At 29.6% G+C, this 57,671-nt stretch carries 46 protein-coding genes, 1 tRNA gene and 3 riboswitches (1 of these 50 running past the window's edge); of the genes, 9 read left to right on the forward strand and 38 right to left on the reverse strand.

The genetic code is table 11. The features are described 5' to 3' along the window. Nucleotides 1–438: 438 nt before the first annotated feature. Nucleotides 439–625: riboswitch (cobalamin riboswitch) on the reverse strand. 107 nt (nt 626–732) lie between these two features. From HBE96_RS12090 to HBE96_RS12215, 26 genes are all read right to left on the reverse strand, one after another. Further along, a complete protein-coding gene (locus HBE96_RS12090) occupies nt 733–1,500 on the reverse strand; it encodes a DUF4430 domain-containing protein (protein ID WP_169298014.1) in 768 nt (255 codons plus the stop codon). Nucleotides 1,501–1,781: 281 nt separating this feature from the next. Beyond that, complete coding sequence (locus HBE96_RS12095; protein ID WP_169298015.1) at nt 1,782–2,468, reverse strand: ECF transporter S component; 687 nt, start codon at nt 2,466–2,468, stop codon at nt 1,782–1,784. A gap of 31 nt (nt 2,469–2,499) precedes the next feature. Further along, complete coding sequence (locus HBE96_RS12100) at nt 2,500–3,729, reverse strand: prenyltransferase/squalene oxidase repeat-containing protein (RefSeq protein ID WP_169298016.1); 1,230 nt, start codon at nt 3,727–3,729, stop codon at nt 2,500–2,502. Between the two features lie 50 nt (nt 3,730–3,779). Continuing rightward, nucleotides 3,780–4,541 (reverse strand): DUF4430 domain-containing protein, encoded by a 762-nt coding sequence (locus HBE96_RS12105; protein ID WP_169298017.1) that lies wholly within the window; start codon nt 4,539–4,541, stop codon nt 3,780–3,782. Further along, a complete protein-coding gene (locus HBE96_RS12110) occupies nt 4,528–5,253 on the reverse strand; it encodes an ECF transporter S component (protein ID WP_169298018.1) in 726 nt (241 codons plus the stop codon). The genes HBE96_RS12105 and HBE96_RS12110 overlap by 14 nt, the downstream gene beginning before the upstream one ends. After that, a complete protein-coding gene (locus HBE96_RS12115; protein WP_169298019.1) occupies nt 5,250–6,875 on the reverse strand; it encodes an ABC transporter ATP-binding protein in 1,626 nt (541 codons plus the stop codon). Before HBE96_RS12115 ends, HBE96_RS12110 begins: the two co-directional genes overlap by 4 nt. Further along, the gene (locus HBE96_RS12120) at nt 6,856–7,794 is read right to left on the reverse strand and encodes an energy-coupling factor transporter transmembrane component T (RefSeq protein WP_169298020.1); all 939 of its coding nucleotides are present in this window, start codon (nt 7,792–7,794) and stop codon (nt 6,856–6,858) included. Before HBE96_RS12120 ends, HBE96_RS12115 begins: the two co-directional genes overlap by 20 nt. Before the next feature lie 145 nt (nt 7,795–7,939). Next, nucleotides 7,940–10,399 carry an Ig-like domain-containing protein gene (locus HBE96_RS26325; protein WP_281064345.1) on the reverse strand — a complete coding sequence of 820 codons (2,460 nt, stop codon included), beginning with the start codon at nt 10,397–10,399 and terminating at the stop codon, nt 7,940–7,942. A gap of 64 nt (nt 10,400–10,463) precedes the next feature. Then, complete coding sequence (locus tag HBE96_RS12130) at nt 10,464–14,381, reverse strand: cell wall-binding repeat-containing protein (RefSeq protein WP_169298021.1); 3,918 nt, start codon at nt 14,379–14,381, stop codon at nt 10,464–10,466. A 235-nt stretch (nt 14,382–14,616) separates the two neighbouring features. After that, nucleotides 14,617–14,808, reverse strand: a riboswitch (cobalamin riboswitch). 70 nt (nt 14,809–14,878) lie between these two features. Continuing rightward, on the reverse strand, nt 14,879–18,397 hold the full coding sequence (locus tag HBE96_RS12135; protein ID WP_169298022.1) for a cell wall-binding repeat-containing protein: 3,519 nt from the start codon (nt 18,395–18,397) through the stop codon (nt 14,879–14,881). A gap of 293 nt (nt 18,398–18,690) precedes the next feature. Further along, a riboswitch (cobalamin riboswitch) is annotated at nt 18,691–18,870 on the reverse strand. A gap of 200 nt (nt 18,871–19,070) precedes the next feature. After that, complete coding sequence (locus tag HBE96_RS12140; protein ID WP_169298023.1) at nt 19,071–19,670, reverse strand: class I SAM-dependent DNA methyltransferase; 600 nt, start codon at nt 19,668–19,670, stop codon at nt 19,071–19,073. 33 nt (nt 19,671–19,703) lie between these two features. After that, nucleotides 19,704–20,237: an ECF transporter S component gene (locus HBE96_RS12145; protein ID WP_169298024.1), complete on the reverse strand. Its 534-nt coding sequence runs from the start codon at nt 20,235–20,237 to the stop codon at nt 19,704–19,706. A gap of 129 nt (nt 20,238–20,366) precedes the next feature. Continuing rightward, nucleotides 20,367–20,519, reverse strand: coding sequence for a hypothetical protein (locus HBE96_RS12150; RefSeq protein WP_169298012.1), 153 nt, complete (start codon nt 20,517–20,519; stop codon nt 20,367–20,369). Nucleotides 20,520–20,771: 252 nt separating this feature from the next. Then, nucleotides 20,772–21,011, reverse strand: a complete 240-nt coding sequence (locus HBE96_RS12155; protein WP_169298025.1) for a DUF8180 domain-containing protein — start codon at nt 21,009–21,011, stop codon at nt 20,772–20,774. 359 nt (nt 21,012–21,370) lie between these two features. Next, complete coding sequence (locus HBE96_RS12160; protein ID WP_243186924.1) at nt 21,371–22,393, reverse strand: MATE family efflux transporter; 1,023 nt, start codon at nt 22,391–22,393, stop codon at nt 21,371–21,373. Between the two features lie 485 nt (nt 22,394–22,878). Then, nucleotides 22,879–23,637, reverse strand: a complete 759-nt coding sequence (locus HBE96_RS12165; protein WP_169298026.1) for an ABC transporter ATP-binding protein — start codon at nt 23,635–23,637, stop codon at nt 22,879–22,881. Beyond that, on the reverse strand, nt 23,622–24,449 hold the full coding sequence (locus HBE96_RS12170; RefSeq protein WP_169298027.1) for an ABC transporter ATP-binding protein: 828 nt from the start codon (nt 24,447–24,449) through the stop codon (nt 23,622–23,624). The genes HBE96_RS12165 and HBE96_RS12170 overlap by 16 nt, the downstream gene beginning before the upstream one ends. Further along, nucleotides 24,449–25,297 (reverse strand): nickel/cobalt ABC transporter permease, encoded by an 849-nt coding sequence (gene opp1C, locus HBE96_RS12175; protein WP_169298028.1) that lies wholly within the window; start codon nt 25,295–25,297, stop codon nt 24,449–24,451. Before opp1C ends, HBE96_RS12170 begins: the two co-directional genes overlap by 1 nt. 1 nt (nt 25,298) lies before the next feature. Then, entirely contained in the window at nt 25,299–26,228 is a 930-nt protein-coding gene (gene opp1B / locus HBE96_RS12180; protein WP_169298029.1) for a nickel/cobalt ABC transporter permease, read from the reverse strand. 89 nt (nt 26,229–26,317) lie between these two features. Beyond that, nucleotides 26,318–27,907: a nickel ABC transporter substrate-binding protein gene (gene nikA / locus HBE96_RS12185; RefSeq protein WP_169298030.1), complete on the reverse strand. Its 1,590-nt coding sequence runs from the start codon at nt 27,905–27,907 to the stop codon at nt 26,318–26,320. A gap of 449 nt (nt 27,908–28,356) precedes the next feature. Next, nucleotides 28,357–29,355, reverse strand: coding sequence for a metallophosphoesterase family protein (locus HBE96_RS12190; protein ID WP_169298031.1), 999 nt, complete (start codon nt 29,353–29,355; stop codon nt 28,357–28,359). A 334-nt stretch (nt 29,356–29,689) separates the two neighbouring features. Beyond that, nucleotides 29,690–30,148, reverse strand: a complete 459-nt coding sequence (locus HBE96_RS12195; protein ID WP_169298032.1) for a hypothetical protein — start codon at nt 30,146–30,148, stop codon at nt 29,690–29,692. Nucleotides 30,149–30,316: 168 nt separating this feature from the next. Continuing rightward, entirely contained in the window at nt 30,317–30,670 is a 354-nt protein-coding gene (locus HBE96_RS12200) for a response regulator (RefSeq protein ID WP_169298033.1), read from the reverse strand. 15 nt (nt 30,671–30,685) lie between these two features. Further along, entirely contained in the window at nt 30,686–31,081 is a 396-nt protein-coding gene (locus HBE96_RS12205; protein WP_169298034.1) for a response regulator, read from the reverse strand. A 29-nt stretch (nt 31,082–31,110) separates the two neighbouring features. After that, on the reverse strand, nt 31,111–33,444 hold the full coding sequence (locus HBE96_RS12210) for a response regulator (protein WP_169298035.1): 2,334 nt from the start codon (nt 33,442–33,444) through the stop codon (nt 31,111–31,113). 3 nt (nt 33,445–33,447) lie between these two features. After that, on the reverse strand, nt 33,448–35,124 hold the full coding sequence (locus tag HBE96_RS12215; protein WP_169298036.1) for a methyl-accepting chemotaxis protein: 1,677 nt from the start codon (nt 35,122–35,124) through the stop codon (nt 33,448–33,450). Nucleotides 35,125–35,741: 617 nt separating this feature from the next. Here HBE96_RS12215 and galE point away from each other — a divergent pair. From galE to HBE96_RS12235, 4 genes are all read left to right on the forward strand, one after another. Further along, a complete protein-coding gene (galE, locus tag HBE96_RS12220; protein ID WP_169298037.1) occupies nt 35,742–36,728 on the forward strand; it encodes a UDP-glucose 4-epimerase GalE in 987 nt (328 codons plus the stop codon). Nucleotides 36,729–36,810: 82 nt separating this feature from the next. After that, nucleotides 36,811–36,957, forward strand: coding sequence for a hypothetical protein (locus tag HBE96_RS12225; RefSeq protein ID WP_169298013.1), 147 nt, complete (start codon nt 36,811–36,813; stop codon nt 36,955–36,957). An 86-nt stretch (nt 36,958–37,043) separates the two neighbouring features. After that, the gene (locus HBE96_RS12230) at nt 37,044–37,247 is read left to right on the forward strand and encodes a hypothetical protein (RefSeq protein ID WP_169298038.1); all 204 of its coding nucleotides are present in this window, start codon (nt 37,044–37,046) and stop codon (nt 37,245–37,247) included. Between the two features lie 144 nt (nt 37,248–37,391). After that, on the forward strand, nt 37,392–37,766 hold the full coding sequence (locus HBE96_RS12235; RefSeq protein WP_169298039.1) for a hypothetical protein: 375 nt from the start codon (nt 37,392–37,394) through the stop codon (nt 37,764–37,766). Nucleotides 37,767–38,220: 454 nt separating this feature from the next. On the opposite strand, the gene HBE96_RS12240 is transcribed toward HBE96_RS12235, so the two are convergent. The 3 genes from HBE96_RS12240 to HBE96_RS12250 form a co-directional block, all read right to left on the reverse strand. Then, the gene (locus HBE96_RS12240) at nt 38,221–39,477 is read right to left on the reverse strand and encodes a glutamate-5-semialdehyde dehydrogenase (RefSeq protein ID WP_169298040.1); all 1,257 of its coding nucleotides are present in this window, start codon (nt 39,475–39,477) and stop codon (nt 38,221–38,223) included. A 27-nt stretch (nt 39,478–39,504) separates the two neighbouring features. Further along, nucleotides 39,505–40,632: a glutamate 5-kinase gene (gene proB / locus HBE96_RS12245; RefSeq protein WP_169298041.1), complete on the reverse strand. Its 1,128-nt coding sequence runs from the start codon at nt 40,630–40,632 to the stop codon at nt 39,505–39,507. 571 nt (nt 40,633–41,203) lie between these two features. Beyond that, entirely contained in the window at nt 41,204–42,052 is an 849-nt protein-coding gene (locus HBE96_RS12250) for a CAP domain-containing protein (protein ID WP_169298042.1), read from the reverse strand. A gap of 345 nt (nt 42,053–42,397) precedes the next feature. Between HBE96_RS12250 and HBE96_RS12255 the strand changes: the two genes are divergently transcribed. Together HBE96_RS12255 and HBE96_RS12260 are read left to right on the forward strand one after the other, a co-directional pair. Continuing rightward, entirely contained in the window at nt 42,398–42,868 is a 471-nt protein-coding gene (locus tag HBE96_RS12255; RefSeq protein WP_169298043.1) for a hypothetical protein, read from the forward strand. Nucleotides 42,869–42,897: 29 nt separating this feature from the next. After that, nucleotides 42,898–43,131 (forward strand): hypothetical protein, encoded by a 234-nt coding sequence (locus HBE96_RS12260; protein WP_169298044.1) that lies wholly within the window; start codon nt 42,898–42,900, stop codon nt 43,129–43,131. Nucleotides 43,132–43,267: 136 nt separating this feature from the next. On the opposite strand, the gene HBE96_RS12265 is transcribed toward HBE96_RS12260, so the two are convergent. From HBE96_RS12265 to HBE96_RS12280, 4 genes are all read right to left on the reverse strand, one after another. Continuing rightward, nucleotides 43,268–43,341 (reverse strand) — tRNA-Gly (locus HBE96_RS12265). Nucleotides 43,342–43,586: 245 nt separating this feature from the next. After that, nucleotides 43,587–44,879 carry a lactate racemase domain-containing protein gene (locus HBE96_RS12270; RefSeq protein WP_169298045.1) on the reverse strand — a complete coding sequence of 431 codons (1,293 nt, stop codon included), beginning with the start codon at nt 44,877–44,879 and terminating at the stop codon, nt 43,587–43,589. A 186-nt stretch (nt 44,880–45,065) separates the two neighbouring features. Then, a complete protein-coding gene (locus tag HBE96_RS12275) occupies nt 45,066–48,164 on the reverse strand; it encodes a DEAD/DEAH box helicase (protein WP_169298046.1) in 3,099 nt (1,032 codons plus the stop codon). Between the two features lie 97 nt (nt 48,165–48,261). Beyond that, nucleotides 48,262–49,092, reverse strand: a complete 831-nt coding sequence (locus HBE96_RS12280; protein WP_206154916.1) for a sensor histidine kinase — start codon at nt 49,090–49,092, stop codon at nt 48,262–48,264. 386 nt (nt 49,093–49,478) lie between these two features. Between HBE96_RS12280 and HBE96_RS12285 the strand changes: the two genes are divergently transcribed. The 3 genes from HBE96_RS12285 to HBE96_RS12295 all read left to right on the forward strand — a co-directional run bounded on the left by HBE96_RS12285 (nt 49,479) and on the right by HBE96_RS12295 (nt 53,029). Beyond that, entirely contained in the window at nt 49,479–50,735 is a 1,257-nt protein-coding gene (locus HBE96_RS12285; protein ID WP_243186927.1) for an MFS transporter, read from the forward strand. A gap of 119 nt (nt 50,736–50,854) precedes the next feature. Then, nucleotides 50,855–52,333: a MocR-like pyridoxine biosynthesis transcription factor PdxR gene (pdxR, locus tag HBE96_RS12290; RefSeq protein WP_169298049.1), complete on the forward strand. Its 1,479-nt coding sequence runs from the start codon at nt 50,855–50,857 to the stop codon at nt 52,331–52,333. Next, nucleotides 52,334–53,029, forward strand: a complete 696-nt coding sequence (locus tag HBE96_RS12295; protein WP_169298050.1) for an aspartate/glutamate racemase family protein — start codon at nt 52,334–52,336, stop codon at nt 53,027–53,029. Nucleotides 53,030–53,626: 597 nt separating this feature from the next. Here HBE96_RS12295 and HBE96_RS12300 read toward each other — a convergent pair. The 5 genes from HBE96_RS12300 to HBE96_RS12320 all read right to left on the reverse strand — a co-directional run. After that, nucleotides 53,627–54,685: an MFS transporter gene (locus HBE96_RS12300; protein ID WP_243186925.1), complete on the reverse strand. Its 1,059-nt coding sequence runs from the start codon at nt 54,683–54,685 to the stop codon at nt 53,627–53,629. Nucleotides 54,686–54,852: 167 nt separating this feature from the next. Then, nucleotides 54,853–55,305 carry a Fur family transcriptional regulator gene (locus HBE96_RS12305; RefSeq protein WP_169298051.1) on the reverse strand — a complete coding sequence of 151 codons (453 nt, stop codon included), beginning with the start codon at nt 55,303–55,305 and terminating at the stop codon, nt 54,853–54,855. A 27-nt stretch (nt 55,306–55,332) separates the two neighbouring features. After that, entirely contained in the window at nt 55,333–55,962 is a 630-nt protein-coding gene (locus tag HBE96_RS12310; protein WP_169298052.1) for an O-methyltransferase, read from the reverse strand. Nucleotides 55,963–56,175: 213 nt separating this feature from the next. Beyond that, complete coding sequence (locus HBE96_RS12315; protein WP_169298053.1) at nt 56,176–56,715, reverse strand: Chromate resistance protein ChrB; 540 nt, start codon at nt 56,713–56,715, stop codon at nt 56,176–56,178. A gap of 74 nt (nt 56,716–56,789) precedes the next feature. Next, nucleotides 56,790–57,671 carry the 3' portion of a WYL domain-containing protein gene (locus HBE96_RS12320; protein ID WP_169298054.1) on the reverse strand. 96 nt of this gene lie beyond the right edge of the window, so the window shows 882 of its 978 coding nt (coding positions 97–978); its start codon lies beyond the right edge, outside the window; its stop codon occupies nt 56,790–56,792.

The raw sequence follows: 57,671 nt of genomic DNA on the forward strand, positions 1-57,671 counted from the left end.
GCCTTTCTTAATTTTTCTCTGCAAAGAAAATTATACTTCAAGGCTTGGTATTATCCATTATTTATTTTTTGGAAACTATAATATGGAAACTACTAAAGTTTCGTTTGTACGAAACTTAGGTAATTAAATTTTTGATGACTCATTTCGCTAAAGCGAAATATTGCTGATTTATATAAATTTCAAGCTTATTTTGCATTAGCAAAACAAGATTTAAAATAAATTAGTTTTCTGACGAAAGGAGGAAAACTCACCTTCATTGTCCTCTGTCAATTGTCCTCTGAAAAGAAGGTTGCTTCGCATTATTTTTAAACTTCAAAAATTGAGTTAAATAAAAAAAGACCTTCTTTCGAAGGTCTTCAATATACGACACGAATACAGTTTTAGCTTAAAAACTAAAATCACAACATCGCTCGATACTTATCTCTCCCTCCGAGAGCACTATATCCATTGGAACAGGTAGGTATACTGACTTAGAATCTTCTTACTCCTCACACCTTCCCAAAGGCTCATGCCTTCAGTGGTATATTGTGAGTTTCATCATCCTTACAGAAGCGGGGGCTGCAGCGGCTTTTCACCACTTTCCCTATTAATTCCCATCAGGGAAGCCTGTACCAAATATTATTAAATTTGTAAATATCTTTATATCAATATTACATCTTTTACTCTCGTTTGTCAATAAATTATAAAATTTTAATTAAATTATTGTAAACTCTAATATTATGACAAATTAAGTTATTTCATCCAGTCGTCAGAGTAACCATCATGTATTCCATCAGCAAGATATTTCCAAACTATGATATCTCCTTTATGATATATCCATTGTCCACTTCCTACATTAGGTTTTTCAAATTCGTTTTCTCCTTTTTTTCTTACATAGTAACACCATCCAGACAACTTTCCTGCCTTTTTCTCCTCAAGTCCATTTATAGCAGCAAAATATATAGTAGATGCTGAACCGGTTGCCTTAAAACTTATTTTTGCTTCATCTAAAAGTTTTTCCGTAATATAGCCTACAGTATCTCCCTCCATATTATCAACATTCTTTTTCAAAAACACATTATTTCCATTAACTGTATCAATAAACTGAAATGAATATTGTTCATCTGGATCACTTGGTTTTACCTTTATATTTTCAGCAGCAGATGGCTTAACTTCTGAATTTGCTTGTGTATTACTTTCGCTGGAACTACTTGCACCAGATATATTTGCTGTAGTGCTTGTTTGTGTATTACTACTCTCCTTATTTTTAGCAGCAGCTGCTTTAGTAGAACTGTCTTCGGCCTTTTTATCTTCTTTTTTATTTTCTTTTTCATTTTTTACATCTATACTTTTTTTAGCTTCACTTTTTGTAGTATTGCTCTGCTTTTTTTGAGAAGTTGACTGTTCATTAGTAACATTAGCAGCATACATTCTTTGTACTCTAACAGCTAAAATAAACAAAAGAAAACAGATAACAAAAGCTGATGCTGCTATTACATATTTCTTTTTATTTTTATTCATATTTCAATTCCCACCTAATTTTTATAAATTTATCCGATCGCTACCATTGCTAATACCCCCCTGCTTTCTTTATATAAAACTCCTTCTCCTATTGTCGAAGGAGTAAGTGATTCGCACAAAATCATAGATTTTGGCTCTCTACTTAACTGGGGGATAAGCACTGCTACGCGCCTGGATAAGTTCTTCTAAGACTCAGATGGGTAAAATGCCTAAATGGCATTTTACGAGCTTGCTCAGGTAAGAGGTATTCCTTACAAGCAAACTCCACCTGAGTCTAAGAATCACTTGATATAGCTTATATCAAGCTTCATCTTATAGCGCTTCAGTACTGGTAAAAAACTATCATAAAAAATTATGGAGAATATAAAGGATCCTCCTCCATGTAAAATATCAAAGGTCAAACCTGCTATATATGCTCCTATAATACTTTTAATACTTATGGGTTTTATAAAAGCAGATACATACCATACATTCATAATCCAATCAAACATAAAACCGAACACAAAACATACTATGGAAAATGTTACAGCAGAAACTCCTTTTCCTCTTTTTCCCCATATTCCTGATAGTATTCCCACAAGTCCCCATGAAAACATCTGCCAGGGTGTCCAAGGTCCTTGACCAAAAAATATATTGGATAAAAAAGCTGTAGTGCTCCCAATTAAAAAGCCTTCATAGGGACCAAATACAAAACCAGAAAGTGCTACAAGGAAAGTTACAGGTTTTACATTTGGAATAGGCGCAAAAGCCATTCTAGAAACTGCTGCAAAGGCACTTAAAGTTGCTATTATAGCTATTTCCTTTGTACCTGAGTTAGATTTTTCAAAATAAAAATAACTCATAAAAAGTATGAAAAACACTCCTAATGTAATAATCAAAGAAATCCCCGTCTGCATATCCTTATTTAATGTTATTAGCATAAGAAATATAACAATAACTGCTGTAAAAGTAATTATAAGCTTTTTCATATTGAGCTTACCTCTCTTTTAAATGCTTTCTTTATTTAAAAATATATAGGCCTCCTTTTCCTTCTTTAAACATTTTGTAAGCTTCAAGTGCTTGAAGCGCCTGTTCTGTTCCCATAACATTATATCCAGTTTCTTTTGTATGATAAAAACCACCACCATCTACCTGATATTGAAGTAATCCATCTAAGGCATTCTTATTATTTTTAGTAAACTTATCTCCTGTAGGATCTATTCCATTAGCACACAAAGCTATAATAACCTGAGAACAACTTTCACTATTAACCGTTCCCCATGAAGAAAAACCACCATCGGCATTTTGTATAGCAGAAAGCCTATTTACTGCTTGATCTATAGCAGTTTTTACATCACTTCTATCCTTATAAGGTGCTAAAGCTATAAGTCCCATCCCTGTCATATCTGGATCTGCAGTATCTCCACCATAGGACCATCCTTTATCTTCAGTTCTACCCATTAATATTTCATTTATAAGCTTTTCTCTTGTCCAAACAGCATTTTCTGGTACATTAAATTTACCAGAATCTAAAGCTATAAGTGCAAAAATATAGGCATTTATACCTTGATTTTGCATATCTCCATTGTTATATATTTTTTCTATCAAGTTATATCCATTGAAATTAGTAGGATCTTTTCCTATAGCCATTAAAGCTAAAGTAGTTCTTTCATAGTCCGTAGGTTGACCCATAATACCATTACAAGCTTTTAAATTACTTTCTAGATTACTTAAATAGTTTGCAGGAACTTCCTTTCCATACCTTGATAAGACTAGTGCTTCCCAATCGTCTCCTGAACCTTTTTTAAATTCCTCCAATATTTTATTCGTTCCAAGCTGCAGTGCATTATCTACTTTTTTTCCATAAATATCTTCATTAGCATTTACTATAAAATTACACTTTACATTTTCCTTTAACTGTTTATTTTTTTTAGAACGAAGCTTATTATTTATATTTATTACATAGTGTTCCCCTAGTTTATATCCTTCCTTAGGAGCATCAACTATTATGGTTTTACTATTTCCTAGTCTTATATTTGTAACTAAAACATTTCCTTTACTATCTACTACAGTTATATTACTTTTAGCTTCATCATTAAAATCTACATCCTGATTAAATTCTAAATTCCATGATTTATGAGCATCTGTAGTTTCTCTATTTAATTCTTTTGCCTTAACAGCACCACTAGTGAAAATGGTTGAAGCTATTATTGCTGCTATAAGTATATACTTACTTTTTCCCTTTGACATTTACATCCACTCCTCTTTAACATATTTTAAATTTTTATTGGATTTCATTTTTAAAAACTACTTTTACCCCAATCATCCTCATATCCATCATGTATTCCATCTGCAAGATACTTCCAAACCACCACATCACCTTTATGATATATCCACTGTCCACTTCCTACATTGGGTTTGTGAAATCTAGCGTCACCATTTTTCTTAACATAATAACACCATCCAGACATCTTTCCTGCTTTCTTTTCTTCAAGACCATCTATAGCAGCAAAATATACAGTAGATGCAGATCCTGTAGCTTTAAATTTTATCCTGGCATCATCTAAAATTCTTTCTGTTATATATCCTACTGTTTCACCATCCATGCTGCTGATGTCTTTCTGTAAAATCATTTTATTTCCATTTACTGCATCAATTATCTGTAAAGTCATTTGACTATCAGGATCTTCTGGTTTAACCTTAACATTTACACTAGATGCTGCTTTCACTATTGGACTTTTTTGTGAAGTACTTGCACTACTTGGGCTGGAATTTGAAACCTCTTCTTTAGTTTTGGTTTTACTTTCATCTGCTTTTGCAGCTGTTTGAGCTAACGCAGCAGTATTGCTTTTTACATCTTGTGCTTTGGCATTCTCTTTTACAGTTTTATCTGTCTTTGGTTTAGTTTTAGCAACTTTACTTTCAACTTTGTGAGCAGCTTCTTGTTTATTTGTAAGAGTTTCTGCATACATTCTCTGGGCTTTAATTCCAAATACAAACATAACAAAAAACACAATAAAAGCTGCTACAGCTATTAGATATTTCTTTTTATTTTTGTCCATAACTAACCCCTCCCAACTTTTTATTATTCTTGATATAACTTACATCTAGTTTTCTTTTATACCTTTGTAGTACTGGAAGAAAGCTATCATAAAAAATTATTGAAAATATAAAAGAGCCTCCTCCATGTAAAACATCAAATGTCAAACCAGACATATATCCTCCTAGAAAAGTCCATATATTTAGAGGTCTTACAAATCCCACTACATATTGTATATCCATAATCCAATCAAACATGACACCAAGAAAGAAACAAGCTATTGAGAATTTCATAGCTGATACTTTTTTATTTCTTTTTCCCCAAAAGCCTCCTATAATTCCTACTACTCCCCAGGAAAACATCTGCCATGGTGTCCAAGGTCCTTGACCAAAAAACATATTAGATAAAAAAGCTGTAGTACTTCCTACTAAAAAACCTTCATAGGGACCAAACACAAAACCAGTTAATGCTACAAGAAAAGTTACAGGTTTTACATTTGGAATAGGCGCAAAGGCCATTCTAGAAACTGATGCAAAAGCACTTAAAGTAGCAATAACAGCAATTTCCTTTGTACCCGCATTAGATTTTTCAAAATAGAAGTAGCTCATAAATAGTATTAAAAACACACTTAAGGTGCAAATTATAGATACCCCTGCTTCAAAGGAGCTTTTAACTGTCAATGCCATTATAATGAAAATAATAACAGCAGTAAGAAAAATTATAAGCTTTTTCATAAGCTGCACCTTCTTAAGGCTTCTTCTAAAGTAAATATGTTTTTATCCTTATCCCTTACCAGCTTATTAATGGATGTAGTATAAAATATGCCCTGTCCTAAAATATCTTCTCTTGCTCCCTTTGCTATAATTCTGCCATTAAACATAATCATATAGCCTGTACAAAATTTACTAGCAAAATCTGTATCATGAGTTACAAGTATAATTGCTGTTCCCTGATCATTGAGTTTCTTTAATATATTGCCTAATCTATCTTTAAGATCACTTTCAAGCCCTCTTGTAGGTTCATCCAGTAATATTATCTCTGGTTTTAATACTAAAATAGATGCTATGGCAACTCTTTGTTTCTGTCCACCACTCAAATCTCTTGGATTCTTGTCTTTAACATCATATATTTCAAGATCCTTTAAAACCTTTTCTATTACCGCCCCATCATATGAACCATAGTTATCCATAGTAAATCTAACTTCATCATAAACACTATCTTTTGACAGATAATCATTAGGATTTTGAGAAACATATCCTATATGTTTAGCTACCTCCCTTATATCCATATTTTTTACATTATCATCATGAAGCTTTATAGAACCTTTATACTTTTTAATGCCCATAATAGTTTTTAAAAGAGTACTTTTTCCAGCACCATTAGCTCCCATTATGCTTATGAAATCACCTTTATTTATCTTGAAATTTATATCACTTAAAACTTCTTTAGAATAATATTTGCAGCTCATCTTTTTTATTTCAAGTAAATTTTCAGCATTTTTTTCTTTAGGTGTACTTTCTTCTTTTCTAATTTTTATATCACTATTTAAAAATCTTATCCTGGCGTCCTTAAAACTTTTTGGCATAGATTTGAAATTTGCCTTTTTCAAAAATTTCAAATAATCTGGCATAAAAATATATTGATCTTCACTACAGTTATTATAAAAATTTTCTTTATTTCCAAATAACTTTAATCTTCCTTTATCCATAATAGCTATAGAGTCTGCCGCATCAAACCACCTGTTTACTCTGTGTTCAATGACAATTATGGTTATCCCTAATTCTTCATTTATTTTTTTTATTAAATTCATAACCTCTTCCGCTGCCGAAGGGTCCAATTGGGAGGTAGGTTCGTCTAAAATTATGCACTTAGGCATATATACAAGTGCAGATGCAACTGCTACCTTTTGCTTTTCTCCTCCTGATAAAGAGGTTATATCTCTTTCTGCAAGATGAAGTATTCCTAAAAATTGAAGTGCTTCATAAACCATTCTTTTTATGACCTTTTCATCAGTTCCAACATTCTCCAATCCAAAAGCCACTTCTCTATGTACCTTATTCATCATAAGCTGCCTTTCTGGATCTTGAAAAACCATAGTTACTTCTCTTGACCTCTCTTTATGCTTCATTTCCCATAAAGACTTTCCATCTATTTTTATTTCACCGCCTATAGTCCCTCCATAGAAGTTAGGAACAGTCCCCACTACCGCTCTCGCAAGAGTAGATTTACCAGACCCAGATTTTCCAGCTATAAGAAGAATGGAATTTTTCTCTAAGGATAAGTTTATATTTACAAGGGATTTCTTTTTTTCCATAGGATAAGTAAATTCTAAATTGTTAATCTCTATAAAAGCCATCTTTCTTCTCCTCACTATTAAAGATTACAAGTAAAGTAATACATACAACAAATGCAAAAATTGCAGCTATACCAATGTTTATAAAGTTTATAATGGTTACTCCATCGTATATATTAAACTTTACCCAATTTTTAAATTCTGCTATTCCATAAAATATAATAAGAGCAATACTTAATACTATTATTTTGTAATCTCTAATGTAAAATTTCTGTCTTTCATACACACTCCTATTTCCACTTAGAAATCCTCTTACATAAGCAGCTTCTCCTATTGCAAAGGAGCCTTCCATAGAGTCCTCCAATAATATTGAAAGTACAGGAATGTAACTGGCAGTCTTTTCTTTAGATTTTTTCTTGTTAAACCTTACTCCTCTAATTTCATATATTTCCTTTAAATTCTTAAATCTGTCTCTCATGCTTGGTATAAGTTTAAAGCTTATCATAAGCATCAGTGTTGACTTTGGCATTACTGAAGAAAAGTAGGATACTGCTCTATCAGTATCGATCATGCTTTCAAATATTAGAAAGATATATATAACAGCTAGAAACTTAAAAGAAAAAACTATAGCATATACTACTGCTTCTAAAGTAAATCGTTTATGAAATAGATAAAAAAGAGTAATACTTCCAGAGCTTACAAAAAACATATTAATCACTACTATCAAAACAGCAATTGGTATAAAGTAGTAAAAACCTGTTTTAAACTTCCGTTTTTCTCTAGAACAAATTATCATTGATACAATAAAAACATAAACAGATGCTAATATTACAGGATTATCATTAGAAAATATCATAATTATCATGGATATAAAAATAAGAGTAGCAGTTAGTACATGATATACTTTGAAATCTTTGTAGTATTTAGCTTTATCCTCTGCAATACCTTTCTTCACTAAAACTGTATTTTTATTTTTCAACATTTTCCTTTTTCACTTCCTTATCAAGCACTTCTCATACCTCTCATCTAAATAGAATGTAACTATTATAAGTGCCAGCCATTGAATAAAGTACTTCAGAAAATGACTAATAAAATAGCCATTCTCTAAAGTTCACTTTTAAATTTTTCTATTTAACATGTATTTCTATGATATCCGAAAGTGGATTCATAGCTTCTAAAGTATCCCATACAAAACCTTTTAATGTGTATACTCCTTGTGATGGAAGCTTTAACATACTAGTTAAAATAGATGAATCTCCTTTTTTAATAGTCTGGTTTCCGCATACATAATCGACAAATTCACCATTACCGTCATATAATGCTAATACTAATGATGCATCTTGATCCTTATCAGAATTATTCTCAACCTTTATGGATATTTTAGCATCATCACCTAAACTAAATTCTGATTTTGTTGTTATATTGGTTATTTTCATAGTTTTACTATCTGGCTTTTTGATAGTAAACCCTGAATATATAGATCCTTTTCCTGATTTAAAAAGCTTATATGCTGCTAGTGCTTCTAATCCCTGTTCTGTGCCCATACCATTTATAGTATTATCTGCATGTCCAAATCCTTTATTGTCACCTGTTGCAAAAGTCAAAAGTGCATCTATTGGATTTTTCCCATTTTTTATAAATCTACCATCTATAGTAGGATCTATTCCATTAGCACAAAGACCTATTATAACCTGAGAACAACTTTCACTATTTTTTGTTTTATAAGATGCAAACCCTCCATCATTAGCATCTTGAATTTGTGACAATCTACTTATTGCAATATCTACAGCTGATTTTACATCTGCATTTGTACTATAATATGGAGCTAATGCTGAAACAGCCATAGCAGTCATATCTGGATCTGCTGAACCACCACCATATGACCATCCACCATCCTCTTGATAACTCAAAATTGTATTAATTAATTTTTCTTTAGTCCATACTGCATTATTAGGTATATTAAAGTTTCCTGCTTGCAAAGCTATAAGCCCAAATACATAAGCGTTTATTCCCTGATCAGCCATATTATTGTTGTTATATATTTTTTCTATAAGATTCTGTCCTGCAATATTAGTGGGATTACCTCCACATGCTAATACTGCTAAAGTAAGTCTCTCATATTCAGTAGGATTTCCTAAATCTAATACTCCATTTTTTGTAGCCGCTTTTATTCTTTGCTCTAATTTTGAAAGATACCCTTCTGGTATTTTCTTTCCCGTTTTATTAAGTCCTAGTGCTAACCAATCATCACAGTTATCAATTGTTATAGTTGAGCTTATTCCATCTATAAGATTATTTATAGATTTTGTATAGTCTTTTTTCTCTACCTTAGCAACTGTTACATTACAAGTTGCTGTTTTTTGTCCATCTGCTGAAGTAACTGTTATTGTTGTTGTCCCTTTCTTTAACGAAGTTACTTTTCCGCTTGCATCTACTGTTGCTATTGTTTCATCACTGCTTTTCCAAATTACATTCTTATTTGTTGCATTATCTGGCTGTACTTTCGCTGTTAACTGTACTGTTTCTCCTTCAGTAAGAGTTGATTCTGTTTTATTTAAGTCTATTGCTGTTACTTTATTTTCTACTGCTTTTACTGTGGTTTTCTTTTCTTTATAGGCGTCATCTTTTTCAACTCTAATAGTATGCTCTCCTGCTTCGTTTATAGCTATTGTAGCGTACCCATCTATATCAGTAGTTGCAACTTCTTTACCATCTACTTTTACTGATACATTGTAAACACCTCTAAATACACAAGTAACCCTAAGTTTTATAGGAGTTCCAGGATCAATAGAAGAGTATGGTACATTCTCTATTTTTAAAGGCATTGTTTTAGTTCCTGGTGCTACTAAAGAGTGCCAATCCCATTTGTGATAATCAAATTTTAAGATATCCCCTGCTTTAGGATGTACTCCAGTTGCCCCTACAGGTGTAAGACTTCCATTTAAATATATAAACCAATCAATACCATAATACCCCGCTTTTCTATCTTCAATAGGCATATCCTTTAGAAATACATTTAACAATCCATCTATGCCATTTATAAAGCCTGGTCCTTGTAATTCAGTAACTTTAGTTACACTTTTTAAGTACTCCATGGAATTTTCATTTTTCTTGTCTTTATCAATAGTCATAGTAAAAGTCTTTATTGTACTAGCTCCATTGTCTCTAGTAATCAACATGGTAAAAGTATTATCTGTTGGCAACACCTGTTTCTTAGTCACATCTACGCTGCATGTTGCTGTTTTTTCACCATCTTCTGTAGTTACCGTTATAGTTGATGTTCCTTCTTTTACTGCTGTTACTTTCCCAGTTGTATCCACTGTTGCTATTGTTTCGTCACTACTTGACCATTTTAAATTTTTATTTGTTGCATTATCTGGAGCTATTGTTGCTGTTAACTGTACTATATCTCCTTCAGCAAGAGTTGACTTTGTTTTATCTAAGCTTACCCCTGTTACTGATACATTTACATTTATATCATTACTACTTTCATCTGCAAAAACATTTCCTACATTTATCCCTAATATACTTACTAACATAATAAAAGTCATAAATATAGAAATAATTTTCCCCTTGACGTTTTTCATATTGCATCCCCTCTTAAAAGTTATTTAATTTTAAATTTAAAGAATTATTTTATATTAAATTAATTTATTTAACTTCAAATTCACCTATATTAACTATGCTTGTGCTTGAAGCTTTTATATATCCATGGTATTTTCCTGAAGCAAGTTTTGTAATCACATTCATAGATCCTGTTATCTGATTAATATATTTTAAATTTCCTTGCTCATCATATAAAGTTATAGCAATAATATCACTGCTGTTCTTACTATTTCCTTGCAACTTTATATTGCCTTCTTTTGTTTCTATTATATTTAAGCTAACATCACCAGGTATATTGATAAGATTTGTATCTGTTGTTGGAACTTGTCCTTTAGTTACTTTTACAATACAAAATGCTGCTTTATTACCATCTGCTGTAGTAACTGTTATAATTGTTGTTCCATCTTTTAGTGATGTTACCTTTCCACTTCCATCTACTGTTGCTACTGTTGTATCACTACTTGTCCAAGTTACATTTTTATTTGTAGCATTGTCTGGTTGTATTGCTGCATTTAGCTGTAATACTTCTCCTACTTTTAGACTGGCACCTGTCTTATTTAAGCTAACCCCTGTTACTGGAATTAATTGTGTAGGTTCATCTCTGCCAGTAACATTTACAGTCCTAGTTTTGGAGCCTCCATTTTTTTCTACTGTTATTGTATGTGTTCCTAAACCATTAACAGTTATTGTAGCGTATCCATCTATATCAGTAGTTGTCACCTGTTTACCATCTACTTTTACTGATGCATCATAAACTCCTCTGTATACACACGTAACTCTAAACTTTATAGAATCTCCTAATTTAATAGAATATGGTAAACTTTCCAAAGTTAAAGGCATTGTTATAGTTCCTGGTGCCACTAAAGCATGCCAATCCCACTTGTGATAATCAAATTTTAAGATATCCCCTGCTTTAGGATGCACACCAGTTGCGCCTACTGGTGTAAGACTTCCATTTAAATATATAAACCAATCAATACCATAGTAACCTGCCTTTCTCTCCTCTATAGGCATATCCTTTAGAAACACATTTAATAGCCCATCAATACCATTTATAAATCCTGGACCTTGCAATTCAGTAACTGCAGATATACTCTTTAAATATTCCATTGCATTTTCATTTTTATTGTCTTTATCTATTGTCATAGTTTCTTTTTTTAATGTCGCAGCTCCATTATCCTTGGTAACTAATAAAGTAAAAGTATCCTTTGAAGGCTTTTGCTTGGTTACAGTTATAATACAAGCTGCTGTTTTATTACCATCTGCTGTAGTTGCTGTTATAGTTGCTATACCTTCTTTTACTGCTGTTACTTTTCCTCCTGTGTCTACCGATACTGATGATGTATCACTACTTGACCAGGTTACATTTTTATTTGTTGCATTGTCTGGCTTCACTGCTGCTGTTAACTGTAATGTATCTCCTTCAGTAATACTTGCTTCTGTTTTATCCAAAGTTATTCCTAATACAGAAACTGATTTTTTTTCTTCTGTTGGTATTGTTTTTATATCCTTGTTATCTTTATCTTTACATTCAACCTTAACATCTTTTGCTTTTTCAATGCTGCCTACATTTGAAGTACTATCATTGAACTTTATAGTAACATCTGCATCAGCAGCAACTTTTGATATTTGAGCATTATTTGCTTCTATTGTTGCTTCTTTTTCAACCTTAACATTTTCAAATTTACCCTGGAATTTTACGTTTGGTTTTGAATCTGAATTCACTTTAACTTCTGGAATAGGAGCATTAGTTGAAGCAACTAGTTTAACATTGGACTTTACCTCTATGTTATCTGAAAAATTTCCTCTTAACTCTAAAGTACCACAATCATTTTTATCATTGTTTTCAGCAGTAACTTGTCCAAAATATGATTTAGAATCCACTGCATCAAGTACACAACTATTTACTACCTGTGTATTTTTTATTTGAGTTTCATCTTTTCCTTCAATTCTTACATTACTTATACTGTTAATTTCAATTAAATCTGATTTTACATTACTAAAGTGAATACTATTTACTCCTCCAGATTTTACAACAATCTTACTTGCAGTAACATTTGTAATATTGCTGTTTCCATCTGCACCTGGATCTATTATAAGTTCTCCATCAATCTTTACATTTTGAAACGAAACATTATTTGCAGAAATGATTACGTTTCCACTTATTTCACTTTTATTTCCACTAGCGTTTCCATCATAATTTTGACCTACTGTCTTTAATTCTAAATCAGTTATATCTGGATCATCATGTCCACTTGACGCAACTGTTACGGTCTTACTCTTTGATGCTCCATCCTTTTCTACTGTTATTTTATGTGTTCCCGCACCATTTATAGCTATTGTAGCGTATCCATCTATGTCAGTAGCTGCTACTTGCTTACCATCTACTTTTACTGCTACATTATAAACACCTCTATATACGCAAGTAACTCTAAGCTTTATGGATTGTCCTGAGTTAACCGAAGATGGTACCTTTTCTATATTTAAAGGCATTGTTGTAGTTTCTGGAGCTACTAAAGCATGCCAATCCCATTCATGATAATCAAAATTTAATGTATCTCCTTTTTTAGGATATACTCCAGTTGCACCTACTGGTGTAAGTTTTCCATTTAAATATATAAACCAATCAATACCATAATACCCTGCTTTTCTATCTGAAATTGGCAGATCCTTTAAAAATACATTTAAAAGTCCATCTATACCATTTATAAAGCCTGGCCCTTGCAGTTCAGTTACTTTAGTTACACTCTTTAAATATTCCATTGAATTTTCATTTGCTTTATCTTTGTCTATGGTCATAGTAAATGTTTTTATTGTACTAGCCCCATTATTTTTAGTAATTGTCATAGTAAAGGTTTTATCCCCTGAAGATCCACCTGAGGACCCACCTGAAGAACCTCCTGATGAACTGCCACCAGATGACGTTGGCGTATTAGTTGGTGTTGTTGTAGGAACAGTTTTACCATTAAATAAATCAATCAATCCATTTAATATACTATCTGCTACTACAGCCTCACCACCTAAGGCTATAAGCTGTGTTTTGTTAGACATCTTAGCTTTTATAAATTCTGCAGTCTTAGCTGGCATAGTTTTATAAACAAGAACTAAAGGCGAAGAGTTTTGTGCTGCAAGAACTGCTCCTGAAAGTGCATCAGCAAATTCATATCCAGTTACTCCATCTCCATCTGCTATAAATATTTTTTCAAATTTTAATTCCTTTTGGAATTCATTCATTATAGCAAGATTAGTTTCAAATCTATCTTGTCCACTTAATCTTTTAGCATTAGACAAACCATTTTGAATTTTTGCATCTATAACTCCAGTTCCACCAACTATGTAAACATTTTTTATGTTTTTATCTTTTATATAGTTTTTTATCCCATCGGTAAGATCATTCTTATCTGAAAGCAATATGGGCATTCCTTTTTGAGCAGCAATAGGTGCTATGGATAAACTATCTGCATAACCATTTCCTGAAGTAACAACAACACCATTTACTTCTCCTAAACTTTCAGCTATCTTTAAAGAAGTCTCATATCTATCCTTTCCCCATAATCTTTCAATATGATTTATTCCTAAACTTTTTAATTGATTTTCTACATTTGAGGATAAAGCTCCATTTCCTCCAATTATAAAAACATTTTTAACCTTAAGTCTTTTTAACTCATTAATAGTTTCATTATTCAATCCACTTTTATCTGTAAGTAATATAGGAGCATTATACTTTTTAGCAAGTGGTGCTGCACAAAGTGCATCTGCATACCCATAGCCTTGAGCTATGATAGCTGTATCTGTACCATTTTGCCATCCATTTTCACTTATTTTTATAGAAGTTTCAATTCTGTCCTTTCCAAAAATTCTACTTTTACCTATAGCTTCATCAGCATGTACATTACCAATATTAGATAAAGTAATACTGAACATAAATAAAAGCAGTACTATTTTGCTAATTATTTTTTTCATATTGTCCCCCCCTAAGTTTTCTCAAGTAAAGCATTAATTTTCAAGAAAAATATTTAAGTGATTAAATTTTTCATTGCTACTGACCTCCTTATTTATTTGAATACTAAACAAATTTAGTAAAAACTGCATAAAAAATGAGCCCACGAAAGAGCCCACCTGCATTCATTATAGACATTACCTGTAATGTTCATCTATTATAAATAATGTTTCTTTGTATATACCTTTCCCTCCGAAAGAATCAACAAGATACTAGGCAGGTTTCCTGGCTCAGATTCATTTTACTCCCTTGTCTTCCCAGATAAGAATTATCCAGTGACATAATAAGGTTTCATCATCCTCACAGTAGCGGTGGGCTGCAGTGGTTCTTCCACTTTCCCTTTTAACTGCATTTTCAATAAATGTCAGCACCTAATACTATTATTATTCAATTTTATATTTCTACTTATTATTACTTTATTTAGAGTGTACTTCTATAAATGTAAAAAGTTAACATACTATTAAAATGTTACATTTACACTTCTTTCTTTTATATCATTACTTGATGGCACATAATTAGCATAGTTGCCAACAGCATCTCTTTGTGCTCTTATTGATGATGATAATGATGCACTTTTAACACTTATTCCAATTTTATTATTAAAGGCTGATGCATCATTAAATGTAAATATAATAGTATTACCATTTATTCTTACCGAATCGGCTTTCAAATTTGTTCCATCACTACCTGTAAACATAAAATCATCTGTATCTATACCACTGTTTTCATCCAGTACTGTATCAAATGTCATATAAACCTTTCCTGAATTGCCATCCCTTGATGCACTCCAATAACGTGAAATAGTTTTAGGAGCTGTCTCATAATCATATATTGTATTTTGACTATTTCCTGCTTTATCAGATAAACTAGCTACAGGTGCACCAGTTTCATCCGTTGTTTTAGCATTTGATTTTATTCCAAGATATGCTTTTTGTCCTTGAGCTTTTATCAGATCTATTTTAGTTGTATTTTTACTATTATTAGTTTTTCCATTGGCAAAGCTTATCACTGGAGCTGCTTTTCTTTCATCTTCAGTAGCAGCATATCCATACTTAAATGTAAGTGTTACTTTATCTCCTGAAAAATTTGCAGACGTTGGTGATATCCCTCCTAATGTAAAATCATTGGCAGTTAAATTATCTATACCTCTGTTAAATTGAACATCTGCTTTTAAGTCATCTCCATCATAATAAACCTTAATTGTTTTAGCTCTTACCTGTGCTCCATAGGTATTAACATATATTTTATCTGAATATGAGATGCCACTTAATACATTTCCAGCTTCATCCTTCACATTAAATACTAGTATTTTAACCACATCATTGCTCATACCAGTGTTAATACTACTATCTCCTGCAACACTTATTTTAAACTTATAGCTTGAAGGAAATTGTATTACTGCACTTTTATTATCCCCACCTGGTGTTATACTTGCATTCTTTGGTAATAAGTTACTATCTCCTTCTCCATTTAAGAATTTATAATTATCTTTATTTGTAATAGTTTTTGAATCCATAGCTTCACTGAAATATACAACTACTCCATCTTTTCCTTGAAACTTATTTTGTCTATAATATATTCCTATTACCTTTGGTGCTATATTATCAGTACCTATTAAGGTATCAGTATAATCCTTCATCATATTTGAAGGATTTTCTGTATCTACAATATGCTTAATTGTAAGATTGTATTTTGAGCCTGTTAGTCTCCAGTCATCCTTAGAATCCGATGGATTAAATTTTTTTAACTTAATATCATAAATATCTGTATTACTTTTAATAGTTTCACTTTTAGAATTGTATATTCTATCAATATGTTCCGTTATATCTACACCTTTACTATCTTTTAATTCATAATTTGATATGCTTGTGGCATAAGAATAATTAACAATTTTATTAAATTGCACACGAATAGTTTCGCTGTCAATTGCAGTGACCTTTGTAACAGTTGGTTTTATTTCATTTTTAGGATGCTCAAAGCTTATTCTACTATCATCCTTCAGCTTATTTCCATAAGCATCATTAACATTACTGCTTATATAAATTATATTTGAACCAGCTTTGATTGTACCATCCATTATATGTTTAAGTTTTACTACAGTACCTCCACTACAAGTGCTTATGCTGGCTCCATCTATATCAGATACTTTCTTACCGTTTATTTCATAATTTGATTTATCCTTAGCTGTTTTTACATCCATTGATCTATCAAATATAATATCAACCTCTCCATTTTCAGCTTCTTTTATATATTTAATTAATGGAATAGTATTGTTGCTATCTATTATAAAATTCTTACTTTCTCCTTTTACAGAAATTCCAGCAGCATCTATCAATAAATCTTCATATCCATCTAAAACTTCTAATGTATGCTTTCCACTTTTAATTGGTGAATCAAAATAGAATACAATTTTTTCTGACCAATTTTTTTCTTCTGCTATCATAGGATTCTTAATTTTAGTCAAATCTGAATCACTGTTCATAGCATAACTTCCAATATTCAGTCCATCTATTTTAAATTTGCTTTTTATACTATTAACATTCTTCATATTAACTGCTTTTGAAAACTTCACAGTTATTTGATTATTTCCTCGTGATGTTACCGATTCCAGTGTAGGGGCTGTAATATCATAAAATAATACATTTTGCTCAAAACCAGCTACATAATTTTTCTTATCTAAGGTTAATATTCCTTTATTCACTGAAACTTTTACATTATCAAGTTGCTTTCTTGGTTTTGCCAGGGTTATTAAAACTGTATTATTATCCAGTGCCGTTGCCACTGCACTATTTTCATCTAATGCTTTTCCATAGTTATCCGCAGATGTTAATTGAGAGTCGTCTATTTTATAATTTGTTACATTTTTAGAAGAATCCTTATCAATTTCTGTATTAAAATGAACTTCAATTTGATTAAGACTAACTGCCTCTATTAACTGAACTGTAAGCTCTCCTGTTGGAGCTTCACAAGCACTTAATGCTTTATTTATATCATTCAATGTTGATTCTGAGATGGCATTTGTTCCTCCTATAACAGTTAAATCAGTTTTTTTAGTTGCAAAAGCTTTAATATATGCCATAGCATTAGTTGTCGCTGATATTCCTTGTTCATCTATTAATACTAATGGTGATGATGTTCTTCCTGCTAAAGAAGAAGCTACTAATGCATCTGTGTATTCATCACCGCTTATATTTGCCACATATAATTTGTCCACTTTAATATTGTCCTTAAACAACTTTAAAACCTTTAAATTAGTATAAAATCTATTTTGTCCACCATCAATTCTTGTGCCACTAAAAGAATTTAAAATTTTATCATCTATAACACTTTTTGTTCCTACTACGGTAACTTTTGATTTGTTATTGCTTATAAAATTAAGAACTGACTTCATTGAATCTGCATTATTGTTTCCTAATAACAATATTTTTCCTTTAGCTGCTGCTATTGGAACTACTGAAATAGCATCTGAAAATCCTTCTCCCCCAACCATAATTACATCACCACAATCCGCACCAAGTTCAACTAATTTTTGTGCTACAGTTGCATTTGTTTCATATCTACTATTTCCACTTAATTCTATAAGATTGTAATTTTTCTTCAATCCAGTTCTTATATCTTGAGAAATTGAAGCATTTCCTCCTACGATATATATGTTTTTAGCTTTTAATGTGCTTATAGCATTTGCTGTATATGTATTTAATGTTCCTATTGCAGTCAATAATATAGGTGCATCTAATTTCTTAGCTAATGATGTTGCACTTATTGCATCTGCATATCCTTCACCAGAAACTAATATTATATTGTCACTGGTTTTCCAATTTGTTGTAGCAGCTTTAGCTGCTGTTGCGTATTTGTCAGCTTCTCCTATTCTTGTAACTGACCTTGAAGCTGCCCTAACTAAACCAGCTGAGAAAGCTACAATAAAAAATATTGACATAAATACAGCACTTACTAATACCCTTGTCCCTTTCTCTCTCATTTTTAATCCCCCTTTGATTTGTCGTATCCTTTTTAGCAAACTAATATTAGAAAATATAATAATTGCCTCGATGACATTATGTTGTAAAATTATTCACACCTTTATAATTTCATGATTTTCTTTTTTTACTTTTCCGAGAAATTTCTCATAAAAAAAGCCTGCAGCAATCTGCAGGCTTTTATGATATCATATTGAACTTACATAATTAGAATAGTACTTATTAATAAAAAATTAATAATAAACTATATAACTTTTATGTAAACAAATATTACCACACACTTCCCACCGAAGTTGTCGTCAATTACTTTAAGGCAGGTCTCCTGACTCGTAGATCAATTTACTCTCCAAACTTCCCAGCAGTATGCCAGTGTTAACTAGATTTCATCCCTACTCACAGTAGCGGGGGCTGTAAAGGTTTCAAACCTTTTTCCCTATTATCTTCATTTTGAAGCACCTTAAGATATTAATATTAATTTTTTTAATCCTCTTTTTAAGTATATTGCCTAATATGTAAAAAGTCAACATTTTTATAGTTTTGTTTCAAAATTGTGCATATTTTCAACAAAACTATATTCCACATTCTTTTACCGCTTCTATTCCATACCTTTAAAACTATTCTTAAAGCTTCACCAGTTTTTCTGTAAAAAATGGAAATGCCATCTTACCAGTATCTTTATATATAAGATTCTACTTTCTTACCAATACATATATAGTATTCTGAACTATCCTCAGCATAGATAATTTCAAAATCAGCTTTTCTCATAATGCTCAAAGTAATCCCTACTTCATCAAGAGTATTAGAATCAATTTTGTGGTTAATTTCATTGTGTCTGCTATTTATTTTATCCCTGCTTTCAACATGAGCAATGACTATCTTTCCATCTTTTTTGAGCAGAGAATGCGCTTTTTCAAAAAAAGCTTTACTATCTGTAAAATGAGGATAGCAGGAATAAGCTATTATACAATCATATCTTTTGATGCATGAATAAAGATAAAAGTCTTCCACTGCAAAGTTTAAATTATTATAACTATGTTTTTTCCTAGATATCTCTATCATTTTTTCAGATACATCTAATGCAGTTAGCTTACCTTCCATTCCAATTTCTTTTTCTATATAAGGTATAACTACTCCTGTTCCACTTCCTATGTCTAAAACACTACTTCCTCTTTCTAAATTAATCTTATCGAAAATATACTTAACTTTTTTTTCAGGATGGCAACAAATACTATCCCATTTTTCCGCTATATCATTAAAAAATTCTCTGTTTTCCATAATTCTATCCTTCCTTTATATCCATTAAAAAATCTAATAATTTGCTGTATTACTTTTTAAAGACTTTTGTACAGCATATACTATAATTGGTATTAATATAATCTGCATTAATATACCAGGTAGGCCTTTAAAAAAGAGTCCACTTACCACTAAACCCAATTTAAAAGGCTTACTCATTATAATATGGAGCAATACAAAATTCCCTAATATATTTACTAGCCTTCCTAAAATCATACCTGAAATCAATGATGGATAAATGCCCATTTTAAATTTGTTATAAAACATTGAAATAAATAATCCATAAGACGCAAGTTCGAAAATCATTATATAAACAAACGGAAATGGCGGCATACCTGTGAAAATATGGCTAAGTAATGGAGTTAGAACGCCTACACATAATGCATAATAAGGTTCTAAAACAAAAGCTCCAATTAAAATTGGAATATGTATTGGCAAAAATATACTCCCTGCATCTTTTATACCATGAAACAAATAAGGTAGTATCAATCCTAATGCTATAAGCAAAGATGCTCTTATCATTTGCTGTAAATTTGAAACTCTTTTCATATATAAAACCCCCTCTCTTTTATCCATTTATTTTGACTATGCATAAGTAACCTTTTTCTTTAAATACTCACCAATAAACTTAATGCAAGGCATCGCAGTCACTATACTAACACCTGAAAACACAGCTGCTCACCAAGCTCCCGAATTTACTTTGTCATTCAATATATTTTTTATAGTGAAAATAACATCCTCAGCCTTAACTTCTGTATTATCGCGAAATTTAACACCTTTTTTCATGTCTGTCCATCTATAATTTCCTACATTTGTCATATTATCAAACATATACTTATTATGAAGCATTTTTTATGCCAATATCATCACCTGTTTAAATATATTGCATTATTATGCACATTTATCAAAACGATACGCAATTTAGTCTCAATGTGATATTTTTATCATTTTGAAATAAAAAAAATACTTAAGTACAAGATGGACTGCATTTAAGTATTTTTTAATTTAGAGTTATTAGGTTTTGGGAATTTGAAATTTACATCAAACTGTACTTATTTGCAAAGCAATTCTTATGCCAATACTTTAACCTTTAATATTCACGGAATAGATTATAATATTTTTCTTAGCTTCTTTAAGCATCTCATCTGCTTTTTGCATTGCTTCTATAGCTTTTTGTATAAATTCTGCAGTTTCTAATTTCCCCATTAATTTTGCTTTTTCCACCCACTCTTTAAATCCTTCTTCATGTGAGTGTTGACCTTTATCATGATTGTGTTCATAATCATGATGATATTTGTATTCATTTTCTTTACTGTAAATCATAAGTATACCTCTTCTCTTTATGTTTTTTCATCAATTTGAAATTTAAAAATACCCAAGTGCAGGAGGGCTGCTCTTAAGTATTTTTTAATTTTAGGGTTTAGTTCTTTAATATATAAATTTATTTCAAACTGTATTCCTTTATTTATAAAGCAATTTACATACCAATGCTTTAATCCCTAATATACACAGCTTAAATATTGAATTGTATCAATTTGAAAATATATTACTCTTAATTTGATAAAAAATACTATAACTGATTCATTTTGATACTATTTATGCAGCTTATCTCAAAAATTTTATTCCTTATTAACAAATCATATCCCTATACACACTAAAATTAATGCTCCTTCATTTAACTATCAACTAATTTTTATATTTCTCCATTTATTGTTTAAAAACCTTAGCAATAATATTATGCCCCTTATACTTATATCAAGAGAATATGCTAACCAACTACCTACTAATCCAAAATTAAATATTACACCAAATAAATATCCCACTCCAACTCTTATTACCCATATTCCAAAAAACGTAGAATACATAGAGAATTTTGTATCTCCCGCTCCCTGTAATGTACTGGATATAACCATTGTTAATGATAAAAATGGTTGAAATAATGCTATTATCCTTAATACTGATACTACTAATTGTTGTACTTGTTTATCACTTGTAAATAACTTTGCTAAAGATGGTGACATAGTATAAAAAAAAACACCTATTATAACCATAAATATAGTTGATAAAGTGTTTGCTGCTAAAACATATTTTTTAGCTTTCTCTGGTTTGTTTGCCCCTAAATTATTTCCCATTAGCGTAGCTGCTGCTATCCCAAATCCCATAGCTGGAAGATATGAATAACTTTCTATAGTTCCTGCAATATTGTGAGCTACATAAGCTGAAGTTCCCAAATCAATAATCATTGCACCATAAACTAATTGTCCAAATCTCATTATTAATTTTTCTATTCCAGCAGGTATTCCTATTTTACCTATTGATATTAGTAATTTTTTATTTATTATCCATTTACTAAATAAATTTAATTTTATAATTGTTTTATCCCTACAAACACTAGTAAAAAGCATTATAACTGAAATTATACGGGCAAGAGTGGTCGCTAATCCTATATTTCTTGAAACAATAGAAGTGGTACCTATTCCAACAGCAGTAAAAAAGCCAATATATATATTCATTATAAGGTTAGTAATTCCAACAGCTGCAATAGCATTAGAACTCAATTTTCCTACAAAATAAGTATCTATAGTACCAAGCAAAGCTTGGAAAATATTCTCTATTATAACCGGAATTGCAAGAGGCATAATTATCTTAATAGTCTTTATATCAAGCCAGTTTCTTACACTATAAACATTTTTTATTTTAAGCATATTATTTCCTAATAAATTAATATACACTTAAAATTATATGTGTAATATTTATTTATAATTACCTATGATCATTTGTAGCTATATTAGGAACATAAGCGTCCTCTGGGACGCCTTTTTTGCATCAACCCAACTTATAATTTTTTACTTGTAATATTTTCCTCAAATCTCGTAATCATTTGTTTTCAACGCCTCACGGCATGCTTTTTTCTTCAAAAAAATAGAAAATTCCTATATAATAAAAAAGTCATATCCTAATTTGATCGCTAGATATGCACTTCCCTATAAAAATGTACATAATGTAGCTAAAAGAACTATATATCTTTTATCCGTAAATATTTTATGTAAATCAATTTTCTTACGCATTTGCTATATCTGCTCCTTATTTCTGTATATAATAAAGTAATATTCTATACTTTTAGCACCATAAGTTTCTAAATTAAGCTATTTGGGTAATTTCAAAAGTTGTGATTGAAACTTCAATTAATTTATATACTAAAAGGCATAACTGAATTAAGTAGTCTTTGTGCATATTCACTTTTTACATTTACAAGGTTATTACTAGAAATGTTCTCTACAATTTTTCCTTTATACAGGAACAAAACCTGATCACATAAATTAGCAACTGCCTGTAAATCATGAGCTATAAATAAATATGTCATATCTAAATCTTCCTTCAATTTTTTAAGCAGTTTAATTACTTGAGCTTGTATTGATACATCTAGTGAACTAATAGCTTCATCAAGAACTATAAATTTAGGCTTTGTAGAAATAGCCCTTGCAATGCAAACTCTCTGAAGCTGTCCTCCACTTAGTTCATGTGGATATCTGTCCATTACATCTTTAGATAATCCTACTCTAACTAACAGCTCTTCTACCTTCTCTTTAATTTTATCTTTTTTTTCAAAAGCAAGCATTGGCTCAGCTATAACTTCTTTTACTGTAAAACGAGGATTTGTAGAGGAAGTATAATCTTGAAATACTACACTCATCTGTCCCTGATTTTCCTTTATCCATTTACAAACAGGCTGTTCTTCAATAAATATGCTTCCATTATTTGGTCTTTCCAGTCCTAATATTAAACGACTGAGAGTGCTTTTTCCACTTCCACTCTCACCAATAAGTCCCACACATTGTCCTTTTTCTATAGAAAAGCTAATTCCTTGAAGAACACTTAATTTATCTTTGCTTCTAAATGAACCAATTTTTGAATAACTCTTATAAACATCTTTTACTTGCAGCAACATATTTCATCCTCCAAAATCATGGCTTTACGGAATGAATCCGTAAGCTCTAATCGAGTATCAATTAAATACTTAGTATACTCATGCTCAGGATTTTTAAAAACTTTACTTGCATTTCCATACTCCACACATTTTCCATTTTTCATTACAAGTATATCTTGAGCTAAATACTGCACAACCCCCAAATCATGAGATATAAAAATTATTGCTGTACCTGCTACTTCTCTAAGTCTTTTAAATTCCTCCACCACTTCACGTTGATTAATAGAATCTAGTGCTGTGGTAGGTTCATCAGCTATTATAATATCGGGCTTCATGGACATGGATAGTGCAATCATACACCTTTGCAGCATACCTCCTGAAAGCTGATGTGGATATTTCTTAACCACTTGCTCAGGCTCATTAATACACATTTTTTCTAAAGCATCAACTGAAAGACTTTCTGCTTCCTTTTTTGAAACATTTGTATTTTCACATAAGGTTTCAATCATTTGATATCCAATAGTATACAGAGGATCAAAAGCTGACATTGCATCTTGAAGTATCATACATATACGTTTGCCTCTAATTTTACGAATAGTATCACCTTTAACTTTTAACAAGTCCATATTATCAAACTTTACACTTCCACTAACCTTAAGCCATGGATTTGTAAGACCTAATATTGCTTTTGCTGTCATGGATTTACCGCTTCCACTTTCCCCCACAATCCCCAAGCAAGTATTAGATTCAAGTTTAAAGCTCACATTACTAACTATTTCTTCCTTAGTTTTCACATCTTCTACAGAAATGTTTTTTACCTCTAACAAGCTCATTATTTAATCACCTCTTTCAATTTACCATGTTTTTTAGGATCTAAAGCTACCTGCAAGCTGTCTCCTAAAAAATTAAAAGCTGCAACTACAACAAGTATTGCAATACCAGCTGGTAACATTTGAGTTGGGTGAGTGGTCATAATATTTTTGGCTTCATTTAGCATCATTCCCCATTCTGGAATTGGCGGCTGTACTCCCAATCCTAAAAATGATAATGCTGAAATGTTTAAAATAACCCATCCTGTATCAAGAGTTGCAAGTACAATAATCTCACCTGCTACACCAGGCACTAAATGTTTTTTTATAATATGCCATGTGCTGCAGCCAGATACCCTTGCAAATTTTATGTAATTTTTATCTCTATACTGCAAAACTATAGATCTTATCATCCGTGTGTACCACACCCACTTAGCTATAATATTTGCAATTATTACATTAAAAAGTCCTGGTCCAAGTATACCAACTATTGAAAGTATCATAACCTCACTTGGAAATGACAGCATAATATCACAAATTCTCATAATAATTTCATCTACAAATCCACCAAAGAATCCTGAAATCATGCCTAAAATAGTGCCTATTAAGATAGTTATTATCATGGTTAATATTGATAAAATAACTGTTGTACGAACTCCATATAATATTCTCGAAAATAAACATCTCCCTAATTGATCTGTACCAAATGGATATTTCATACTCATAGATTGAAATTTTTGTGTTATATTTGTTTCTATAGGACTGTTTGGAGTAATTACTGGAGCTAAAACACCAGCTAGCAAAATCACAAATAGAATTATAATACAAACCACCGCAAGTTTGTCTGATTTTAATCTCTTCCAAAGTATCATATTATGCCTCCCTTCTCATTCGTGGATCAATTAACGTGCTAAATATATCAACTATTAAATTGCAAAATACAAACATTACTGCCATAATAAGTACATACGCTTGTATAATAGGATAATCTCTATTAAATATAGCTGTTACACATAATCTACCTATACCAGGCCATGCAAAAATATTTTCTATTACAAATGTACCAGCTATAAGCTTTGGAATTGACATACCAAGAGCTATAATTGAAGATTGAAGTGAATTTTTAAATACATGCTTTATAATAGTACTTTCCTTAAGACCTCTAACTCTTGCGTAGAGGACATAATTTTCCTGCTTATTTTGTATCATGTTATTTCTAATCAATCTTACATAGGTTGAAATATACGTAAGAGCTAGAGTTATTGCCGGAAGAATAACAGAATTTATTGTTTTCATTCCACTTGTAGGGAAAATATCTAATTTAACTGAAAACATCCATATTAAAAGAAGTCCCACCCAAAAACTTGGCATGGCAGTACCTAAAAATACCAATCCTCTTACTATTTTATCTGCAATACTATTTTCATAAACAGCACAGAGTACTCCCAATAACACACTAAATAAGACAGTAGTCACTAAAGCTACTGCTGCTAAATAAAGGGTAGCTGGAAGTGCCTCCTTAATTTCTCCTATAACTGGTTTATTATTTACATAACTTTGTCCTAAATCACCTTTAATACTTTTTCCTAACCATATTGTATATCTTTCAAAGAAAGGTTTATCCAAACCTAATTGTTCTCTCATTTCATGAACTGCTTCATGTGTTGGTACTATTTCATTTGCTCTAAGAGCAACCTCTGCAGGATCACTAGGACTAAGATTAATTATTATAAATGATAGAAATGAAATTCCAATCAATATAGGTATTACACTCAGTATCCTTTTCCTTATATAACTTTTCATTTTATATCTCCTAAAACTTAATAGAAAGGGGCCGCCACAATAAAAATAAACATTACAGTTTTCTTAATGTGACAGCTCCTTTGCTTCATCTACTTTTCAAAATACATTTTTTCAAATGGTATTTCGTATTGAGATTCATTAAAGCCAACTCCCTTTAGCCCCTTAACACATACTACTTTTGTTCTGGAGTAACTAATTGGAATATATATGCACTGATCATTTACATATGTTAAAACCTCTTTATACATTTGCTTACGAGTATTTTCATTTGGCTCAGTCATAATAGATGTAATAGTTTGATCAAGCCACTTCTTTTTCTCTAAACCTGATTGTGCCTGACAATCACCATGCGCTGGTTGACGCCAAGAAGAGAAATATGATTGTGGATCATATGGAGTTCCCCAAGAAAGTGAGTATTGAAGATCAAATTCTCCTGTTCTTTGACGATCAAGGAAAGCTTGTTTTTCTTCTCCTGTAACTTTAAGACTAACACCTACTGCTTTAAAATCATTTTGTACAGCTTCACTAATAGTACGTTCCTGTGCATTATTGGAATTAAAGTAAAGTGTAATCTCACATTTCTTACCATCTTTATATCTATATCCATCGCTGCCCATTTTCCATCCAGCTTCTTCTAAAAGACTTTTTGCTTTATTCACATCATATGAGAATGTTCTCAAATCTATATCGCAGTATTTTACAGATTTTGACATAAGTGTGTCTGCCACTGATTCTGAACCATTTAAAATACCACCTGTAATAGCCTTTTTATTAACTGCATATTGCATTGCCTCTCTAAACTTTAAATCACCAGTAATTTCTTTACGTGAATTTAAAAGGATTGCTCTAGATGCAATTGGTTTACTAAGTACAGTAGTATATTTGCCTGCTTTTTGTAATTCTTTAAAGGAATCAAGGTCAATCATATCTCCATCCGAACCAAACAACATATCAATTTCACCTTTTTGTAGTCCTAATAATATTGTCTGTTGGTCAGGCATAACCTTCCATTCTACAGAATTTACCTTTGGTTTTTCTCCCCAATAATTTTTATTTGCTGTAAACACTGCATATTGATTATTTTTATGTTCTGAAAGTACCCATGGACCTGTTCCAGCATATCCACTTACTCCATTTTTTGTACCACCATTAACAAAACATTTAGGTGAAATAAATCTAAATGGACGTGTAAGTCCAAGTTCTACAAGGGTTGGATAATATGGATGTTTTAAGACTAACTTATATGTATTTTCATCAACTACCTCATTACTTTTAATTTCATTTACAAGATCAAGCCATGCATGACGCTGAATATTTGCAATAACAGCATCCATATTTAATTTAACAGCCTTTGCATTAAAAGGTTCTCCATCTGTAAATTTTACACCTTTTCTTAAATGAAAGGTATACTCAAGCCCATCCTTAGATACATCCCAGCTTTCTGCAAGACAAGGTTTTACCCCTTTTTCAGTATTGATTACCAAGGATTCAAAGACCATATTTTGAGCAGCCATTTCACCTGAGTAAAGGTGAGGATTAATGTCTCTAATGTCCTTTGTGCTTGCATAAACTATTTTGTCCTTTTTACTTGTCTGCGAAGTCTCTTTACTGCTTGTACATCCTGCAGCAAGGCACATCATTGAACTTAGTACAATTGCCATGATTCTTTTAAACTTCATTAGTTAATTCCTCCAAATTTACAAATTTATTTTTTCTACTACTTCAATGTTCAAAATTTTGCTAACATCATTATACATAACCGTTATTATTATTCCACTTTCCCTTTTTATACAAATTATTTAATAATATATCTTAAGTTGCTATTTAGTCATCTTTCACCTTCTGCTCTTTTTAAAACATTTTATAGTACTAGAATTAAGTATAAAATATTAATGACATAACAACTGCCACAAAATAGAACACTTAATATACAAAAACTTCAAATCATACTATACTTATTTCTATTAATTTTTGCAATAAGATCCATATTTTTTTATTCATAATAAATTTTGACAATGTATTTATACAGCAAATTTCATGCCAATCATAATTAACCGACATTTTTACAAAAAAAAAGAAAAAAATCCTCAAAATGATATAAACTAGTACCATTTTGAGAATTTCTTTTTCATTTTGAAACTATTTTATTACCAGTATCAATTTCTTTTGAAAATATCCATGTTTTTTTAGCAAAATCCCTTCCTTTAACTACTACTTTATCTCCATGTACTTCCACATATAAGCCCTGACTTTCATTATAAATCCTTTTTAATCTATAACCTTCTTCTGGCAGTATTGCATAATGTACAGCTCCTGTATGAACTGTAGCAAAAGGCTGATCTGTTCTTACATTATCTACCCCTAACAAAACATGCGTGTGGGATGTAAATAAAATAACTTCAGGATACTCTGATAAAATTTTACTAAGTTCCTCTCTTTGCTCTATTCCAATCCATCCCTCTATGCTAGTTTCTAAATGCTGATGTAAAAATACAAAAATAGGTTTACCTTTTTTATGCTTTTCAGCTAATTTTAACTGCAGCCATTCTAATTGATTTTCTGATAAAAAAGCATTCACTGATGATCCTGGCTTCCTCGTATTTCCAGATTCTGATCCTAATGATATAAAATGATACCCTTTAATCCATTTATCATGATATATAGAGTTTTCACCTGCAAAATCTAAATACATATTTTTAAGTCTTTCAACATCCTCTAAATTATTTTTACCTCTCGCATAATCAAAATACTCATGATTACCAATGTTTTTAATTATAATTTTAGGAAGTATATCTTTCTTATTATCTAAAGTATTTTTAAGTGCATCATACTGACTTTTTAATCCTTGATCCACATTATCTCCGTTGAATATCAAGGCATCCATATTAGCATTTATGGTATGCAAATCACCAATTGCATTTTTTAGTTTATATATATTGCCATGTACATCTCCCAAAACTGAAAAATTAAGTTCTTCCTTCTTTGGAACTGCTTCTTTATTTGTGCTACTTACAACTTTTTTAGAATTATGAACTACTTTATTGCTAATTTTATTTTTATATACCGTCCAAGAAATAACTAAAATTATTACTATTAATATTAGTCCAGTTATTTTTAATTTCTTCATATTATTTAAATCACCTATTACTTATAAAATTTATTGATATTATAATATCACATTATACAACTCAAAACCATGTTTTCTTCTTATATGACATTTTTTATAACTTTATATTTTAAATAATCTCTAATTTACTTTAGGCATATGAAAGAAAATAGCAAGTCAAAGATGTTAGTATATTTTGCGATGGACAAGGAAACAGGTTCTGCTGATAGTTGTTCTATCAAAGGGTTCTGTTGACGCAGTATGACGCAAAATATACTAACATACTGACTTGTTATTTTTTTGAATATGCCTTATAGAATAAAGGCGACATAAATAGGCTGCCACCTAAATGCCCTTAGCCATCTACTGCATTACTATACTTAACTGGATATAATGCTTTCTTTTTTCTTATTACTGTCTTAAACTTCCAGCCATTCTCTTTAGCTGTATACTTGAAGATCCTAATTATATCACTTAAATCAAAACTGTATTCATAAGCTTTACCCTCATCATCATATTGAATCCCTTTAACTATTCTACAAACTGCAGTACCGCACTGAAAGGAAGCCTCATTTTCAAATGCAAAAGAAAGCCCCCAACTACTTTCCTTTGCCATCTCCCATACCAAAACCGTACTTACTTCTTCATTAAAGTATGCACAAACGTGATAGTCTATCTTTTCATTACCAATCTTCCACAAATTATTTACAAACTCACAATTTATAGATATATCAGTTTCTTCCCCCAACGAATATTTTATTCCCAGCTTATTTAACTTTGATGTAACGCTTGAAATTAGTATTTGCTTATCCATTAAAATTCCCCCTATTAGGTAATACTGCAATTTCAACTAAGCAAAACGTTTACCCATCTTAATTTTAGCACATGCAGTATTAATTTAAAAGCAAATATTTTCAAAATTTTCTGATTATTTTTTCTATATCTTTCCTCACATAATAATTTTAATTAAGTAAGCTGTGAATTACAGCTTACTTAAGGTCTTAATTACATGTTCTTCTTTAAAAGGTTTAACTATAAAACTTTTTGCACCAACTATAATAGCTTTTTTTACCCATGATTCCTGACCTACAGCAGAAATCATAACCACTTTGCAATTAGGATCCATTTTTCTAATTGCAGATAGCGCTTCTACACCATCCATTTTAGGCATAGTAATATCCATTGTTACTATTTCTGGATTTAATATTTTATATTTATTTACAGCATCAAATCCATCCTCAGCTTCTCCAACTATTTCATATCCATTATTTTCAAGCATTGTTCTAAGCGCTGCTCTCATAAATAATGCATCATCAACAATTAAAACCTTTTTCATAAAAACCACCTCTTATTATGATATTATTTCTAGCTTTTTCATTACTTCAATTAACTTATTTATATCTATAGGCTTTGCAGCATATGCTTCACAACCTAATTCAAAAGCTTCATGAACACATTCAGTGTCCATAAGAGCTGTTGTCATTATTACTTTTGCTCTTTTTTCAGGAACAATCATTCTATATTCCTCAAATTCTTTAATTGCCTTAAGCACCTTTATACCATCAACTTTAGGCATCATTATATCAAGACAAATAAGATTATATGGATTATTCTCCTTAGCAGCTAACAAATAAGCATCTAAAGCTTCTATGCCATCTACTACAATATCACATTCTCCATATTGTGAAAGAAACTTTAGCAAAAATCTTCTACTTGTCAAATCATCTTCTGCAATTAATATTCTCATACCCTTATCCCCCTAATTGTATTTTATTTTTAAATATCTAAAATTGACTTCTTAAGAATCTCAAATTCCTCAATTACTTTTTTAGCATAATCAACAGCCTCATTTAAATTACCTCGTCTTGCAGAAAGTTCTACTTTAAAAGAAATATCCTTTAATTCATCTATGTTAATTTCATTAGATAAGTTTTTTATTTTATTAGCCAATCTTTCAATAAACACTAACTGCTTTTCCTGTAAAGACCTATCGAGTTTATCTATAGCATAAGATAATTCTTCCATCACCTTTGGTTTTTCTTTATTAAGAATTTTATTTTCATCATTAAAAAATCCAACTTCACCATTTTTGCCAAATCTTATGTTAAAATTTTTTAAATCTTCTTCCTTGCTGAATGCAGTATGTGCTTCAATTACAGTGAACAATTTATCCATCTTTACAGGCTTAGGTATATAATCATCCATGCCATTTGACAAAAATTTTTCTCTATCTCCTTTTAAAGCATATGCAGTAATAGCTATGATTGGTATATGTTTGTCCTTTTCTTTTATTATTTTCGCAGCTTCAATGCCATTCATAATTGGCATTTGAATATCCATAAGTATCACATCATACTTATCACTTTTATACATACTTACTGCTTCTTCTCCATTATTGGCAATATCGATAGAATATCCTCTTTCCTTAATCATACGGCTTATAACCTGTTGGTTTAACTTATCATCTTCTGCTAATAATATATTTAAATTCTTAGTTACTTCATTTACCTTAAAGTTATGCTTGCTATTTACTTTCAACCCTTTGCCGATTTTAAAGGTTAAAACAAAATAAAAGTCGCTTCCTTTTCCAAGCTTACTTTTAACTAATAAATTACCGCCCATTATTTCTGTAAGCTGCTTAGATATAGCAAGCCCTAATCCAGAACCACCAACTGTTCTTGTAGATGAACTATCAACCTGACTAAAACTTTTAAATATGGTATGGATATTTTCTTCTGATATTCCAATTCCCGTATCAGACACACTAAATTTTAATTGAACATATTCACTATTAGTTTCTATACTCTTTACATTTAATGAAATTTCACCATATTCTGTAAACTTAATTGCATTACTAATCAAATTATTTAATACCTGCTTAAGTCTATTTGGATCTCCTTTAAGAAACTGTGGTATAGTAGAAGAAAGTGTATAATTTAGTTCAATTCCTTTTGCAACCGCACTTGAACAATGGGCTTTTATTATTTCTTCTACAAGACTTTTAATATCAAAATCAATGCTTTCTATAACTAATTTTCCAGCTTCCATCTTTGAAAAATCTAATATATCATTAATAACTTTTAATAATGAATTTGCGCAGGATTTGGCTGTCATTAAGTTCTCTTTTTGTTCAGAATTTAAATCAGTAAGTAAAGTTAAATCTACCATACCAACAACTCCATTAAGAGGTGTTCTAATTTCATGACTCATGTTTGCTAAGAATTCACTCTTAGCTTTACTAGCTGCTTCCGCCTGTTCCTTTGCTCTTCTAAGCTCCATTTCCTTATTTTTTCTATCTCTTATATCTGTCGAAACAATAACAACAAACTTTTTTTCACCAAAATATACAGGAGTTACACTTAACTTAAGCCATAATTCAATTTCTTTACTATTTATTATAGCTTTATTATTGTACTCCAAATTTGTACCACAATCAGATTTTTTAGCCAGTGATATTGCTTGTCTTAAGCTACATTCTTTACATTTTTCTCCAAAGCCACAGCCTCTTTCATCATCAAAACTATTTTTACAACAGAAACCACTTCCAATAGTCTTTCCAATAACCTGGGTTTTTTTAATATTTAAAAAGTTTGATACAGAATTATTTATTGAATAAATAACTCCACTTTCATCAAGTATTACTACTCCTACAGGCACAGAATCAAACAGTCTCTTAAAACTATGTTCCTTATTTATTAATTCTAATTCAACACTTCTAATCCTTGTAATATCACGAAAAACTACAACTATCCCAATAAAATCCCCATAGTCATCTATTATAGGAGAACTACTAGCTGAAACATACTTTTTTTTATTATCTTTTGTAATAAGACCAGAGTTCTTCTTAAGTCCAATGGACTTTTGTAATTTAACTACATTATCAATTGGACTTTTAATCTTTTCACCTGTATTAATATCTATTAAAGGGAAAACAATATTAAAATCTTGATTTTCTGCTTCCTTTGATGACCAACCTGTTATTCCTTCTGCTGCGGAATTCAAGAACATAATTTTTTGGTTCATGTCAACAATAATAACTCCATCAGCTATACAGGATAAGGTGTTAATAAAAAACGCATTACCATCATTTAAAATTTGTTTTCTAATCATCTTTTATAACTCCAACTCTTCATCATTTAAAACAATTTTAGGTAAATTTTTTTTATTGTACTTACCATTTTTCTTTCCAAAAAACTTTGATTCCTCAGAAGCTAATTCTTGTGATGTTTCATAATAATTACTAACTTTCTTCAATTTAAATCTTTCTACTTCTGATTTTAGCATTTCGGCTTGACCATAAAGTTCTTCACTTGCTGCTGCAATTTCTTCAGAAGTTGCAGAATTTGTTTGAACAACGTTAGATACCTGCATGATTCCCTGATTAATCTGCTCAATTCCTAATGCCTGTTCATTTGATGCCTCAGCTATGTTTTTTACAAGATCTGCCACATCAGTAACATCTTTAACAATAGCACTCAATGCAGCTGCCGTTTTATCTGCTATTTTTGTACCATCTTCAACCTTTTTAATAGAACCTTCAATCATATTTGTTGTTTCCTTAGCTGCATTAGCTGATCTTTCAGCCAAATTTCTTACTTCTTCTGCAACTACTGCAAAACCTTTTCCATGCTGACCTGCTCTTGCTGCCTCCACAGCTGCATTAAGCGCAAGTATATTAGTTTGAAATGCAATTTCATCTATAACTTTAATAATTTTTGAAATATTTCCAGATGACTCGTTAATTTCTTCCATAGATTTTAACATTTCCATCATGTGTTCATTGCCCTTAATAGCATTTTCTTTTGTATTGTTAGCAAGTTCATTAGCCTTGCTGGCGCCATTACTATTTTCATTTGTTTGGGATGCTATTTCTTCTATAGAAGCAGTCAATTGTTCAATTGAACTAGCTTGTTCCGTACTACCTTGGGAAAGAGCAATGCTTGAATCTGACGCCTGTTTCGCCCCTGATGCTACCTCTTTTGCAGCTGAATTTATGTTTCTAAGTGCATCATTCATATTAGAGGACATTTTCATAAAAGCGCCTGCTAGTATTCCTATTTCATCTGTAGTATCCACATTTATTGATACATCTAAATTACCTCCAGCTATCTTATTAGCTGCCTTAACGATCTCATTTAAAGGTTTGCTTATCATACCAGCAAATATTAATCCTATACTTACTGCAAGTATAGCTCCAACAATTATCACCATAACCATAAGCATAGATTGACTTTTATAGCTTGAAATATTTTTTGTATTTTTTGTTTCTGCGTCTTTCTTATTCAAATTTACCAACTGCTGAACTGATTGATCACTTTTTTCCCTTAGGGCTGCAAGCTGATTTATTTTAGCAGTGGCTTCCAAATAATTGCCTGATTTTATTAAGCTTAAGTGTTCATTTAACATTTCCTTATATGTATCAAAATTACTTTTTGAAGAATTAAATAAACTTCTTTCCTCCTGAGATTGAATAGTTAATTCATAATCTTTCTGTATTTGGCTACATTCTTCTAATAATTTTTCGATTTCAGTTACTCTTTGCGAAAGCTTAGAAGTATCTTTTTCATATAACATTAATAAATAGTCTGATCGAATAGCAAATAAATCCTTCTGTATATTTTGAATACTTTCGATCTCCAGCAAATTATTTTTATACATGTCCTGATTCCTATTATTCATGTTGTTCATGTTATTAATGCCAATGATTCCAACAATTAAAATAAAACTTACAAGCGTGGTGAAGTATAAAATAATCTTCATTTTAATTTTTAAATTAGAAAACCATTTCATTTTTTATCCTCCTTATTGTTAAATGTAATACAATGTTTACTGCAAATTTATTAAATTAACAAAATATTTAAAAGCTGCGTTAGACTTGTACAATTTTTACTTTGTAATGCATTACATTTTCACCTACTAGCTTCATAATACTATGAAAAATCTTTAAATAACGTAACTACTGAAGTGCCCTCTTCTTGACTCATTTTCTTAAAAATCCCTATCTAGCATATCCTAGATAATTACCTATATATTTAGATGTGATGCGGTTATATTTATTTTGAAGTGAACATTTCTTATTTTCTTTCAATTATACTATGCAAGGAATATGTTGTCAATTTATGACGTTATATATTGTAATTTTGTATTTTCAGTCAAATTAAAACTATTTATTATAAAATTAAATTAAAATTAACAATTGAAATGATATTGTATATCAATATATACATCCATATATTGATACTAAATTAGTATTAAGTTATACTATATTTAAAATTTCTTGTTATTAGCAATAAAAAATATATTATAAATAGGTAACAATTAAATTTTTAAACTTTACACATTATAATAACAATTGTTTTTTGCTTAAATTATAAAATTTAACTTTAATATAGTAGGAGGTTTTTATAATGAAAATATTAGTTTGTGGTGGTGCTGGCTATATAGGCAGCCACATGGTAGCTTATTTATTAGAAAATGGTCATGATGTTATAGTACTTGATAATCTTCAAACAGGACATAAAGATTCACTGTTAGGCGGAAAGCTTTATATTGGTAATTTAAAGGATAATGAAATTTTAGATAAAGTTTTTACTGAAAATAAAATTGATGCTGTCATAGATTTTGCAGCAAATTCTCTAGTTGGCGAAAGTGTAGAAAACCCACTAAAATACTTTGATAATAATATTGGTTCTACTATAAAACTTTTAGAAGCTATGAATAAGTATAATGTTAAATACATTGTATTTTCATCTACTGCAGCAACTTATGGTGAACCTGAAAATATACCTATATTAGAACAGGATAAAACTTTTCCAACAAACCCCTATGGTGAATCAAAGCTTGCAGTAGAAAAAATACTAAAATGGTGTGATAGAGCTTATGGCATAAAATACACGGCATTAAGATATTTCAATGCCTGCGGTGCTCATATAAATGGAAAAATTGGGGAAGACCATAGACCAGAAAGCCATCTTATTCCTATAATATTACAAGCTGCCTTAGGTAAAAGAGAAAAAATAATGATTTTTGGAGACGATTATAATACTGAGGATGGTACTTGTGTACGAGATTATGTTCATGTATCTGATCTTGCTTCTGCTCACCTATTAGCTTTAGAGAGACTTAGAAATGGAGGAGAAAGTAAAATTTATAACTTAGGTAATGGAAAAGGTTTCTCTGTTAAAGAAGTTGTAGATGTAGCAAGAATGGTAACAGGCATAAACATTAAAGCAGAAATTGCTGAAAGACGTGCTGGAGACCCTGCTACTTTAATTGCCTCTTCTGAAAAAGCAATTAAAGAACTAGGTTGGAAACCTAAATTTAATTCTCTTGAAACAATAATAGAAACTGCCTGGAATTGGCATAAAAATCATTTAAATGGTTATGAAAAATAACTTTTTATTACATTATTCTTAAATTGTTCACATCCAAATCTAATTGTAGAATTAGACTAATTAAAATAAAACTCACCCATTTTTGATTAGTCTATCTACAATTAATTCTAATAATATATTAAAATACTCAAACAATGTATCTTCTTCTGTAGATCAAACAGTTATATCTATTACAGATGTATCTAATGCCACAAGTCAATTAGCACAGGGATCAATAGAACAAATTTGATACAGTCTTTTCTACTACTAAATTATCCTTGAATTTGTAAATTTAAAAAATTATAATATATTTAGTATGTTATAAGGAGTATAAAAATGAAATTTATTCTATGGCCTTTTAAAATAATTTTAAGCTTAATATCATCAATTATTACTCTAACTGGTAAAGCTATTGGAATAATATTAGGTTTAGTTATAATGATATTGGGAATGGCCGCCACTGTTACTATAGTAGGTGGCATAATCGGTATACCTCTAATTATATTTGGTCTTTTAATTTTAATAAAAAGTATATTCTAAATTTTTATAAAGCTATTCATTAAAAAGCTTAATGAATAGCTTTTTTCAATTTTTTAGTTAACAAAATGTTTTCTTGAATGAATAAAATACATATGTTAGAGTAAATATTATATGAGAAATAATAATTTTTTAGGAGGAATAGCATTGAATAAATTTTCTTATTATTTAAAGGATTGCTATGGCTTAGATAAGTTTTCAAAATACCTTTTAATTATTTCCTTTATTCTTTCATTAAACAAGCATATGGTAATAATGGCAATAGTATTGGCAGCTTATGCTACCTGGAGAACTATTTCAAAAAATAGATATAAAAGATATCAGGAATTGCAAGGCTTTGAAAATAGTATTCTTATAATTAAACAAATAATATATAGGTTTAAAATGAAAGTTAATGATTTTAAGTATTACAAAGTATTCAAGTGCCCTGAATGTTCTCAAAAACTTAGAGTTCCTAGGAAAAAGGGCAAAATACTAATTACATGCAAAAAATGTCATACTGAATTTCATGGTAGAACTTAATATAATGATTACATTGCGACACAAGTAACAGAAGAAACGTTAAGCTGTATTCCAAATTATATATGTTGTGCAGGAACACTCGCTTCATTTAAGAAGTTCTAATGTTCCTGCACAACATATATCATTCTTCATACAGCTTAACGTTTCTTCTTACTTCAGTCTACATACATACTATTATCCCCATTATCTTAAAAGCGTAGCTTTCATAATAATTGCTTTTTATCCATATATTTTAAGTTAGTTATTCTAATCACAACTTAATGCGCAGCCTGTAAGTAGTGGGTTTATTTCCAGTTTTCAATCTATGTGTTATATAGTGCCTTATTCGACTCTTTTCAATCCTCGCAATTCTATTATACTAAAAGAAATATTTTTTGCTTTATATGTCTATACTGAAGGCTTCCGCCTGAATTTTTAAGAGCTAAATTATAAAATTATTCAACATTTTTTCATCCTATTTTCTAGTTTGTCCCTGACCATATATAATATATTTCATGGTAGTCAACTGATCAAGTCCCATTGGACCTCTCGCATGAAGTTTTTGAGTACTTATTCCTATTTCTGCTCCAAATCCAAATTCGCTTCCATCAGTAAAACGTGTAGATGCATTTACATATACCGCAGCTGCATCAACTTCATTTAAAAACCTCTGGCTATTTTTATAGTTATTGGTAATTATAGCCTCAGAATGTTTCGTTCCATATTTATAAATATGATCCATAGCTTCATTCATAGAATTTACAACTTTTATTGCTAAAATTAAATTTAAATATTCGGTTTCCCAATCCTTTTCTTCTGCAGAAACTATATCTTTTATGTATTTTTCAGTTTCACTGCATCCTCTTATTTCCACTTTTAAAGCTTTTAAAGTTTCTCCTAGCTTTGGTAAAAACTTAGGCGCAACATTTTTATGCACTAACAGAGTTTCCATGGCATTACATACAGCAGGTCTTTGAGTTTTTGCATTAACCACTATATTTTCAGCCATTTCTAAGTCAGCATCCTCATCTACGTACACATGACAGTTTCCAACTCCAGTTTCAATTACAGGTACAGTGGAATTTTTAACTACATTTTGTATAAGGCCCGCTCCACCTCTTGGAATAAGCACATCTATGTACCCATTCAACTTCATCATGCAGTTAACTCCTTCTCTGTCAGTAACTTCTATGAGCTCAATACTTCCCTTTGGAAGTCCTGATAGTTCTCCTGCCTTAATTATAGTATCTGCAATAGCCTTATTAGAATTTATAGCCTCTTTTCCACCCCTAAGTATTACAGCATTTCCTGACTTTATACATAAAGCTGCTGCATCTACAGTAACATTAGGTCTTGCTTCATAAATAATTCCTACAACCCCAAGAGGCACCTTTACTTGATCTATTTGGAGATTATTTGGCCTCTTCCACATTTTTACCCCCTGACCTATAGGATCATCCATGGAAGCAACATTTTTAAAACCTAATGCCATATCCTCTATTCTTTTATGATTTAAGGCTAATCTATCTAGTAATGCTTCAGTCATCCCACTGATCTTTCCTTCTTTTAGATCTTTTTCATTTTCCTTTAATATAAAATCCTCATTTTTTATTAAAGCTTCACTCATACTAATTAGCGCCTTGTTTTTTTCTTCAGTACTCAAATAAGCAAGTTTTCTTGATGCTTCTTTAGCCTTTAAAGCTTTTTCTAGTATATAATTATTAATATCCATACTCTTATTTCTCCCTCAACTTGTATTTTAAAATACAACCATGTTATTACAATGTATTATTTCATCATAATTTTTATATCCTAACTTATTCTCTATTTCATCTGTATTTAAAGCTTTAATTTGATCAATTTCACCTGAGCTATAATTAGTTATTCCTCTTCCTACTTCTTTGCCCATAGAATTTTCTATAGATACAATTTGCCCCTGTTCAAAAAAACCTTCAACAGTTACTACCCCTGTAGGTAAAAGGCTTTTATGATTATGAAAAATAGCATTAAAAGCTCCATCATCTACTACTAGCTTTCCCTTTGCATCAGTATTGAAAGTAATCCAATGTTTTCTAAGTGTAAGAGGATGTCTGCTTTGAGCAAACAAAGTACCTACTTCTTTTAAATTCACAATGTCCCTTATAACATTTTCCTGTCCACCATTTGCTATTACCATTGAAACACCAGCAGTAGTAGCGATCTTTGCCGCACTTACTTTAGTAGCCATACCTCCTGTACCTAGAGAAGAGCCCGCACCTCCTGCACACTTTTCAATTTCTTCTGTAATTTCTTCAACTTCGTGTATGAGATTTGCATCAGTATTTGTTCTTGGATTACTATCATATAATCCTTCAATATCTGAAAGTAAAATTAACAAATCTGCCTCAACAAAAGAAGCTACAGTTGCAGATAAAGTATCATTATCTCCAAACTTTATTTCGTCTACTATAATAGCATCATTTTCATTTACTATAGGAATAGCGCCCATTTCTGCTAAAGCAAAAAATGTATTTCTTGCATTTAAAAATCTGGTTCTATGTGAAATATCATCCTTAGTTATGAGAATTTGTGCTGCTACCTTTCCATATTCCGAAAAAATCTTTTCATACATATGCATTAATATTCCCTGTCCTATAGCAGCTGCTGCTTGTTTTTCCGGAATTGTTTTTGGTCTGCTTTTAAGCCCTAACTTTCCTATTCCAGCTGCAATAGCACCAGATGTAACTAATATAACTTCTTTGCCTTCATTATGTAAATCTGCTATTTGTCTTACAATTTTTTCAATTTGATTTAAATTTAAAAGACCACTCTTATGTGTTAAAGTAGAAGATCCAACTTTAATTACTATCCTTTTCACATTTTTTAAATATTTTTCTCTAAGCTTCATAATTTACTGGTTACAAAAATGTAACTTTAATCTGCTGCTTAAAATATAAACATATTACTCAATTTACTGAAAAACATACTATTTCATAGCTTAATTAGTTTGCCTATATTTGCAAAGTTTGCAGCAGACTTTTCACCACCTTCCTTATTTTTTTATCCAATGCCTCCCCTATGCTGTATACTAATTTTATCTATTAATGAACATGTAGCAACCACTGGATAAGCTTAACAACAATTTAATTGATATTAAACTTGATATACTTTTAAATGTCTTTGCCTACACTTTAAATTTTCAAAATATTATACTTCGTAATTTTCTTTTCATATATAATAATATATATTTGTAAGTTCTGCAACTATATATACATATTTTATTATATTTCTAAAGCACCATTTGTTACAAATTTCATTTCATATGAAAACTAACATTTTAAAGTATGCATCATTCTTCTAATACTTTATATGCAATTTATTAATAAAATTTCACAAATAAAATAAACCATACTATATTTCTTCTAACTTTATAATATAAATATAGTACAGTTTATATATTGTGAATTTATACCTATCTATTATTGGGGTTTGCTTATAAACATTTGTGAAAACATATTACTGTAAGGCCCACCCTGTCTTATGCCTATTCCTATATGAGTAAAATCAGGATTTAATATATTTTTTCTATGACCTGGAGAATTCATCAATGCATTTTGAGCATTTTGAACACTTTGATTTCCTGCAATATTTTCACCGGCTGCAACATACTTTACCCCAAAGGATTTCATCATGTCAAAAGGACTTCCATACTTAGGTGAACTATGACTAAAATAATTATTGTCTATCATATCTTGAGCTTTAATTCTAGCAACATTGCATAGTTGAGTATCAATTTTTAATGCAGGCAGATTATTTTGAGCACGAGCATCATTTACCATCTTTATCATCTGCTGTTCTGAAGCACTTAAAGTATTGGAATTTGTTTTTGCACTTGGCGTTTTGGGTAAATTTGTACCCTGTGCCCCTCCACCAGTACTTCCTTGAGGTGCTGTTTGTGTATTATCAGGTGTAGATTGGGGTTTTTTATCATCTACTACTACAGCCTTACTCTGTTCTTTGGGTACAAAACCAATTGAATTATCGGGAAGTTTTACTGCATACCAATCTTGAACTTTACTAACAACATCATAATAATTTCCTGAACTTGTTTTTTGCACTACAGCCGAATCATTAGAACAACCTCTTCTTATATTAGTGTTATCATCAGTTATTTTTATTCTCTGAACATTATCTGTTCCATATGCTGAAGATTCTACTCCACCAATAGGCTGTGCTTTCTTTTGCGATGTTTGATTTTGTGTAGCTGAACATCCAAATAAAGAAAGCGATAGTATACATATAGAAAAAATAGACATTTTCCTTTTCACTGTATTTCCACCTTTCTTTCTAAATTTACTTTAACACTTGTAACTTACAATATATTGGTTCAATTTCATAAAAAAGCATTAATAAATTCAACCTCATGCCAACTTTAAAATCACTTTATATTATTTAATGAGCATCTATATTATTAGTAGATATTATAAATTTTATTTAGGTAAATTTTTCACTTAATAAAAATTTTAAATTTAATTATGAAAATTTATCCACAACTATTTACATATTTTTAATTTGAAATTATTATATAACTATATATGTAATTATATATTTTATTTAATCAGTGTATTACGACAATTAATATACTAATATTTGTCATAAAAGGAGTTGTTTTCATGGAAAATGCTGAGAACATTGAAAATATTACCATTCACGCAAGAGAACCTTTAGTTTACCAAAGATCCAGAAGAAAAAGAGTTGCATTAAAAAGTGCTCGAGACTATTTAGAATTTAATGAATTAATGAAAAAAGAGTTGAATACTTATGGAGAAAGAAGAACATCTGATGTCGCTGAACTAATAATGTTAGTAAAAAATGTTCTACTAATGACTTCAGATGATACAAATTTAGAAGCTATTAGTTATTCAAAGAATATAATACCCATAATAGATTATAGCTTTAATATTGAAAAAACAAAATTGGATTTAGTTTTAGTTAAGGATTCAGAAATCTGCAAAAAAACTATAGCTTTTGGAAAATGTTCAGGTACATATATATGTGCTCATAAGATAAAAAATTCCAACTTATTAAGTATAGGTATTCCTTATTCAAACATACCAGGTTATACTATACATATAATTTATTAATTTTAAAATAACAGAGTAGAGGTGTTATTATGACAAATGATGAGTTGTATAACCGTATAATGGTTATGCCAAGCGTTAAAAGTGCAGTGGCTTTTATAAAAGATTCCAATATAACTAAATCTGACTTAAGTAAATTATGTAAAAGATATAATATAATCATAGAAATTAAAGTTACCAAAGAAAAAATGATTGATATATTTATTAACTCTACACTTGGTGTGAAATTGAGAAAGAAAAAAATTAATAAATATAATACTAAATAAAAAAAGTTCTTATCATCAACTGGGGTTTTCTTCTTCCCCAGTACATACAACTTGTAATGTTCCTTATTAATATTACAAATTATTGATATATTAAAAAGTTGTGCTAGCCAAACCAGCACAACCTTTAATTACATTATGGAGCGGGTGAAGGGAATCGAACCCTCGTAACTAGCTTGGGAAGCTAGCACTCTACCATTGAGTTACACCCGCATAATAAAATTTATAATTTCACTAAACCTTTATGATACTTTAAATTTTACCATTTATAACATCATGTGGTTCCATTTCATACATTAACATATTTAAATGCACAAAAAATTCTCCAGTTTCATGCTAAATTCTTTAAATATCACGTCATGACACGCCAGGATCTGTATAAGTCTGTTTTTTAATTTAAAAAACTATGAAATTAAGATATTAATCCTATATTTCATAGTTTTTATTATTAATTACTATTATTTTATAAGCATTGGTAGTGTATTTGCAGCATGAGGCATCAAATAAGTCTTAAGATTTTCTCCTTTTTCTTTATATACTATTTTTAAAGCTTCATCTACAGTTTTTACTACAGTAATATTAGCATTTTTAACTAATTCTTGTTTAATATCTGATACCAAAATCACTTTAAATTTATAAGCAGTTTCACACATACAATATGCTATAAATTTCCCAATTGAGAAATTGTTCCTCACAAATCTTTCTCTATCTAAAATATTATCATAATTTAAAATTAAATCTTGAATTTCTTTTCCTCCTCCGAGACCTTCCCTGCATTGAAGTAGTGCAATTATATATCCACCTTCGTTTACTGCTTCTCTAGCATTAGTCAATGTTTTTGTAGCTTGATATAAATTTATATCCTTTGGATATCCTCCTGAACTGGCAATTACCAAATCAGCTTTCTCCTTTATATTTACCCCATCTATGTTCTTTAAAATTTTCGTTCCCTGCTCATGAGCTGCTATATAGTTTCCTGCTACGGCAGCAGCTATTTCTCCTTCTGATCCCATTATTACATTAAACATAAAGGTTGGTCTTACAAAACTAGCTGCTTGAATCATATCCTGATGTACAGGGTTATTTTCTGTACCTCCTGCATATACCCCATCTCTTATACTTTCTCCTAAGTTATCATTTAATGAAAGAGAATGATTCTTCATTATGGTTTCCGCGCCAGATATACCAGGTAAGATGCTTTTCTTTCCCCCTGAATAACCTGCAAGTAGATGATATACTATACCTCCTGTAATTACTATATGATCACATTCCATAGCGATTTTATTTATATAAACAGAATTACCATATGTAGTTTCTCCAAGATATACTAAATTATCTTTGTCATAGCAATCATGATCTATAACCTGAAATCTTGAAGCAAGCTTTTCTCCAAGTAATTTTTCATGCTCTTCCCTTGTTTGTTTTCTGTGCGACCCCAATGCACTTATAAAAATTATATCTTTATCCAAAGCCCCACCAGAATTTATTTCTTCTACTATCTTATTTAAGTACTTATCCGTTTTCTGCCATGTTCTTGTAACATCTGGAATTACCACACATACTCTTTCACCTTGATGTACAAGTTCTCTAAGCCTAGCACTTCCTATAGGGTTTTCTAAAGCCTCTTTAATAATTTCATCTTCACTTTTTTCTTTCTTTAATCTATTAGATTCTATTACCCCAATTAAATTTTCTTCCTTTACACATACCTCTATGGATGTACTTCCATATTTCATTTCAACTCTTTTCATTTTAAAATGCCCCCTTTTATTTAGCTTTCCATAAACTGATATACTTTAACTTTCACTTAAAGCTAATCAATTTCTTCCATAGCATCAATGGTGTTTTTCTATGGAAAATGGAGTTATTAAGAATATTATAAGACAAACTATCCATTCTGCATATATAAAATGAGGCAATATTCTTATTGCCTCATTTTACCTATCAAAAAGCTGTACTAATTCTTCCCTTGTGAGTTTATTTATCATACTGCTATTCTTAAGTTCTCCTGTAATAATATTATGAATTAATTCCTTCTTATTTTCCTGAAGTGAAATAATTTTTTCTTCTATAGTTCCTCTTGCAACTAGCTTAATCACCTCAACTACACTTTTTTGTCCTATTCTATGCGCTCTATCCGTTGCTTGATCTTCTACTGCTGGATTCCACCAGGGGTCAAAATGAATAACTAAATTTGCTGAAGTTAAATTAAGACCAGTTCCTCCTGCTTTTAGTGAAATTAAAAATACTTTTACATTATCGCTGCTATTAAATTCATTTACTAATTTAACTCTTTCTTTAGATGCAGTTGAACCATCTAAATAAAAATAATCAATATCTTTTTCCTGTAAAGATTCTCTTATTTTTTTTAAAACAGAAGTAAATTGAGAAAATAAAAGTATTTTACCACTTGAATCTATGTGTTCTTCTACCAATGACAAAGCAACTTTAAGTTTTCCATTTCCACCTTTATATTCATTAAATACAATAGATGGATCTAAACAAATTTGCCTTAATCTTGTTAAATAAGAAAAAATCTCTATTTTCCCCTGAGAATTATTTTTTACTTTTGTTCTAACATCTTTTATATAAGCACTATATATTGATTTTTGAGCTGATGCCATTTCAACTAATATCTTCTTTTCTATTTTATCTGGTAAGTCTTTAATAACTTCTTTTTTGGTTCTTCTTAAAATAAATGGCTTAATTGACAACTTGAGATTATCTAAATCGCAGTCATCATTTATAAATTTTTTTTCAAAAACTTGTTTAGAATATAAGTATCCAGGCATTATAAAATCAAATATAGACCATAATTCCATTAAGTTATTTTCAATAGGTGTTCCAGTAAGTGCAAATCTTACTTTTGCTTTAATACTTTTTACAGTTATTGTATTTTGAGCTGTATCATTTTTTATGTTTTGTGCTTCATCTATAATACAATAATCAAATTCAACATTCTTATACTTATCAATATTATTTTTCAAAGTACCATAAGTAGTTAAAATTACATTATTTTCATCTATTATATTTTCATGTTTTACAGAACTTCCATATGCAATTCCTACATTTAAAGTAGGTGCAAATTTTTTAATTTCATCTTTCCAATTATAAATTAATGAGGTTGGAGTAATTATTAAAGTTTTTTTACTCTCTTCTGATGTAATAAAAGCTATTGTTTGAATCGTTTTACCTAGTCCCATCTCATCAGCTAAAATCCCACCAAGCTCTAAATTACTTAAATTTTTAAGCCATTTAAAACCACTTAGTTGGTATTCTCTAAGTACTGCTTTCAAATCTTTGGGTGTTTCTATTTCTTTATTATTTATATTTTTTATCTTATTTTCTAAGTTTTGTAGTAATTCACTACCCCTTTTAAACTTAAAACTTTTATTATTTAAGATTGGTGCTACATATAAAGCCTTATTTTTTTCTATAATTACACTGTCTTCTACGCTTTCATTAATGTTTAAAGTTTGTATTAAATTAAAGAAGCTTCTTATACCTTCATCTTCAAAATCTATGAATCCGTTATTCTCAGTTTTATAAAACTTATTATTAGATTTATAACTTTCAAAAATTCTATTAAACTCACCAATTTGAACATTTTCAATATTGTAATTTAACTTTAGATATCCATCTTCCTCACATAAATCTAGTTCCATAAATGATGAATCATAAACTTTATTCTTTAGCCCTTTTCCAATGACAACATTTCCTAAAGAATGTATGCTGTTTGGTGCATTTGTTAAAATTGCAAAAAGATCTTCATCATCTCCAATGAACATAAATCTACTTTCTCTTTTTATAAATTTATAACTTTCAAGTCTCATAATAACTTTTTCTTCTTTATTAAAATTTCTTATAAGCTTTTCTTTGCTGTGAGCATCCTCTAGTATATTAAATTTACTACTATTATAAATTACAGACGCATCACAATAAATATTAGATCCTTCTTTGTAAATAAAAAATTCTAATTTAAAAGAATTAGATCCAAACCTTTTTACACTTTCTGATATAGTAATATCATTAGAAATATTGCTTAATAGGAAAATAATCTTGTTGTAATTTTCCATAGTTTTAGCGTACATAATTTCATTTTTTATTTTAAATTTATTATAAAAATAAGTATATTTTTCAATTTGATTCTTTGAAGGCAAATAGATCTTATCATTAAAAAGGTAAACATCATTACTTTCATTCAAAGTAATTGGTAACTTCTTATGAGTTGTTAATATAAAACGTTCATTTCTCTCTTTTAATGTGAAACTGAGTGGCAAGTCTTCATTGATAACAAGTGATTTATATTCTATAGCATTATATTTGAATATAATCTTACTTCCACAAATACACTTTAGAAATGTTCTTAGTTCTTTAGGTTCAATTATTAAATTTCTTCCTACAGACAATAGTCCTTTATTTCTATTAATATGATCTCTAATAAAATCTATAATTTTCATAGTTTCAGGTGAAATAACATGCTTTTTAGGATTGTAAATAAATTGATTATTAAAGGATATACTTGTTTTATTATCTATATGAAGTATAAAGTTTTTTAGATCCATAATTAAATATTTATGTTCTATACCACATCTAAATTCCAATTCATAATTAGTTGTGCCTTTCCAATATTTATGAGTTATCTTCACATCTATATTCAATTCAACTTTTTTATTATTTTCAGCTAATCCGCTTTTAACAGCTGCTTTTTTATAAAATAAACTTAAAAACTTATATGCACTGGCTGTTAAATGCTCACACATAAATAATTTTTTATTCATAGAAATTTCCCTAAAATCATTGCAGCTACAGCTTACATCTTCTAACTTTTTATTTTGTAAATCTAATTTTATATGCGTTTTAAAAGTTTTTTCACTATTACTATTACACACATCTCCATAGATATGATATGTATTACCTATATTTTTTCCCTTTATATTTGAAACAAATCCTTCTTTGAATATCTTTTTTCCACTTTTTCTCATAAAATTAGATGATGGTTTGAAAATTGTTTCTTCTAATTCTTTTAAATTCATTTTCTCACCACTTTCCTATATTATTTAAATACTTAATTATTAAATTCAACTTTCACAGTTTAAAAATATTAAGTCGAGAGTTTATATGTATGAAAATTCAATTATTAATAATTTGGAATCTACAGCAAATACTTAATACATCTTCATTAACATCTGCTGTTATACTTCCATTCATCTTATGAATTAATCCTTTTACAATAGCAAGTCCAAGCCCTGTTCCTTTTCCACTGCGTGTTTTATCCGCCATATAAAATCTATCAAAAATGCTTTTTACATCATTTAAAGTTAACTCTACAACTGTATTTTTAACCTCTAATACTGCTACACCCTTTTCTACTCTTAAATATACTTCTACATTATCTTTTGCATATTTAACACTATTACTTAATAAATTTTCAATTACACGCTGTAAAGATTTTTCTTCAGCTATAACATATATATTTTCTTTAGGCATTTCTATTTTAGGCCTTATATCTCTATTTATAAAATCAGTATATTTTCCAAGTACAGCTTCTTGTAATATTTTATTAATATTCAACTTTTCTAAATTTAATTCATAATCTAAAGATTCTATTAAAGAGAGTTCGTAAAAATCATTTAATAAACTTTCCAATGCTTTTGCCCTTTTTTCAGCTATACTTAAATACTCCTTTTTTTCCTCTTCGCTGGTATTATCTAATTTCAAAAATTGAATATATCCTATAATTGATGTTAAAGGCGTTCTAAGGTCATGGGACATATTTGCAATGGTTTGTCTTAAATCATTTTCTAGCTTAACTCTATCTGCTTCACTTTGCTTTTTTACCTGTATAATTTCATTTATTTTTTCAGCTAAAGTCTCAATTTTTTTGTTTAATAATCCTATTGTTATCTTTTTATCCACTTTATTCTTATTAATATCTGTAATCTGATTTGTTATACTTTTCATTTGCTTTTCTATATAGAATAAACGAAAGGCTAAAATTGCTACTGTAATTAATAAGACTATAATTATATATACCACTTTTCCCCCTACCTTTCTAAATCAATTCCCCTTTGGAGGTTGTTTCATTACTATTATAAATGAAAAAAACAAATATGCAACCATACACTGTTTAATAAATATTCAATTCTAATATTCTATGCATATTGCAAAATAAATTTTTATACTAATATATATATGTTATTTATTGAAAGGACTCATAAGCCTTAACATCATTAAATTGTTTTTTACTTAATATGTAGAATTTCAAATATATTCATATTGAAAAATAAAGGGTTGCTACTATATATGAATATACTCTAAAATATATTAGGGGGAAGGAAGTGTTTATAATGGCACCAGGAACTGAACATTCTGAATTGAAAAATCAAAGAATTTCTAAGAATGCAGCACTATATCTTTGTGCAATAGCATTCTATTATATTTCATCAGGCGCATTTAGCTTACTTCAGGGGATATACATTAAAGAACTGCATATAGGTGAAACCTTTTTAGGATCTCTTCTAAGTTTAAGAATTCTTGCAACAGCATTATTTTCAATTCCAGGAGCTATGATTGTCAACAAATATGGAAAGAAAAAAGGAATATTACTAGGAATATGTTTTGTTCCTGTAACGTCTCTATTTCAAGGATACTTTGAAAACAAATTATTAATTCTAATATTTGCAACACTTCAAGGATGTGCTATGTCTTTTCTAATGGTTTCCGAAGGTCCATTTTTCATGGAAAACGGTACTGAAAAAAATAGACTGAAACTTTTTAGTTATTCCTTTGCTGATAACGTTTTTGCAACAATGCTAGGATATTTTATTTTTGGACACGTATCAGGAAAATTAAATACATTTTTAGGATCAGTTATATCCCTTAGATATTCAATAATTACAGCTTCACTAATGGGTATGATTGGCTGTATTTTTGCATTTTTGCTTAAAGAAAATAACTCAGTAGTTTACAAAAATACAGGTAACTTTTATAAAGATTCCTTAAATATTCTAAAACAAAAAAAGCCATCAAAGTTTTTAATATATAATTTTATAATAGGCTTTGGTGCTGGACTTGTTGTTCCATATTTTAATGTATATTTAAAGTATAAAGTAAATATCACTACAGAACAAATAGGTATAATTATGTCTTTGTCAATGGCTGCAATGGGCATAGGCGGTCTTATAACTCCAATTATGGCTCGAAGGTATGGTAAAGTAAAAACTATAATAACCTGTCAAATAGTTTCTATTCCTTTTTTAATGCTTATTGCAATGCCACCATCAATAATTATTGTGTCACTGGCATTATTTATTAGAAATGCCTTGATGAATATGACTGGACCAATTGTAAACAATATGGCAATGGAATTAGTACAAGGAAATGAAAGGTCTATATTTGCAAGTATGAATAATATTTCTAATAATTTAAGCATGGCATTAAGCGCAGTTATAGCTGGAATTATAATGAATCATTTGGCTAATGGATATGAAATACCATATTTCATAACAGCTATTATGTATTTCATAGCTACTTTATATTTCTACAAATATTTTAAAACTTTTGAAAAAGTAGATACTTTAGTTTCTGCACCTAAACAAATTTAATTTATTTACACACATATATATAAGTGGATGGCACTATAAAACATTAAATTGGAGGTTTTTTAATAGAATAAAATTGATATAATAAAACTATAAATAAACTTAGCTAAGCGAGTGATCATATGAAAATTAACATTGAAAGAAATGGTAAAACTGCTTTATACCTTCAAATTAAAAATCAAATAAAGGATATGATTTATTTAAAAAGACTTCCTTTAGATTACATATTGCCATCTGAAAGAGAGCTTGCAAAAACATTACATGTTAATAGAAGTACAGTTGTTAAAGCTTATGAAGAACTTAAGGCTGAAGGTCTTATTGATTCACAGATTGGTAAAGGAACCTATATTGTTTTCTGTGATGAAAATACACTAAAAAATAGCTCCCTAAACTTTAGAAAACATTTATTTTGGGATGAAATATACAGTGAAAATTCAAAAAATAATCATAATGATGTTATTAGTAGAATAATGGATATTGGAAATAATAAAATAATTTCCTTTGCTGGTGGTATTCCATCACCTGACCTGTTTCCCAAAAATGAATTTCAAAAAGTTCAAATTAAATTGTTAAAAGATGAAGTAGAAAACATGTTTTTACACAGTCCAGTAACTGGATACAATGAACTAAAAAAAGAAATTAAAAATTTGATGCTAAATAGAGAAGTTAGAATATCTACTAAAAACATAATGGTTACTTCAGGATCTCAACAGGGATTGGATTTAATTGTAAGAGCCTTTGTAAACCCTAATGATATAATTTTAGTAGAAGAACCTACATTCTTCGGTGCTATTCAATTATTTGAAGCTATAGGTGCTAAAATTATAGCAGTACCTGTTGATGAATATGGAATTCAAGTTGATGCGCTAGAATACTTAATAAATAAATTAAAACCGAAATTTATTTACAGCATTCCAAATTTTCAAAATCCAACTGGAATTACTATGAGTTTAGAAAGAAGATATGAACTTATCAGCATTATTGAAAAGTATGGTATTCCTATAATTGAGGACGACCCTTATGGTGAACTAAGATATGAAGGAAAAGATTTACCTCCTTTAAAAGCTTTAGATAAAAATGATTATGTTATTTATTTAAGCACATTTTCAAAAATAATTTCTTTAGGTCTTAGGGTTGGTTGGATAGTCGCACCAGAGATGGTAATAAATAAATTACATTCATTTAAACAATTAACAGATTTACATGTAAATACCTTAAGCCAGCATATAATATGTGAATTTCTAAAGCAAAGCTACTATGAAAATCATATTAAAAGAATAAAAAAAGAATATACCTTGAAAAGAAATCTAATGATTAAGGAATTAGAAAAAAACTTCATGGAAGTAGAGTTTTACAAACCACAAGGAGGATTCTATTTGTGGTGTAAATTTCCAAACAATATTGATTTAAATTTACTATTAAAAAAATCAATAAAAAATAAAGTAAATTATATTTGTGGAAATTCTTTTTATGCTAAAAATAAAGAAAAAAGCAACTTTATTAGACTAAATTTTACTTATCCTAAGAGAAAAGAAATAGTTACAGGTATAAAACGATTAAGAAACAGTTTAGATGAAATAATTAAAAAGGAGATGTACTAGTTGAAAAAAATTGGTTTGATTGGTGGAATGAGCTTTGAATCATCCCTGGATTATTATAAAATTATAAATGAAACTACTCAATTAAAATTAGGAGGACTTCATTCTGCTGAATGCTTGATGTATTCAATAGACTTTGAAAAAATAGAAGTATTGCAGCATGAAAATAAGTGGGAAGAGTTAACTGATATTATGGTGAATATTGCTAAAAGACTTAAAGATGCAGGTGCAGATTTTATTGTAATATGCACCAATACAATGCACAAAATGGCAAATGCTATAGAAAGTAACGTAGGAATAAAAGTTTTACATATAGCTGAAGCAACTGGTTACAAGATAATTGAAAAGAACTTAAAAAAAGTTGCATTACTTGGAACTAAATTTACTATGGAACAGGATTTTTATAAAAAAGTATTAAAGGAAAGGTTTGATATTGATGTAATCATTCCAAATGAAGCTGACCGAAATATAATTCATGAAATTATCTATAATGAACTATGTAAAGGCATAATAAATAAATCTTCAAAAGAAAGATATAAAAAAATAATAAAAAATCTAGAATTAAGTGGTGCTGAAGGAGTAATATTAGGCTGTACGGAAATACCTTTACTTATAAAACAAGAAGATGTTGATATTCCTGTTTTTGATACCACAACAATACATGCCATTTCTGCAGTTGAATTTGCTCTAAATAAATAATATCTAAATTGTTAATACGAATTTTAAAAATATTGCGAAGTAAAGTGTAGTGAAAGTTTTGATTTTAACTTTTACTACGTGATAGGATAAGCGTTTACTCACTGCTAAATATTTTTAAGCAGAGAGCCAAAATCTGTGATTTTGTACGAATCGCTTACTCCGCTGAGGAAACGAAGTGGAGCTTCCATTTATAAATAAAGCTCAAAGTTAAGGAAAACCTAAGAACTTTGCCAAACTCGGTTCCCTCAAACAAGGCTAAAGTTCTAAGGCTTTCCTTAACTTCTCGCTAAGACTAATAAGAAAACAATTTAGCTAATGTGAGTAAACGCTTATCCTATATCCCTACGTAAAAGTTAAAATCAAAACTAGTAACTTCAGTTGTACATATCAATATTGATAATTTTATAATTTAGCTCTTAAAAATTCAGGCGGAAGCCTTCAAGATAGAAAAATAAATCAAAAATATTCATTTTAGTGTAATATAATTGTGAAAATTAAAAAAAATCAAACAAAACATTATATAACACATAGATTTAAAATTGGAAATAAACCTACTACTTACAGGCTACGCCTTAAGTTGTGATTAGAATAACTAACTTAAAATATATAAATGAAAAATAATATAAAAGTATACATAGAAACTGCTGAACCTCTTGTTTTTCCTCCAAGCATACCAATTAATGAAATCAACGTTGGAGTAATAATTGCAATACCTATTACAAAAATCACACTCATAATAATCATAAATAAAGCACTTGTACTAAGTCCTATAATTGAAAGTAATAATGAACCTCTAAGAACAGACATAATATTGAATTTTTCAACTAACTTTCCTGCATATGGTGACAATACCATTCCAATAATCCCTATAAGCCTAACGTATAATATTTGTTGAGTAGTAAAATTAAATTTAGGACTACTTAGGAAATTACCTAAGGCACTGTACATACCAACAAATGACAACAATAGTACTATCGCAACAATATATGCATATTTCAATGACTTTATCTTAAATACATTTTTCATCTGTTTAAATACTTTTGAAATATTAGTATCAGGCTGGCTTATAGGAATATTAGGTATAAACAATATTATTAATAAAGTAGTTATTAAATATACAAGTCCAAGAATATAAAATACAAAGTTCCATCCTATATATTGATTTACAAAACTACTAAAAACTTGTCCAATTATTCCTGCCATCAAAAATCCTGTACTAATAAATCCAATAGCTACAACTCTTTTTTTAGGTGGAAATAATTCTACTGCATATGAAAGAGCTACAGGTGAAAAACTTGCTGCTGCTGCACCTTGTATTCCACGAAGTATAATAAGTATTACTAAATTATGTACTGTTCCTAAAAGGAAAGAAATAGCCGTCAAAGCACTTAATCCAATAATTATTACTTTTTTACGGCCATAGCGATCAGATAATGGTCCATGACACAAGCATCCAATTGCAAAACAAAGTGAAAATCCACTACTACTCCATACAGCTTTAGAAACCTCCACTGAAAAAATTTGTGAAAATGTTGAAACCAATGGAATTGTAACATACAAACTAGACATTATAACTAATCCTGACCAAAATAGTATTAATGTAATTAACGAATAATTTTTTGTATTATCTATATTCTTTGAAATAACATTATTCATTTTCAAAACCTCCAAAATTTTAATTATTAAAATAATATAATTGCTAAGTTCCCTTATATGATAATATCTTATCAACTACTTTATGTTCTATTAATTATCTTAAAAATCCAATTTTACAACTAACTAGTTTAAACTTAATATATAAAATTAGGAATCGTATTTACTATCTATTTTTCTGAAAGTTCCTTATTGCAATTTGCACAGACCCCATAAAATTTAAGACTATAGTTAGTTATTTTTAAACCATATTTCTTCTCAATTTTGCTTTTAACAAGATCTAACATAACTTCCTCTATTGGATATACTTTACCACACTCCTTACATATAAAATGAGGATGTTGATGTTCATTACCTGGTTCCATAAATTCATATCTGATTCCATCTTCATCAAAATCAAATCTACAAACTATACTGTTTTGCTCCAATAATTGCATAGTCCTGTAGACAGTGGCAAGACCAATTTCAGGATATTCCTTTTTTATAATCATATAAATTTCCTCAGTAGTTAGATGTTTATGTTGATTTTTAATAATAACATCTAATATTTTTTGTCTTTGTAATGTTAATTTAACCCCCTTTATTTTTAAATCATTTTTTACTTTTTCTAATAAATTCTCCATAAATACCTCTCGTATTTTCAAATATTTTTATTTTTTAACAGCAATAATTACTCCATCACCAATAGGTATAAGACTACTTTCAAGTTCAGGACAGTTAACAACTAATTTATTAAATTCATCAATAGGTTCAATAAGTTCACTCCATTTTTTTTCTAAGTCCAATACAGGAAAAAGAGTATCTTCTGCTATTAATAATCCTCCTGTTTTTAAAATATTTAAGCAATGATCAAAAAGTTCTGGATATAATTTTTTATCTGCATCTTGAAATATTAAATCAAATTTATCTTTAATATTAGGAATTATTTCTCTTGCATCTCCAATTTTTAATTCAATGTATTTTTCAAGACCTGCATTAATAAAATTTTGTTTAGCCTCTTCTGCTACTTTTTTATCATATTCAATAGTAGTTATCTTCCCTCCATATTCTTTTACAATTTCAGCCATGGATGTAGTTGAATATCCTATACTAGTTCCAATTTCTAAAATTCTCTTTGGTTTTATAATTCTAATCATTAACTTTAACATTCTTGCAACATCATCATCAATAACTGGTATAAAATCTTTTAACTGAGTTCTACTTATATATTCTTTCTTTTTTATTCCTTCTTTCTTTTCATATAATCCTTTGATATACAAATCAATTTTGTCAAAATCCATAATACACACCTTCCAATATTTTATTGGCGTTACATGTAACATGCGTTTATTGTAACACTTGTTACATATAACGTCAATTATATTTTTAAAATGCAAAAAAATAAAACTCTTTATGTATATTAATTTCATAAAGAATTTTTAACTTGTTCTTCAATATTAAGTTTGTCTAAAATCAAAAACGTCACAATATCACTTGGTTTCCTTCACCCCAGTTTACTGCTGTACCTTGTCATTTTTATAAACTTCCTGCGAATATTCCTGCAATCTTACGTTTGCCTTTTCCAGCATCTCCTTTGCCTTATACTTACTTTCTGAATTAAAATAATCTCTCCTTACAATTTTATCATACCAACGTTGAAATTTTTTTAAATCTTCTTCAGCTTCTTCAAGTTCTGAAAATTTAAATTTTCCTTTTTCGGTTTCCCTATCAAGTTCATATATTAATCTTTCACAATTATCTTCAAATTCACTATATTCCTCATCTATTTGCTGCATAAACTCTGATACAATAGATTTTTCATCTTCTTCACTTACAAAAGTAAGTTCACTTAAAGTTGATTTTCCACCTAAATTATTAACTTCCTCTCGAAGATTTTTTAGAATTTCAAATAATTTATCTTCATAAGGCAATAAAGCAACTCCCTGCTGCAAATAAACAGCTCCTATTTCTTTGATTTTCCTCCAAATATACACTCTATTTTTAGAAGTATTACTTGGAACTTTATATGTAAGAGATAAAAACTTTATACTCATAGTTCACCATCCTATCTAATAATCAAAAAAGTTTATTTAACTTATGAATGAATTATTCTAAACATATAATTCATTTACATCTCCAGAAGCTCCAACTGACTTTTTACTCTATCTTTTACAAGATTTAAAAACGTTTTTGGTCCTAATACTTTTATAACTGGACCAAAGGATAATATTCTTATTAAAAGCTCCTTTTCATCCTGTTTATCATAATATATATAGCTTATATACTTATCTGTTTCTTCATCATATTCTGTTCTTTTTTCATAACTTGCAAAATGCAGCATACATCTTTCCAATGCATTTCTTTCTTTCGATATTTCAATAACAACGGGCTCTGTACATTTGCTCTGATTTATGTATTTATAAAGTTCTTCTATATCACCTATAAATTTTTCATTGGAAGACTCTATGCTAGATATCCTAGCTATATTTATAATTGCTCTAGTTACAATTTTATTGTATCTTATTCTAACTGTATATACTCTAAATTTATCATTCTTGCTTGAATACTGAATTTTTAAAGGAATATAGCTTCCTATGATAAAACCCCTTTTTCTATTTTCGAAGCATATTGTAATGGCTCTTTTATCCTTTAAGGCCTCAATAACCATACGAAAATTTCTAATATAATTTTCATCCTCATAGTTATCACCATCTAAAAACATATCATAATAATAAAAATCATTAACATCAAATAGCGGCTCTACATCCTTTAAATATTGTTTCAAATACAAAATTTCCTGCTGCTTCAAAAAAAGAACTATACGCTTATCTGATAGTATAGCTTTTAACCAAGATTTTTCAAGTAGTGTCAAAGGCCGTTTAACTTCTCCATTTAATTTTGATATGTATTTACCATCTTTCTCATCTAAAAGCTGCCAATCTCCATGAATAAGTTTTGGAAGTATATAAAAAGCACTTTCGGAAAAACCATTATTATTAATAATATTAGT

This window comes from Clostridium muellerianum (assembly GCF_012926525.1).
GTDB classification, from domain to species: Bacteria; Bacillota; Clostridia; order Clostridiales; family Clostridiaceae; genus Clostridium_AM; species Clostridium_AM muellerianum.

What these genes read in the sequence shown, in the direction of transcription:
- HBE96_RS12090 (WP_169298014.1), bottom strand. Translation starts at nt 1,500, where the DNA reads ATGAATAAAAATAAAAAGAAATATGTAATAGCAGCATCAGCTTTTGTT.
- HBE96_RS12095 (WP_169298015.1), bottom strand. Translation starts at nt 2,468, where the DNA reads ATGAAAAAGCTTATAATTACTTTTACAGCAGTTATTGTTATATTTCTT.
- HBE96_RS12100 (WP_169298016.1), bottom strand. Translation starts at nt 3,729, where the DNA reads ATGTCAAAGGGAAAAAGTAAGTATATACTTATAGCAGCAATAATAGCT.
- HBE96_RS12105 (WP_169298017.1), bottom strand. Translation starts at nt 4,541, where the DNA reads ATGGACAAAAATAAAAAGAAATATCTAATAGCTGTAGCAGCTTTTATT.
- HBE96_RS12110 (WP_169298018.1), bottom strand. Translation starts at nt 5,253, where the DNA reads ATGAAAAAGCTTATAATTTTTCTTACTGCTGTTATTATTTTCATTATA.
- HBE96_RS12115 (WP_169298019.1), bottom strand. Translation starts at nt 6,875, where the DNA reads ATGGCTTTTATAGAGATTAACAATTTAGAATTTACTTATCCTATGGAA.
- HBE96_RS12120 (WP_169298020.1), bottom strand. Translation starts at nt 7,794, where the DNA reads ATGTTGAAAAATAAAAATACAGTTTTAGTGAAGAAAGGTATTGCAGAG.
- HBE96_RS26325 (WP_281064345.1), bottom strand. Translation starts at nt 10,399, where the DNA reads ATGAAAAACGTCAAGGGGAAAATTATTTCTATATTTATGACTTTTATT.
- HBE96_RS12130 (WP_169298021.1), bottom strand. Translation starts at nt 14,381, where the DNA reads ATGAAAAAAATAATTAGCAAAATAGTACTGCTTTTATTTATGTTCAGT.
- HBE96_RS12135 (WP_169298022.1), bottom strand. Translation starts at nt 18,397, where the DNA reads ATGAGAGAGAAAGGGACAAGGGTATTAGTAAGTGCTGTATTTATGTCA.
- HBE96_RS12140 (WP_169298023.1), bottom strand. Translation starts at nt 19,670, where the DNA reads ATGGAAAACAGAGAATTTTTTAATGATATAGCGGAAAAATGGGATAGT.
- HBE96_RS12145 (WP_169298024.1), bottom strand. Translation starts at nt 20,237, where the DNA reads ATGAAAAGAGTTTCAAATTTACAGCAAATGATAAGAGCATCTTTGCTT.
- HBE96_RS12150 (WP_169298012.1), bottom strand. Translation starts at nt 20,519, where the DNA reads ATGTTTGATAATATGACAAATGTAGGAAATTATAGATGGACAGACATG.
- HBE96_RS12155 (WP_169298025.1), bottom strand. Translation starts at nt 21,011, where the DNA reads ATGATTTACAGTAAAGAAAATGAATACAAATATCATCATGATTATGAA.
- HBE96_RS12160 (WP_243186924.1), bottom strand. Translation starts at nt 22,393, where the DNA reads ATGCTTAAAATAAAAAATGTTTATAGTGTAAGAAACTGGCTTGATATA.
- HBE96_RS12165 (WP_169298026.1), bottom strand. Translation starts at nt 23,637, where the DNA reads ATGTTGCTGCAAGTAAAAGATGTTTATAAGAGTTATTCAAAAATTGGT.
- HBE96_RS12170 (WP_169298027.1), bottom strand. Translation starts at nt 24,449, where the DNA reads ATGAGCTTGTTAGAGGTAAAAAACATTTCTGTAGAAGATGTGAAAACT.
- opp1C (WP_169298028.1), bottom strand. Translation starts at nt 25,297, where the DNA reads ATGATACTTTGGAAGAGATTAAAATCAGACAAACTTGCGGTGGTTTGT.
- opp1B (WP_169298029.1), bottom strand. Translation starts at nt 26,228, where the DNA reads ATGAAAAGTTATATAAGGAAAAGGATACTGAGTGTAATACCTATATTG.
- nikA (WP_169298030.1), bottom strand. Translation starts at nt 27,907, where the DNA reads ATGAAGTTTAAAAGAATCATGGCAATTGTACTAAGTTCAATGATGTGC.
- HBE96_RS12190 (WP_169298031.1), bottom strand. Translation starts at nt 29,355, where the DNA reads ATGAAGAAATTAAAAATAACTGGACTAATATTAATAGTAATAATTTTA.
- HBE96_RS12195 (WP_169298032.1), bottom strand. Translation starts at nt 30,148, where the DNA reads ATGGATAAGCAAATACTAATTTCAAGCGTTACATCAAAGTTAAATAAG.
- HBE96_RS12200 (WP_169298033.1), bottom strand. Translation starts at nt 30,670, where the DNA reads ATGAAAAAGGTTTTAATTGTTGATGATGCATTATTTATGAGAGCAGCG.
- HBE96_RS12205 (WP_169298034.1), bottom strand. Translation starts at nt 31,081, where the DNA reads ATGAGAATATTAATTGCAGAAGATGATTTGACAAGTAGAAGATTTTTG.
- HBE96_RS12210 (WP_169298035.1), bottom strand. Translation starts at nt 33,444, where the DNA reads ATGATTAGAAAACAAATTTTAAATGATGGTAATGCGTTTTTTATTAAC.
- HBE96_RS12215 (WP_169298036.1), bottom strand. Translation starts at nt 35,124, where the DNA reads ATGAAATGGTTTTCTAATTTAAAAATTAAAATGAAGATTATTTTATAC.
- galE (WP_169298037.1), top strand. Translation starts at nt 35,742, where the DNA reads ATGAAAATATTAGTTTGTGGTGGTGCTGGCTATATAGGCAGCCACATG.
- HBE96_RS12230 (WP_169298038.1), top strand. Translation starts at nt 37,044, where the DNA reads ATGAAATTTATTCTATGGCCTTTTAAAATAATTTTAAGCTTAATATCA.
- HBE96_RS12240 (WP_169298040.1), bottom strand. Translation starts at nt 39,477, where the DNA reads ATGGATATTAATAATTATATACTAGAAAAAGCTTTAAAGGCTAAAGAA.
- proB (WP_169298041.1), bottom strand. Translation starts at nt 40,632, where the DNA reads ATGAAGCTTAGAGAAAAATATTTAAAAAATGTGAAAAGGATAGTAATT.
- HBE96_RS12255 (WP_169298043.1), top strand. Translation starts at nt 42,398, where the DNA reads ATGGAAAATGCTGAGAACATTGAAAATATTACCATTCACGCAAGAGAA.
- HBE96_RS12260 (WP_169298044.1), top strand. Translation starts at nt 42,898, where the DNA reads ATGACAAATGATGAGTTGTATAACCGTATAATGGTTATGCCAAGCGTT.
- HBE96_RS12270 (WP_169298045.1), bottom strand. Translation starts at nt 44,879, where the DNA reads ATGAAAAGAGTTGAAATGAAATATGGAAGTACATCCATAGAGGTATGT.
- HBE96_RS12275 (WP_169298046.1), bottom strand. Translation starts at nt 48,164, where the DNA reads ATGAATTTAAAAGAATTAGAAGAAACAATTTTCAAACCATCATCTAAT.
- HBE96_RS12280 (WP_206154916.1), bottom strand. Translation starts at nt 49,092, where the DNA reads ATGAAAAGTATAACAAATCAGATTACAGATATTAATAAGAATAAAGTG.
- HBE96_RS12285 (WP_243186927.1), top strand. Translation starts at nt 49,479, where the DNA reads ATGGCACCAGGAACTGAACATTCTGAATTGAAAAATCAAAGAATTTCT.
- pdxR (WP_169298049.1), top strand. Translation starts at nt 50,855, where the DNA reads ATGAAAATTAACATTGAAAGAAATGGTAAAACTGCTTTATACCTTCAA.
- HBE96_RS12300 (WP_243186925.1), bottom strand. Translation starts at nt 54,685, where the DNA reads ATGAATAATGTTATTTCAAAGAATATAGATAATACAAAAAATTATTCG.
- HBE96_RS12305 (WP_169298051.1), bottom strand. Translation starts at nt 55,305, where the DNA reads ATGGAGAATTTATTAGAAAAAGTAAAAAATGATTTAAAAATAAAGGGG.
- HBE96_RS12310 (WP_169298052.1), bottom strand. Translation starts at nt 55,962, where the DNA reads ATGGATTTTGACAAAATTGATTTGTATATCAAAGGATTATATGAAAAG.
- HBE96_RS12315 (WP_169298053.1), bottom strand. Translation starts at nt 56,715, where the DNA reads ATGAGTATAAAGTTTTTATCTCTTACATATAAAGTTCCAAGTAATACT.